Annotated in this window: 47 protein-coding genes and 12 pseudogenes (2 of these 59 cut by a window edge); 9 read left to right on the top strand and 50 right to left on the bottom strand. The window is 52.0% G+C overall.

Features of this window, described 5'->3' with window-relative positions; all coding sequences use genetic code 11:
* The 4 genes from yiaY to AFK62_RS00805 all read right to left on the bottom strand — a co-directional run.
* Nucleotides 1-437, bottom strand: partial view of an L-threonine dehydrogenase gene (yiaY, locus tag AFK62_RS00820; RefSeq protein WP_007667663.1) — the 5' portion only. It extends 715 nt beyond the left edge of the window; 437 of the gene's 1,152 nt are visible here — the first part of the coding sequence; the start codon lies at nucleotides 435-437; the stop codon falls past the left edge of the window.
* Between the two features lie 211 nt (nucleotides 438-648).
* Entirely contained in the window at nucleotides 649-2,496 is a 1,848-nt protein-coding gene (gene selB, locus AFK62_RS00815) for a selenocysteine-specific translation elongation factor (protein WP_007667661.1), read from the bottom strand.
* On the bottom strand, nucleotides 2,493-3,875 hold the full coding sequence (gene selA / locus AFK62_RS00810) for an L-seryl-tRNA(Sec) selenium transferase (protein ID WP_007667658.1): 1,383 nt from the start codon (nucleotides 3,873-3,875) through the stop codon (nucleotides 2,493-2,495). The genes selB and selA overlap by 4 nt, the downstream gene beginning before the upstream one ends.
* Before the next feature lie 120 nt (nucleotides 3,876-3,995).
* Nucleotides 3,996-4,604, bottom strand: a complete 609-nt coding sequence (locus tag AFK62_RS00805) for a glutathione S-transferase (protein WP_007667657.1) — start codon at nucleotides 4,602-4,604, stop codon at nucleotides 3,996-3,998.
* Between the two features lie 532 nt (nucleotides 4,605-5,136).
* Between AFK62_RS00805 and AFK62_RS00800 the strand changes: the two genes are divergently transcribed.
* From AFK62_RS00800 to fpr, 5 genes are all read left to right on the top strand, one after another.
* Nucleotides 5,137-7,062, top strand: a complete 1,926-nt coding sequence (locus AFK62_RS00800; protein WP_053531672.1) for a PTS mannitol transporter subunit IICBA — start codon at nucleotides 5,137-5,139, stop codon at nucleotides 7,060-7,062.
* A 206-nt stretch (nucleotides 7,063-7,268) separates the two neighbouring features.
* Nucleotides 7,269-8,417, top strand: a complete 1,149-nt coding sequence (gene mtlD, locus AFK62_RS00795) for a mannitol-1-phosphate 5-dehydrogenase (protein WP_007677677.1) — start codon at nucleotides 7,269-7,271, stop codon at nucleotides 8,415-8,417.
* Between the two features lie 48 nt (nucleotides 8,418-8,465).
* Nucleotides 8,466-9,005, top strand: coding sequence for a mannitol operon repressor MtlR (mtlR, locus tag AFK62_RS00790; protein WP_007677674.1), 540 nt, complete (start codon nucleotides 8,466-8,468; stop codon nucleotides 9,003-9,005).
* Between the two features lie 112 nt (nucleotides 9,006-9,117).
* A complete protein-coding gene (gene glpX / locus AFK62_RS00785) occupies nucleotides 9,118-10,128 on the top strand; it encodes a class II fructose-bisphosphatase (RefSeq protein WP_007677672.1) in 1,011 nt (336 codons plus the stop codon).
* Nucleotides 10,129-10,221: 93 nt separating this feature from the next.
* A complete protein-coding gene (gene fpr, locus AFK62_RS00780; RefSeq protein WP_007677670.1) occupies nucleotides 10,222-10,968 on the top strand; it encodes a ferredoxin--NADP(+) reductase in 747 nt (248 codons plus the stop codon).
* Here the strand turns inward: fpr and AFK62_RS00775 are convergent, their stop codons facing one another.
* Complete coding sequence (locus AFK62_RS00775) at nucleotides 10,969-11,388, bottom strand: DUF805 domain-containing protein (RefSeq protein ID WP_007677668.1); 420 nt, start codon at nucleotides 11,386-11,388, stop codon at nucleotides 10,969-10,971.
* Between the two features lie 114 nt (nucleotides 11,389-11,502).
* On the opposite strand from AFK62_RS00775, the gene AFK62_RS00770 reads away from it, so the two are divergent.
* Together AFK62_RS00770 and tpiA are read left to right on the top strand one after the other, a co-directional pair.
* Entirely contained in the window at nucleotides 11,503-12,102 is a 600-nt protein-coding gene (locus AFK62_RS00770) for a YiiQ family protein (RefSeq protein WP_053531671.1), read from the top strand.
* 106 nt (nucleotides 12,103-12,208) lie between these two features.
* Complete coding sequence (tpiA, locus tag AFK62_RS00765) at nucleotides 12,209-12,976, top strand: triose-phosphate isomerase (protein WP_032984714.1); 768 nt, start codon at nucleotides 12,209-12,211, stop codon at nucleotides 12,974-12,976.
* A 58-nt stretch (nucleotides 12,977-13,034) separates the two neighbouring features.
* On the opposite strand, the gene AFK62_RS00760 is transcribed toward tpiA, so the two are convergent.
* The 6 genes and pseudogenes from AFK62_RS00760 to AFK62_RS23035 form a co-directional block, all read right to left on the bottom strand.
* The gene (locus AFK62_RS00760) at nucleotides 13,035-13,424 is read right to left on the bottom strand and encodes a DcrB-related protein (RefSeq protein ID WP_032984713.1); all 390 of its coding nucleotides are present in this window, start codon (nucleotides 13,422-13,424) and stop codon (nucleotides 13,035-13,037) included.
* A gap of 585 nt (nucleotides 13,425-14,009) precedes the next feature.
* Nucleotides 14,010-14,450, bottom strand: coding sequence for an SMI1/KNR4 family protein (locus tag AFK62_RS00755; RefSeq protein ID WP_007677661.1), 441 nt, complete (start codon nucleotides 14,448-14,450; stop codon nucleotides 14,010-14,012).
* Between the two features lie 337 nt (nucleotides 14,451-14,787).
* Entirely contained in the window at nucleotides 14,788-15,324 is a 537-nt protein-coding gene (locus AFK62_RS00750) for an SMI1/KNR4 family protein (protein ID WP_007677658.1), read from the bottom strand.
* Nucleotides 15,325-15,486: 162 nt separating this feature from the next.
* Nucleotides 15,487-15,771, bottom strand: a complete 285-nt coding sequence (locus AFK62_RS20680; protein ID WP_226991931.1) for a hypothetical protein — start codon at nucleotides 15,769-15,771, stop codon at nucleotides 15,487-15,489.
* A gap of 488 nt (nucleotides 15,772-16,259) precedes the next feature.
* A complete protein-coding gene (locus AFK62_RS00745) occupies nucleotides 16,260-16,634 on the bottom strand; it encodes a hypothetical protein (RefSeq protein WP_032984711.1) in 375 nt (124 codons plus the stop codon).
* Nucleotides 16,635-16,659: 25 nt separating this feature from the next.
* Nucleotides 16,660-16,863 (bottom strand): annotated as a pseudogene (locus AFK62_RS23035) (RHS repeat-associated core domain-containing protein); the annotation flags it as partial.
* A gap of 195 nt (nucleotides 16,864-17,058) precedes the next feature.
* On the opposite strand from AFK62_RS23035, the gene AFK62_RS00740 reads away from it, so the two are divergent.
* The gene (locus AFK62_RS00740; RefSeq protein ID WP_032984710.1) at nucleotides 17,059-17,646 is read left to right on the top strand and encodes a DUF4291 domain-containing protein; all 588 of its coding nucleotides are present in this window, start codon (nucleotides 17,059-17,061) and stop codon (nucleotides 17,644-17,646) included.
* A gap of 61 nt (nucleotides 17,647-17,707) precedes the next feature.
* Here AFK62_RS00740 and AFK62_RS00735 read toward each other — a convergent pair whose 3' ends face one another.
* The 26 genes and pseudogenes from AFK62_RS00735 to AFK62_RS00615 form a co-directional block, all read right to left on the bottom strand.
* On the bottom strand, nucleotides 17,708-18,163 hold the full coding sequence (locus AFK62_RS00735) for a hypothetical protein (protein WP_226991930.1): 456 nt from the start codon (nucleotides 18,161-18,163) through the stop codon (nucleotides 17,708-17,710).
* Nucleotides 18,164-18,217: 54 nt separating this feature from the next.
* Nucleotides 18,218-18,562, bottom strand: a complete 345-nt coding sequence (locus tag AFK62_RS22000; RefSeq protein ID WP_193352478.1) for a hypothetical protein — start codon at nucleotides 18,560-18,562, stop codon at nucleotides 18,218-18,220.
* A 26-nt stretch (nucleotides 18,563-18,588) separates the two neighbouring features.
* Nucleotides 18,589-19,095 (bottom strand): annotated as a pseudogene (locus AFK62_RS00725) (RHS repeat-associated core domain-containing protein); the annotation flags it as partial.
* A gap of 123 nt (nucleotides 19,096-19,218) precedes the next feature.
* Complete coding sequence (locus AFK62_RS00720) at nucleotides 19,219-19,464, bottom strand: DUF7660 family protein (RefSeq protein ID WP_032984533.1); 246 nt, start codon at nucleotides 19,462-19,464, stop codon at nucleotides 19,219-19,221.
* 397 nt (nucleotides 19,465-19,861) lie between these two features.
* On the bottom strand, nucleotides 19,862-20,212 hold the full coding sequence (locus tag AFK62_RS00715) for a hypothetical protein (protein WP_032984532.1): 351 nt from the start codon (nucleotides 20,210-20,212) through the stop codon (nucleotides 19,862-19,864).
* Nucleotides 20,213-20,227: 15 nt separating this feature from the next.
* A pseudogene (locus AFK62_RS22660) lies at nucleotides 20,228-22,858 on the bottom strand (RHS repeat-associated core domain-containing protein); the annotation flags it as partial.
* 246 nt (nucleotides 22,859-23,104) lie between these two features.
* On the bottom strand, nucleotides 23,105-23,590 hold the full coding sequence (locus tag AFK62_RS00705; RefSeq protein ID WP_007664414.1) for an SMI1/KNR4 family protein: 486 nt from the start codon (nucleotides 23,588-23,590) through the stop codon (nucleotides 23,105-23,107).
* Nucleotides 23,591-23,600: 10 nt separating this feature from the next.
* A pseudogene (locus AFK62_RS22740) lies at nucleotides 23,601-23,834 on the bottom strand (HNH endonuclease); the annotation flags it as partial.
* 150 nt (nucleotides 23,835-23,984) lie between these two features.
* A pseudogene (locus AFK62_RS00700) lies at nucleotides 23,985-25,349 on the bottom strand (RHS repeat-associated core domain-containing protein); the annotation flags it as partial.
* Between the two features lie 97 nt (nucleotides 25,350-25,446).
* On the bottom strand, nucleotides 25,447-25,785 hold the full coding sequence (locus AFK62_RS00695) for a DUF7716 domain-containing protein (RefSeq protein ID WP_007672023.1): 339 nt from the start codon (nucleotides 25,783-25,785) through the stop codon (nucleotides 25,447-25,449).
* Nucleotides 25,786-25,810: 25 nt separating this feature from the next.
* Complete coding sequence (locus AFK62_RS00690) at nucleotides 25,811-27,289, bottom strand: RHS repeat-associated core domain-containing protein (protein WP_407641339.1); 1,479 nt, start codon at nucleotides 27,287-27,289, stop codon at nucleotides 25,811-25,813.
* A 232-nt stretch (nucleotides 27,290-27,521) separates the two neighbouring features.
* Nucleotides 27,522-28,154 (bottom strand): hypothetical protein, encoded by a 633-nt coding sequence (locus tag AFK62_RS00685; protein ID WP_053531669.1) that lies wholly within the window; start codon nucleotides 28,152-28,154, stop codon nucleotides 27,522-27,524.
* Between the two features lie 10 nt (nucleotides 28,155-28,164).
* On the bottom strand, nucleotides 28,165-32,712 hold the full coding sequence (locus AFK62_RS00680) for an RHS repeat-associated core domain-containing protein (protein WP_053531668.1): 4,548 nt from the start codon (nucleotides 32,710-32,712) through the stop codon (nucleotides 28,165-28,167).
* 2 nt (nucleotides 32,713-32,714) lie between these two features.
* The gene (locus tag AFK62_RS00675) at nucleotides 32,715-33,146 is read right to left on the bottom strand and encodes a DcrB-related protein (RefSeq protein ID WP_007668176.1); all 432 of its coding nucleotides are present in this window, start codon (nucleotides 33,144-33,146) and stop codon (nucleotides 32,715-32,717) included.
* The gene (locus tag AFK62_RS00670) at nucleotides 33,143-35,071 is read right to left on the bottom strand and encodes a type VI secretion system Vgr family protein (RefSeq protein WP_053531667.1); all 1,929 of its coding nucleotides are present in this window, start codon (nucleotides 35,069-35,071) and stop codon (nucleotides 33,143-33,145) included. The genes AFK62_RS00675 and AFK62_RS00670 overlap by 4 nt, the downstream gene beginning before the upstream one ends.
* A gap of 695 nt (nucleotides 35,072-35,766) precedes the next feature.
* On the bottom strand, nucleotides 35,767-36,306 hold the full coding sequence (locus AFK62_RS00665) for a hypothetical protein (protein ID WP_007675065.1): 540 nt from the start codon (nucleotides 36,304-36,306) through the stop codon (nucleotides 35,767-35,769).
* A gap of 197 nt (nucleotides 36,307-36,503) precedes the next feature.
* Entirely contained in the window at nucleotides 36,504-37,016 is a 513-nt protein-coding gene (locus AFK62_RS00660; RefSeq protein WP_235509465.1) for a DUF4265 domain-containing protein, read from the bottom strand.
* 89 nt (nucleotides 37,017-37,105) lie between these two features.
* Nucleotides 37,106-38,173, bottom strand: coding sequence for a hypothetical protein (locus AFK62_RS22735; protein WP_235509464.1), 1,068 nt, complete (start codon nucleotides 38,171-38,173; stop codon nucleotides 37,106-37,108).
* Between the two features lie 684 nt (nucleotides 38,174-38,857).
* A complete protein-coding gene (locus tag AFK62_RS00645) occupies nucleotides 38,858-39,307 on the bottom strand; it encodes a DUF2947 family protein (RefSeq protein ID WP_053532106.1) in 450 nt (149 codons plus the stop codon).
* Nucleotides 39,288-39,817 (bottom strand): annotated as a pseudogene (locus tag AFK62_RS21990) (RHS repeat-associated core domain-containing protein); the annotation flags it as partial. The pseudogene AFK62_RS21990 and the gene AFK62_RS00645, both read right to left, overlap by 20 nt.
* Before the next feature lie 105 nt (nucleotides 39,818-39,922).
* A complete protein-coding gene (locus AFK62_RS22730; protein WP_226991915.1) occupies nucleotides 39,923-40,378 on the bottom strand; it encodes a hypothetical protein in 456 nt (151 codons plus the stop codon).
* Nucleotides 40,379-40,698: 320 nt separating this feature from the next.
* Nucleotides 40,699-40,896 (bottom strand): annotated as a pseudogene (locus AFK62_RS22530) (RHS repeat-associated core domain-containing protein); the annotation flags it as partial.
* Nucleotides 40,897-40,985: 89 nt separating this feature from the next.
* Nucleotides 40,986-41,285: a hypothetical protein gene (locus AFK62_RS00630; protein ID WP_050555040.1), complete on the bottom strand. Its 300-nt coding sequence runs from the start codon at nucleotides 41,283-41,285 to the stop codon at nucleotides 40,986-40,988.
* A gap of 302 nt (nucleotides 41,286-41,587) precedes the next feature.
* A pseudogene (locus AFK62_RS21985) lies at nucleotides 41,588-42,247 on the bottom strand (RHS repeat-associated core domain-containing protein); the annotation flags it as partial.
* A gap of 42 nt (nucleotides 42,248-42,289) precedes the next feature.
* Nucleotides 42,290-42,832, bottom strand: a complete 543-nt coding sequence (locus AFK62_RS00620) for a DUF4303 domain-containing protein (RefSeq protein WP_032983949.1) — start codon at nucleotides 42,830-42,832, stop codon at nucleotides 42,290-42,292.
* Nucleotides 42,832-44,110, bottom strand: a pseudogene (locus AFK62_RS00615) (RHS repeat domain-containing protein); the annotation flags it as partial. The gene AFK62_RS00620 and the pseudogene AFK62_RS00615, both read right to left, overlap by 1 nt.
* Nucleotides 44,111-44,125: 15 nt before the next feature.
* Between AFK62_RS00615 and AFK62_RS22980 the strand changes: the two are divergent.
* Complete coding sequence (locus tag AFK62_RS22980) at nucleotides 44,126-44,251, top strand: hypothetical protein (RefSeq protein WP_007666903.1); 126 nt, start codon at nucleotides 44,126-44,128, stop codon at nucleotides 44,249-44,251.
* A 65-nt stretch (nucleotides 44,252-44,316) separates the two neighbouring features.
* Here AFK62_RS22980 and AFK62_RS00605 read toward each other — a convergent pair whose 3' ends face one another.
* The 13 genes and pseudogenes from AFK62_RS00605 to AFK62_RS00555 form a co-directional block, all read right to left on the bottom strand.
* Complete coding sequence (locus tag AFK62_RS00605) at nucleotides 44,317-44,634, bottom strand: hypothetical protein (RefSeq protein ID WP_226991868.1); 318 nt, start codon at nucleotides 44,632-44,634, stop codon at nucleotides 44,317-44,319.
* An 11-nt stretch (nucleotides 44,635-44,645) separates the two neighbouring features.
* Nucleotides 44,646-44,951, bottom strand: a complete 306-nt coding sequence (locus AFK62_RS21980) for a hypothetical protein (RefSeq protein WP_129232596.1) — start codon at nucleotides 44,949-44,951, stop codon at nucleotides 44,646-44,648.
* A gap of 81 nt (nucleotides 44,952-45,032) precedes the next feature.
* Nucleotides 45,033-45,787, bottom strand: a pseudogene (locus AFK62_RS00600) (RHS repeat-associated core domain-containing protein); the annotation flags it as partial.
* 409 nt (nucleotides 45,788-46,196) lie between these two features.
* Complete coding sequence (locus tag AFK62_RS00595; protein ID WP_032983855.1) at nucleotides 46,197-46,646, bottom strand: hypothetical protein; 450 nt, start codon at nucleotides 46,644-46,646, stop codon at nucleotides 46,197-46,199.
* 355 nt (nucleotides 46,647-47,001) lie between these two features.
* Nucleotides 47,002-47,265 (bottom strand): annotated as a pseudogene (locus AFK62_RS23030) (RHS repeat-associated core domain-containing protein); the annotation flags it as partial.
* 209 nt (nucleotides 47,266-47,474) lie between these two features.
* On the bottom strand, nucleotides 47,475-47,756 hold the full coding sequence (locus AFK62_RS00585; protein WP_032984881.1) for a hypothetical protein: 282 nt from the start codon (nucleotides 47,754-47,756) through the stop codon (nucleotides 47,475-47,477).
* Nucleotides 47,757-47,758: 2 nt separating this feature from the next.
* A pseudogene (locus tag AFK62_RS20645) lies at nucleotides 47,759-48,379 on the bottom strand (RHS repeat-associated core domain-containing protein); the annotation flags it as partial.
* Between the two features lie 291 nt (nucleotides 48,380-48,670).
* Nucleotides 48,671-49,132, bottom strand: coding sequence for a hypothetical protein (locus tag AFK62_RS00580; protein WP_053531662.1), 462 nt, complete (start codon nucleotides 49,130-49,132; stop codon nucleotides 48,671-48,673).
* Between the two features lies 1 nt (nucleotide 49,133).
* Nucleotides 49,134-53,120, bottom strand: a complete 3,987-nt coding sequence (locus AFK62_RS00575) for an RHS repeat-associated core domain-containing protein (protein ID WP_053531661.1) — start codon at nucleotides 53,118-53,120, stop codon at nucleotides 49,134-49,136.
* 174 nt (nucleotides 53,121-53,294) lie between these two features.
* Complete coding sequence (locus AFK62_RS00570; RefSeq protein ID WP_007668973.1) at nucleotides 53,295-53,957, bottom strand: ankyrin repeat domain-containing protein; 663 nt, start codon at nucleotides 53,955-53,957, stop codon at nucleotides 53,295-53,297.
* Nucleotides 53,958-54,054: 97 nt separating this feature from the next.
* Nucleotides 54,055-55,350 carry a PAAR-like domain-containing protein gene (locus tag AFK62_RS00565; RefSeq protein ID WP_007668971.1) on the bottom strand — a complete coding sequence of 432 codons (1,296 nt, stop codon included), beginning with the start codon at nucleotides 55,348-55,350 and terminating at the stop codon, nucleotides 54,055-54,057.
* The gene (locus AFK62_RS00560; RefSeq protein WP_053531660.1) at nucleotides 55,343-56,494 is read right to left on the bottom strand and encodes a DUF2169 family type VI secretion system accessory protein; all 1,152 of its coding nucleotides are present in this window, start codon (nucleotides 56,492-56,494) and stop codon (nucleotides 55,343-55,345) included. Before AFK62_RS00560 ends, AFK62_RS00565 begins: the two co-directional genes overlap by 8 nt.
* A gap of 1 nt (nucleotide 56,495) precedes the next feature.
* Nucleotides 56,496-57,671, bottom strand: the 3' portion of a protein-coding gene (locus AFK62_RS00555; RefSeq protein ID WP_053531659.1) for a type VI secretion system Vgr family protein. 963 nt of this gene lie beyond the right edge of the window; the window shows 1,176 of its 2,139 coding nt (coding positions 964-2,139); its start codon lies beyond the right edge, outside the window; its stop codon occupies nucleotides 56,496-56,498.

Raw genomic sequence — 57,671 nt, 5'->3', positions numbered from 1 at the left:
ATTTCAGACGCAGTGCCCGCTGTGGTGTTGATGGCAATCATCGGCAGTTGCGGTTTTCGTGAGCGGTCAACGCCTTCGTAATCGCGAATATCGCCCCCGTTCGCGGCCACCAGCGCAATACCTTTCGCGCAGTCGTGCGGCGAACCGCCACCCAGCGACACCACGCAGTCACAGCGGTGCGCGCGCAGCAGATTCAATCCCGCTTCAACGTTTTCCGTCGTCGGGTTCGGGTGAGTGCCGTCGAAAACCACGCTGCGGATGCCCTTTTGCGCCAGCATGTCCTTAAGCTGACCCGCCATGCCCAGGGCCGACAACATACCGTCCGTCACAATCAGCGCATGGCGATAACCATATTCGCTGGCCGTTTTCAGCGCCTCATCGAGACTATTCATACCAATCATATTAATTGAGGGAATATAAAAAACAGACGCAGTCATACTCATTATCCTTAATGAATGAAATGTGACCTTGAAAATACACTGCCTGTCAGGGTGAAAAAAGCGAACTGCCGGGAAATACAGCGAATGCGGCGTTAAAAAGCACCATAAAATAAAAAATTCAGGGTGCGTTAATTAATTATTCAGGACGTGATTGAGAGAAAGGGAATATATATTTCTCTCATATATATTCCCGTGAACGATCGGTATTTCAGACAGCAGCATTAAACAGCGCGCTGTCGCGAAGTAAATGCTCATTGCCGCGACGACGGGTAAAACCGATACGGTCGAAATATTCCAGAATCTGAATGGCAAGCTTACGGCCGACATTCAGGCTGTCGCGGAAATCAGCGGCGACGGTCGCGCCTTTTTCCTGATCGAGCGTGCGGATCAGATCGGCAAACGCCACAATGCGATCGTGACGGTAGTAGCGATCTTTCACGATCGCAGTGATAAAGCCCTGCTGTGCGGCCAGCCGTAAGAGCTGTCGCATCGCCTTCTCATCGGTGCCTGCTTCGCGCGCCAGATCGCGTACCCACCAGGGTTCATCGCCAAAAAGCCCCTGGATGTTTTCCCACAGCGCCTGCTGCGCCTCACTGAACCCGGCTTTGTGGCCCGGCAAATGCAGCCAGCCTTCACGGCTCGCAAGCTCTCCGTCACGCCGCATTCGCTCAATGAGCGCCAGCACCAGCGGCTCTGGCTCGGAGGGCAGCGCCATGCGCCGCAGGCGTTCGCGGCCCGGCCCGGGTTCTTCACTGTGGGTTTCGTGGTAGCGCGCAAGCGTCGCCAGCAGTTTTTCCTGCCAGCGCGCCGCGAGATCGCTACTCAGCAGATACCCGTTCGCCTGAAGATAATCCGCGCTGTCTGCGAGCACGTCGAGCGCCGAAGCGGAAAGCTGTCGCGCCCAGCCGAAAGACGAAAGAGACACTGCGCCGCGCGAGGCGTGAAGACGCAGCGCGTCGGCGTCACCTGCCGCGTCGGCAAGGTGCGCTAAAAACGCGAGAAATTCTGGCTGGCGTTTGCCGCGTCGCGGCGTGTCCAGCGTGACGACGCGCGCGCCGGCAAGCGTATGGCGCGCACTGATATCGCGCAGCACCAGCCGATCGTTATCGGCCAGAAACAGCGGCGTATCAAGCACCAGCTCGGCCAGTTTGTCATCCAGCAAGGAGACCCGCCCGGTGACGTGGCTTGCGGCATGGTGGATATGCAGCGGCTGCCACTGTTGCAGCGGCGCATGGCTTGCGAGCGTGACGATGACCCGCTCTGCGGCCTGCGGCGGCGCGTCGGTCAACAGCCAGTCGCCGCGCCGGATATCCGCTTTTTGCGCATCGCCGCTGATATTGAGCGCGATGCGCTGCCCGGCGAATGCATGGTCCGTCGGCTGGTTCTGCGCATGGAGGCCACGCACGCGCATCGGGGTTTTCGCGCCGGTGAGATACAGCGTATCCCCTACGTTGACCTCACCAGAAAGCGCGGTGCCGGTCACTACCAGCCCGGCACCTTTTACGGTAAACGCACGGTCGATAGCGAGGCGAAAGCGCTGTCCGGAAGCGTGCGGGCGCTCAGACAACTGGCGTAAATGGTCGCGTAGCGCCTCAACGCCCGCGCCTTCGGTGGCCGCCGTAACAAACAGGCTGGCGTCATGCCAGCCGTAGCCGCGCAGCGTCGCCAGTACGTCCTCTTTCACATGCGCCACGCGTGCGTCGTCGACCCGGTCGGCTTTGGTCAGCGCCACCGTAATCGACGGCTGGCCGGTCAGTTGTAAAATAGCCAGATGCTCGCGGGTCTGGGCCATGACGCCGTCGTCGCACGCCACCATCAGCAGCGCATGATCGATGCCGCCCACGCCTGCCAGCATATTGGCGAGAAACTTTTCGTGCCCCGGCACATCGATAAAGCCAATAACGCGCCCATCCGGCTGCGGCCAGTAGGCGTAACCGAGATCGATAGTCATGCCGCGTTTTTTCTCTTCCGGCAGACGGTCGGCGTTAATGCCGGTAAGCGCTTCAAGCAGCGTCGTTTTGCCGTGGTCTACATGCCCGGCGGTGGCGATAATCATTGCAACAGCATCTCCATCAGTCCTGCTTCATCTTCAAGACAGCGTAAATCGAGCCATAACCGCCCTTCGCCGACCCGGCCAATCACCGGCACCGGCAGTCGACGCCAGCGGGCGGCGAGCGCCTCCAGGCGGCTGCCGCGGCCATCGCGCGGGGTAAACGTCAGCGCAGCGCCAGGCAGTCTGTCTACCGGCAGCGAGCCACTGCCGATTTGCGACAGACAGGGCATCACTTCCACCAGAAATTCCTCGCCGTAGCGTGCCGCAAGCGCCGGGTGCAGGCGCTGGGCCTGCGCGCTGATATCTGCCGCCTGGCGCGTGAGGAGCCGAAGCGTAGGCAGCCGTTCAGTGAGTTTTTCCGGGTGCAGGTACAGGCGCAACGTAGCGTCAAGCGCGGCCAGCGTCATTTTATCGGCGCGCAGCGCACGTTTAAGCGGGTGTTTCTGAAGCGTCTCGATAAAGGCTTTTTTACCAACGATAATCCCCGCCTGCGGCCCGCCTGGCAGTTTATCGCCGGAAAAACTCACAAGACTTGCGCCGGCCGCCAGCGCCTCCTGAGGAAGGGGTTCTTTTGGCAGCCCATACTGGCTCAGATCGATAAGCGATCCGCTGCCGAGGTCAACCACCAGCGGCACGTCAGATGCCTGCGCCAGTTCAGCGGCGTCCACCGCTTTGGTAAAACCTTCAATCTGGTAATTGCTGGTGTGGACTTTCATCAGCAGCGCGGTCTGCTCGCTAATCGCGTCCAGATAATCTTTCAGGTGCGTGCGGTTGGTCGTGCCGACTTCCACCAGCAGGCAGCCTGCCTGGCGCATCACGTCCGGGATACGGAACGCGCCGCCAATTTCCACCAGCTCGCCACGCGACACGATCACCTCTTTGCCCATGCCGAGCGCCGCCAGCATCAGTAAAACCGCGGCGGCGTTGTTATTGACGATACAGGCATCTTCCGCGCCGGTGAGTTCGCAAAGCAGCGCCGCCAGCGCGCGATCGCGATGCCCGCGCTCGCCGCCCTCGGCGTCATACTCCAGCGTGACGGGCGAGCGCATGGCGCGGGTGACCGCCTCCACGGCCTCTTCCGCCTGCAACGCGCGGCCAAGATTCGTGTGAAGCACTGTACCGGTAAGGTTGAACACCGGTCGCAGCGCGCCTTGCGAGGCGCGCGCAAGCCGGGCTTCGGCCTCCTTATGCCACGCCTCGCACCATGCGGGCAGCGCTTGCTGCTCGCGGATAGCGGCGCGCGCGTCGTCCTGCATCGTGCGAAGCAGGTTAACCACACGAGTGTGGCCGTAGGTATCCAGCAAAGGCTGAAACGCGCTGTCGCGCAACAGGCGGTCGGTGGCGGGAAGCTGACTGTAAAGCAGACGGGAATCGGTCGTCATGGCACGCATAAACCTGGATAAAACGTGGCGTTAATCTAACAGGAAACGCGGGGCAGTTCAGTCCCCGCGCAGGGCGAGCGCAACAAAGGGCGGTTTGCCGCCCCTGTGCGACACGTCAGATCAGGCGGCTGGCGGCTCGGTACGCGCGAAGCTTTCGCGGGCGAACAGCGTCTCCACCAGTTTCACCAGATGCGGGCGCTGCGCGCACCAGCCCGGCGCCACGCGGCGAAAATTGAGATACCCGATGGCGCAGCCGACAGCGATGGTGGCAAGCGTTAGCGTCTGCGCATTCAGCGTGCCGTCCGCCACGTACCCTTCCAGCGCATCAAGCCCGCGGTTGATTTTATCACGCTGGCGCAGCAGTTCATTTTCCGACTGCTGAGCCGCCGGACGCGCCTGTTCACGCACAGAGACCAGCGCCGCATCCATGATGCCGTCTGCGAGCGCCTCCAGCTGGCGCACCTTCAGGGCCGCGAGCGGCTCCTGCGGCACCAGCGCCGGTTGAATATTCAGCAGTTCAATGTATTGCGCGATGATAGGCGAATCAAACCATATGTCGCCCTCTTCAGACACCAGCGCCGGCACTTTCCCGAGCGGGTTATAGTGCGCCATGCCGTTCTGCTCGGCATACGGCGATTCGTTGATAAATTCAAACGTGATGCCTTTTTCGAGCAACATGACGGAAATTTTGCGCACAAACGGGCTGGTGTAACTACCGATAAGTTTCATGACCGGGTCCTTTTACGTTAACGCCAACGGGAGTTTAAGTATGGGTCAGGATACGCGAAAAGGGCGCCCGGCGACGCGGTAAAACGCAGGGCCCGCCTCTCTTTACGACACACTTTTTTCATCATCTTCCTGCTGTAACTTTCTTACAGACTATTCTTTGTAGCGTGGGTAAAAAATGTACGGTGTTCGTTCGGATTATTCCTGGGAAATATTTTGTGATTTACATCACAAATGAATAACAAAGTTCCCGCAGAGAAATGTGATTTTATTCACATTTATGGGGCTATGACGACGCTATTTTGCGCATTGTCTTTTTTTTACACGCTAATTTTGTGATTGATATCACGCTATAACACCCCTGACACCCCAGCTTCGCGTGATCAGGATCACACTTAAAGCACCTGTCTGGACACCATAACGATTCAGTGCCAGATTTCGCGTCATCAGAGCATGGGTCCGGCTACCTCTGCCGCCACGTTAACAATAAACCTCGGGCCGCAAGCCTGCGCGTAAACATAAGAAGGGGTGTTCTATGTCATCCGATATCAAGATCAAGGTGCAAAGCTTTGGTCGCTTCCTCAGCAATATGGTAATGCCTAACATCGGCGCGTTTATCGCCTGGGGTATTATCACCGCATTATTTATTCCCACAGGATGGTGGCCAAACGAGACGCTGGCGAAGCTGGTCGGGCCGATGATCACCTATCTGCTGCCGCTGCTTATCGGTTATACCGGCGGTAAGCTTGTCGGCGGCGAGCGCGGCGGCGTGGTCGGCGCGATCACAACGATGGGCGTGATTGTCGGTGCGGACATCCCGATGTTCCTCGGCGCGATGATCGCAGGCCCGCTTGGCGGCCTCTGCATCAAGAAATTCGATGCCTCCGTTGACGGCAAAATTAAATCCGGCTTTGAAATGCTGGTGAACAACTTCTCCGCGGGTATCATTGGTATGATCCTCGCGCTTCTGGCGTTCCTCGGCATCGGCCCGGCGGTAGAAGTGCTCTCCAAAGTGCTGGCCGCTGGCGTGAACTTCATGGTTGTTCACGACATGCTGCCGCTGGCGTCTATCTTCGTTGAACCGGCAAAAATCCTGTTCCTGAACAACGCCATCAACCACGGTATCTTCTCACCGCTGGGTATTCAGCAATCGCACGAGCTTGGCAAATCTATCTTCTTCCTGATTGAAGCCAACCCGGGCCCAGGTATGGGTATTCTGCTGGCGTACATGTTCTTTGGTCGCGGTAGCGCCAAACAGTCTGCGGGCGGCGCGGCTATCATCCACTTCCTGGGCGGTATCCATGAGATTTACTTCCCGTATGTGCTGATGAACCCGCGTCTGATTATCGCCGTTATCCTGGGCGGTATGACTGGCGTATTCTGCCTGACCGTTCTCAACGGTGGTCTGGTGTCTCCGGCGTCTCCGGGTTCTATCCTGGCGGTGCTCGCGATGACCCCGAAAGGCGCGTACTTCGCAAACCTGGTGGCGATTTTCGCTGCGATGGCGGTCTCCTTCGTCGTCGCCGCTATTCTGCTGAAAACCAGCAAAGTGAAAGAAGAAGACGATATCGATGCGGCAAACCGTCGCATGCAGGATATGAAAGCGCAGTCTAAAGGCGCAGCCACGGCACCGACCGCTAATGCGGATCTGAGCAACGACCTGAGCCATGTGCGTAAAATCATCGTCGCCTGCGACGCCGGTATGGGTTCCAGCGCCATGGGCGCAGGCGTACTGCGTAAGAAAGTGCAGGACGCGGGTCTGAGCCATATCTCTGTCACCAACAGCGCCATTAACAGTCTGCCGGGCGATGTGGATCTGGTCATTACCCACCGCGACCTGACCGAGCGCGCTATGCGCCAGGCACCGCACGCGCAGCACATTTCGCTGACTAACTTCCTGGACAGCGGCCTGTATTCCGGTTTGACGGAACGTCTGGTTGCCGCACAGCGCCATACCCAGAACGAAGAGAAAGTCCGCACCAGCCTTCAGGACAGCTTCGATGCAAACGACAGTCACCTGTTTAAGCTCAGCGCGGACAACATCTTCCTTGGGCGTCAGGCCGCGACCAAAGAAGAGGCGATTCGCTTTGCGGGCGAACAACTGGTGAAAGGCGGCTACGTGCAGCCGGAGTATGTGGAAGCGATGCTGGAGCGCGAGAAACTCACCCCGACCTATCTTGGCGAGTCCATCGCTGTGCCGCACGGCACCGTGGAAGCGAAAGACCGCGTGCTGAAAACCGGCGTGGTGTTCTGTCAGTATCCGCAGGGCGTGCGTTTCGGTGAAGAAGAAGACGATATCGCCCGCCTGGTGATCGGTATCGCAGCGCGCAACAATGAGCACATTCAGGTGATTACCAGCCTGACCAACGCGCTGGATGATGAAAGCGTGATTGAGCGCCTGGCGCACACCGAGAGCGTTGATGAAGTGCTGGCGCTGCTGTCGGGTAAAAACGTGGCGTAACGCCACCCAGAGAGGGACGCTGTCCCTCTCTTTGCTTTGTGCTATTGAGAAGTTCTTGAGACGTTATTGAGATGTTTGTGCTCCACCAGGGCAACCTTACCTCTCCCACTTCGGGAGAGGGCAAGGGAAAGGGAGGTCGCACGCAGCACCCTTTCCCCCGCCCTCTCGGGTGACACAGTTTCCGCTTTAAGTAAGAAGGTATTCCCATGAAAGCATTACATTTTGGCGCAGGTAATATTGGTCGTGGCTTTATTGGCAAACTGCTTGCAGACGCGGGCATCGGCCTGACATTCGCCGACGTTAACCAGACGGTGCTGGACGCATTAAACGCACGCCACAGCTACCAGGTGCGCGTGGTCGGTGGACAGGAGCAGATTGATACCGTATCCGGCGTAGACGCCGTAAACAGCACCAGCGACGACGTGGTGACGCTTATCGCTCAGGTCGACCTTGTAACTACCGCCGTCGGCCCGGTCGTGCTGGAACGCATCGCGCCGGCTATCGCGAAAGGTCTGGCGTTGCGTAAAGCGCAAGGTAACGCGCGCCCGCTCAACATCATCGCCTGCGAAAACATGGTTCGCGGCACCAGCCAGCTGAAAACGCATGTGTTTAACGCACTCAGCGATGACGACAAAACCTGGGTGGAAGGCCATGTCGGCTTTGTCGATTCCGCCGTTGACCGTATTGTTCCGCCGTCCGCCTCTGCCGCCAGTGACCCGCTGGAAGTCACCGTTGAAACCTTCAGCGAGTGGATTGTCGACAAAACCCAGTTCAAGGGCGAGCTGCCGACCATTGCGGGTATGGAACTCACCGACAACCTGATGGCTTTTGTTGAGCGCAAGCTCTTCACCCTGAACACCGGGCATGCTATAACCGCCTACCTCGGAAAACAGGCCGGTCATCAGACCATTCGCGACGCCATTCTGGATGAGAAAATTCGTCTGGTGGTGCGCGGTGCGATGGAAGAGAGCGGCGCGGTGCTGATTAAACGTTACGGCTTTGACGACGCGAAGCATGCCGCTTACATCGAGAAGATTTTAGGCCGCTTTGAAAACCCGTATCTCAAAGATGACGTGGAGCGCGTGGGCCGTCAGCCGCTGCGCAAACTGAGCGCGGGCGACCGTCTGATCAAACCGCTGCTGGGCACGCTGGAATATGGCCTGCCGCACCACAATCTGGTGCTGGGTATCGCCGCGGCGATGCACTTCCGCAGTGAAGAAGATCCGCAGGCGCAGGAGCTGGCGCAGCTTATCGCCGATAAAGGGCCGCAGGCCGCACTGGCGCAGGTGTCGGGTCTTGAGGCTGACAGCGATGTCGTCGCTGAAGCCGTCAACGCGTATAACGCAACAGTGTAATGAATAACGGGCGCGGCTGAGTCTGCGCCCGCTGATGACTTGTCAGATATGCAGGCAATGATGGAAGAAACCCAGGCCTTTGAAAACCGTGTGCTTGAGCGTCTGAATGCTGGCAAAACCGTAAGAAGCCTGTTGATCGCCGCCGTTGAGCTCCTCACCGAGGCGGTCAACATTCTGGTGTTGCAGGTGTTTCGTAAAGACGACTACGCGGTTAAATATGCCGTTGAGCCGTTGCTCGACGGAAGCGGCCCGCTGGGCGATCTCTCTGTGCGCCTGAAGCTGATTTATGGGCTTGGCGTAATAAGCCGTGCCGAATACGAGGATTGCGAACTCCTCATGGCGCTGCGCGAAGAGCTGAACCACGACGGCAACGACTACGCCTTTACCGACGATGAAATTTTAGGCCCCTTCGGCGAACTGCATTGCGTTGCTGCGCTGCCGCCTGCGCCGCCTGCGCTCGAAAGCAGCGACCCGCAACTCATCCAGATGCAAAAACAGCGTTACCAGCAGGTGGTACGCTCCACGATGGTCCTCTCTCTGACCGAGCTGCTCTCAAGGATTAGCTTAAAAAAAGCGTTCCAGAAGTAGCGTCGGTGGCCGCATAGCTCTTCTGTCTCCCCCCTTCCGTCTGGCCGCTGCGTAACAGCCGTTATCCGCTCTGTGCTACACTCCGACGCAGTTAATTTTGCGGAAAAGAGTCATGAAACGAGAACTTGCCATCGAATTTTCACGCGTCACCGAAGCGGCGGCGCTGGCCGGATACAAATGGCTGGGGCGCGGCGATAAAAACCTTGCTGACGGCGCGGCCGTTAACGCCATGCGCATTATGCTCAATAAAGTCGATATCGACGGGCAGATTGTGATTGGCGAAGGGGAAATCGATGAAGCGCCGATGCTCTACATCGGCGAGAAGGTCGGCACCGGAACCGGCGACGCCGTGGATATCGCGGTCGATCCTATCGAAGGCACGCGTATGACCGCGATGGGTCAGGCCAACGCGCTGGCGGTGCTGGCGGTGGGTGATAAAGGCAGCTTCCTGAACGCGCCCGATATGTATATGGAAAAGCTGATTGTTGGCCCCGGCGCGAAAGGCGTGATTGATCTTAGCCTGCCCCTTGAGGACAACCTTAACCACATCGCCGCTGCGCTCGGCAAACCGCTTAGCGACCTTACCGTCACCATCCTCGCCAAACCGCGCCACGATGTGGTTATCGCACAGATGCAGCAGCTTGGCGTGCGCGTCTTCGCGATCCCTGACGGCGACGTGGCGGCGTCTATCCTTACCTGTATGCCCGACAGCGAAGTGGATGTGCTTTACGGCATCGGCGGCGCGCCAGAAGGCGTGGTCTCCGCCGCGGTTATCCGTGCGCTGGATGGCGATATGCAGGGCCGCCTGCTGGCGCGTCATATCGTGAAAGGTGATACGCCGGAAAACCGCCGCATCGGCGAGCAAGAGCTGGCGCGCTGTCAGGCGATGGGTATCGAGGCGGGCAACGTGCTGAAACTCGATGAAATGGCGCGCAACGACAATGTGATTTTCTCGGCAACCGGCATCACCAAAGGCGATCTCCTGGACGGCATTACCCGCAAGGGCAATATCGCCACGACCGAGACGCTGCTGATCCGCGGCAAATCGCGCACTATTCGTCGTATTCAGTCGATTCATTATCTCGATCGCAAAGACCCGGAGATACAGACGCACATTCTCTGAACGTTTGTCTGAATGAGCTTTCCGGCCCGTACGGGCTGGAAATGCCGCGCTTCTCTGGCGAAGATAAAGCAACAGTTAACACAGGAGCGAAACATGGCGGATTGGGTTACAGGTAAAGTGGTCCGGGTACAGCACTGGACCGATTCTCTCTTCAGTCTCGTGGTTAACGCCCCTGTCGCGCCCTTCACCGCTGGTCAATTTACTAAGCTTGGCCTTGAGATAGACGGCGAGCGCGTTCAGCGCGCCTATTCGTACGTCAACGCGCCCGGTAACCCGGATCTTGAGTTTTATCTGGTGACGGTGCCGGAGGGCAAACTCAGCCCGCGCCTGCACGCGATGCAGCCCGGCGATGAGGTGATGGTAGTCAGTGACGCGGCGGGCTTTTTCGTGCTGGAAGAAATCCCGGAGTGCGAAACGCTCTGGATGCTGGCGACCGGCACCGCCATCGGCCCGTATCTGTCGATTCTTCAGGAAGGCAAAGACCTTGAACGGTTTAAAAACCTCGTGCTGGTACATGCCGTGCGTTACGCCCAGGATTTGAGCTATCTGCCGCTGATGCTGGAACTACAACAGCGGTATGAAGGCAAATTACGGATACAAACGGTCGTGAGCCGGGAAACGGTCTCGGGCTCGCTCACCGGGCGCGTGCCAGCGCTGATAGAGAACGGCGCGCTGGAAGAGGCGGTCGGGCTGCCGATGGACACCGCGACCAGCCACGTGATGCTGTGCGGGAACCCGCAAATGGTGCGCGACACGCAGCAACTGCTGAAAGAAACGCGCGAGATGGCGAAACATTTGCGCCGCCGTCCAGGCCATATGACGGCGGAGCACTACTGGTAATCAGCGGTACTTCACGTCGCGGGTTTCTTTGCCGTATTTATTCTCGCCCTGGGTGCCGAGAAACGCGCCCAGGTCCAGCACCATCATGACCATAATAAGCGTCGGGATGAAGCGCCCTACGGCCCACTGCCAGATGCCGCCAAGCACCGCCCAGTTCCCGGCGAGAAGCATCCACGCAAGGATCATCAATAACGCCCACAGGCCCGATTTTCCACGGTCGTGGAGGCGTTTTACGACTACCGCCGCCGTCGGCCATAGCAGGCAGACGAGAATAAATGCCGCGGTTTGTGTGTTAAGTAAATCGTTGCCGGTCAGGGTGAAAAGGATAATCATCAACGCCACCCAAAGCGCCATCCAGGCCCAGAAATCACGACGGCCAATACGGCCTTTAAATGAGAACAACCACTGCTGAAGGGTCATAGCCTAAACCTTACTGTGTGCGTGGCGCACAGTTTACCCTGGTGCGGACGGGTTTTGACAAGCCAGCCCGATATCGTTTTAATCCCTGTGATACCTAACCGGGAAAGGTGAATCATGAAGCCGCTGTTTTATCTTCTTTTTCTGACGCTGCCGCTGGCCACGCGCTTCGCCGATGCCGAAACCGACCCGGAGACCCTGACGCCGACCGCGCCTTATCTCCTGCCCGGCTCGCCCACGTTTGACCTCTCTATTTCTCAGTTTCGCGAACAATTTAATACCGAAAATCCCACGCTGCCGCTCAATGAGTTTCGCGCCATCGACGTGAAGGGCGACAAGCTCAACCTGATGCGGGCCGCCAGCAAAATTAATGAAAATCTCTATGCCTCAACGGCGCTGGAGCGCGGTACGCTGAAAATCAAAAGCATTCAGATAACGTGGCTGCCCATTCAGGGGCCTGAGCAAAAGGCCGCAAAAGCCAAAGCGCTGGATTATATGGCCGCGCTGCTTCGAAGCTTTACCCCGAAAATGGGTAAAGTGCAGAGCCAGCAGCGGTTGACGCGTCTGCTTACTGACGGCAAAGGTAAACGCTACTTCAGCCAGGCCGAAGGCGCTATCCGCTATGTGGTAGCGGACAGCGGCGAAAAGGGGCTGACCTTCGCTGTTGAACCGATTAAGCTTGCGCTATCGCAAACGCTGGAAGGGAGCAATAAATGACAAAAAGCAAAGCCTTTCCGGGGACGAATCTCTATACTGTTTCACAGACCACGCTGCCTGACGGGCAGCAATATTCCTTAATTCGCTTAGCGCGTGGAGAATGAAAATGCGACATCCTTTAGTGATGGGTAACTGGAAACTGAACGGCAGCCGCCACATGGTGAACGAGCTGGTAGCTAACCTGCGTAAAGAACTGGCTGGCGTGACCGGCTGTGGCGTCGCTATCGCCCCGCCGGCGATGTATCTGGATCTGGCTAAGCAGGCCGCCGCAGGTAGCCACATCATTCTTGGTGCCCAGAACGTCGACGTTAATCTGTCTGGCGCGTTCACCGGTGAAACCTCCGCTGAGATGCTCAAAGATATCGGCGCGAAATACATCATTATCGGCCACTCCGAGCGTCGTACGTACCACGCAGAATCTGATGAACTCATCGCGAAGAAATTCGCTGTGCTGAAAGAGCAGGGTCTGATTCCGGTACTGTGCCTTGGTGAAACCGAAGCAGAAAACGAAGCGGGCAAAACGGAAGAAGTTTGCGCACGTCAGATTGACGCTGTGCTGAAAACCCAAGGCGCTGCCGCTTTCGAAGGCGCAGTCATTGCTTACGAACCGGTATGGGCTATCGGTACCGGCAAATCCGCGACCCCGGCGCAGGCGCAGGCGGTTCACAAATTCATCCGTGACCATATCGCCAAAGCAGACGCGAAAATCGCCGAGCAGGTTATCATTCAGTACGGCGGCTCCGTAAACGCAGCTAACGCCGCTGAGCTCTTCACCCAGCCGGACATCGACGGTGCGCTGGTTGGCGGTGCCTCTCTGAAGGCCGACGCTTTCGCCGTTATCGTGAAAGCCGCTGAAGAAGCGAAAAAAGCGTAATACGTCGCGCCGCTCTTTCGGGCGGCGCTTTTATTCCTTCCGCAACATCTCTCTCGCCTCAGGCGCTCTTCTGCTGACGGTGAAATTTAATACTCTGCATAATTTCCTGATACTGCCAGTGGTGCGACTCCAGAAACCCGCCGACGCAGGTGCCGATATAGCACACCATCTTTTTCCCTTCCGGCGAATCGTTTAACAGGATGACCGTCTGGCGCTGATACACCGGCGTATTGTCTTCCATATACTGGTAAAACATATCGACCGCAGGTTCACCGTCCACGTCGGTCATCTCCGTAGAGACCAGACGGAACTCCGGCAGGGAGGATTCCATTTCTCTGACGATGCGGGCGGCAACAGCATGTACTTTGTCATCCGCATTGGCAGAGGCTCGGGAAACCACAAAAGTTAATTCACTTACGTTACTGTCACTAACGGGGAATAAATTCATAACTCAGTCTTTATCTATTTTGGGCGTAACACGCTCTGCTACCTGTGAAAAAAAGAATAAACGACACCGCACGGGCGACCGCCATAATTAACGCTTACAGTTCTAAGGGTGAATTTGTGTTAGGAAAACCTGATTTCCGGCAGAGGATAACGCGTTTCGTCGGGCAATTAAAAGACCTGACGACAATTTCATGCGCTATATGAGAGTTATTCAATAAAGACAGTAAGTTATAGGCGATCTCATTATGCCAGAAAAGCCAACTTATCGTCTTTTATATGCTTTTACTGTGAATATGATCAGGCAAATTAGCCGTTCCGCTTGCAGATAAGCATTAATTGATAAATGATAGGTGTAGATATCGGCTCGTTCCCTTGCAAAATATGGGTAACAATAGCAAATCCCCGCTATCCTCGTTAAAAATCCAGGGCTCGTTCTTATTAAGGTAATAATTTAACGCTTTGCCACAATCATCGAAGGTTGCGCTCTGTTTTGACTATTAGCAGCTATCATCACTTGAGCAAAATGCTTACTACCCCGACAGAAGTCGCCCCGGCTCCTGTAGCGTAACCATAACAGCAGCAACATTTAGCGCTTATAGAGCGTGTTTAGAAAGTCATCAAAGGAATCGGCAACCTCAAAAAGATCATCCCCGCCCGGGGCATAAAGATAGATGCAGCCGTAATCATCTTTTTTTAAGGATATAAAAACCGTGTTGCCACCATTATCGTAAGCGAACGGAACGAACTCCTTTGCATGCCACGGACCATACTCGCTATCGGCAGGAGAAATAGTGTCGATATCAGTAATGAGTTCCTCAATGGTAAGCTGCCCATATTTTACAGGAATAAAACCGCCGAGTGGTATGCCCCACCGGTCTGCCTCAACGTCCTCCTCGCCTAAAAAACCACCGTTAATCCTTAAGTAATGGTCTTTGAAAGCGTCTGGTAATGGCTCAGTAAAGCCCTTTGCAAATTCGCTAAATTCATTTTCATTAATGTGCTTTCCAGCGTCGACTAATTCAACCATAGTTTATTGCTCCTGAGAATAGTCATACTTAGAATAATCCTACTGCTATAATACGATTTTATCCAAAAAAGATCGCTTAAGTATACTATTAACGACTGAAGAAACCCTCGATAAAACAGCACGATTTCTCGTTATGGATGTGGTTAAAGCGCCCGTTAAATTATGATGAGGGAATAACAAGCGCTCCGGCTCCCGGTCGCTCTGGTCATTCTGGTCATTCTGGTCATTTTGGTCATTCTGCTTAAAGAGCGGTATATTGTCCTAAAGGCCAGTGTATTCGATGAAGTTGCAGAAAAAACTCTTAAATAAAAAGCATTAATCATAATAGGGTATATTTTCAGAGACTCTGCCAAAAATCTTGATTTACAGCGCCAACCGCACCTGCAACTTCTGAAACAGTTCCTTCTTTCAAAAAAAGTGAGCCAACACCTCTTACAAATAATTCAAAAGTCTTTGAAATCTCTTCTTTCTGAAATTGGTAGGATTCTCCGCTAATACCATAAATTTTATTATTATTGTTATTCAGCAAAATGGTATAAGGATCAGAAATAGCAATTACAATAACCCCCTCAGGTCTTCTATGACCCACCCACCAGTGATTGAAATCATTTTCTTTATTTAGTTTAATCAACGTATTTACATAATCCTCACCGGTTCCAAAAGCAACATTCCCGAGAGAGAAATTATCGAGATTGTAAGTCTTCAAAAACACCAAGAAATCATTGCATATTTTAATATTAAGATTTGACTCCAGTTTTGATAAGTTAGCAAGAGCGCTGCCCCTCGTTTTAAGAATCAAATCATCCATTTCACCCTGATACGGATCGAACTTCTCATGTAACTTCTTTTCAATTTCAGGAATTGTTAATAACATTTGGATTAATAACCTTTTGATAGTTAAGAAATAAAGTTAATATGAAGCTTTATAAATAAAGCAACTTCTCCGGTCAATTCTTGGAATTACATGTATTCTTTCTCCCACTGAGAAAATATTTTTTTATAATTTTCATGGTCGTGTGTTGTAAAGGGCGTATTTTTAATAACTTTTATAAGACAACCAAAAAAATTTAGTTTTCAACAGCGCCTCATCACGTACAGGATTTATACCGATAAAATAGGTATAAACGCCATCCTTACTATCTTCCCTAAAATACCCATCCTTCTCCGTATCTGTTACTATAACGGTTATCATTTCACCTATAGGCTGTTGCGGCGTATATGAAGATAACTGTGTTATCAAAATTTTAAGTTCTGGATAAAGCTTATTATAAACTTTAGATAGTTTCCTATCGTCAACAGCAATGGTTAGTGAGACTTTCATAATTTCCTACTAGTTTTAATAGTAAACTGGATTATAAGGCGGCATTTCACCAAATATCCGCTCGAGAACCTCGTATCGACTAGCGTTCAGTTAAATGTAAAATCTGCCATCGAAACAGAACGGTTCGCCGAGATGTTAAAATGCACATGACTGCTCTGACTGTGGATATATTTATGTATATACTTTCTCCGCTTGTGCCGAAACGTCACCATTCATTGCAAGCTTAATTTCTCGCGAACAGTTTCGTAGCCTTCCCTGCCCCACATCCCGCTGCCCTATCAAGTTAATGTGGTTACAACGTTCAAATACTAATCATTTCATTGTCGCGCGAATTAATAAAACAAACCGCGCACCGGTATCCGTAAATATAAAAATGAGCAATGACACAGAGAGCAGTTCAATATTAACCTAAAAGAAGGAGTAAAAGCGATTGTAATAAAGAACTGAACATTAAGCCAACGAAGCAAACATTTCTTGGCTTAATTATTTTAAAGAAATGACACACTGACTCTGTCGGGTTTTATTAACACATATTGATGATTGATATAGCCATATTCTTGGTTATATATTTCCTCACTGAATACTATTCCGTTGGCGAATATTTTATCATCAATTTTAAATCCTCTAATTTCATATCCAACCGTATCGCCTTGTCTAGTTATTGACAACTCACCTTCAGACTGAGGTTCAATGGTTTCATCATCTAAAAATGAAAGCTCAACCTCAACGAGATAAATATTCCCTTTAATAATCTCATATGGACAATGGTTAATAAAACAGCAGATACTCACTTCACCAAAACACAACAAAACTTCCTCATTTACGTCATTATTAATTTCGATGACTTTAGAGTAATATTTCATTTTATAATCCGTCCTCATTACCAGGAACTACTTGGTCGGTGCGGTCCCAGCGGTAGCGGCGTTCGAACACCAGCTTCCGGCGGGCGTCCAGCACCGTGCGCTGCGTGACGCGCCCCACGGTGTCGTAACGGGTCTCCTGCGAGAGCACGCCCTGGCTGCGGGAAATTTCCCGGTGCAGGCGGTCGCGCCCGTAGGCCGCCAGCGTGTGCGTCGCCCCGCCGTGGCGTACAGCCGGAAGCTCCGGTTGCCGTGCTCGTCGTAGCCGTATTACCAGCTGCTACCGTCAGCAAAATATTTAAGGGTCTGGTTTACTGTTGATTTTTCCCGGAAATACAGCCCGCAGTATCAATGCGGAATATGGAATTATTGTTGAACGTTGCTTATAATAAATAATGACATGCACAATTTATAATTGAAGAAAAATATGGAAAAAAACACCGTCTCTTTAACACCAACAAAGGAAATCAGAGCATATTATACTGATGATTTCATTCGGGTTTATCAGGCATTTTCTGATGAAATAGCAGAAAGCGCTCTTGAGAATAAAACTTTCGTATCTCCTCCTTTCAGTATGAGCAGAATGACATGGATTAAACCTTCCTTTTTATGGATGATGTATCGTTCAGGATGGGCAAAAAAAGACTCAAAACAAAAAAGAATCTTAGCAATTGATATAAGCCACACAGGATTCCGGGAAATACTAAAAAGCGGAGTACTTAGCAGTCATGGCGAGTTTCATCATAACAGCTTAGACAACTGGCGCGTAGATATTAAAAAATCCGATGTAATAATACAATGGGATCCAGAAAGGGATATATATCTAAATAAGCTAAACTATCGCACCATACAAATAGGATTACGTAATCAAGCTGTTGAGGATTACTGTAGGAAATGGATCATTGATATCAAAGATGCAACCCCACTAGCTCACAGAATACATGAACTGGTTATCACCAATGATATTAATGATGCCAGAAAATTACTACCTGCAGAAAAGATATATACCCCATGAATATCTAATAATACTCATCACCATCTGCCTGGGTAAATATCAGCCCAGGCGATATGAATGTTTAGTCAAATAATCCAAGCTTAGTTAGCTGTTTCTTTGCGCTATTACTTATAGATTGATTTTTTATATTATAGAGTAACTTGAGTTTTTCCACTGCATCAGGATTGTTTATTTGAGCAAGCCCCCTTATACAATTGTCTGCCAGTATAAAATCCTCATCGTACTCAAGGTAGTCTAGATGTAATAATGCTGCTTTATATAAAGATTCAACACTTGTTTCGCTTTTATAAATCTGTAGTAGCCTCGCTAATTCTTCATGTTTTTGGTGCCAGTCAGAAACAATTAAATCATTTAACAAATCAATACATACAAATTCAAATTTTATAACCGCCGCCAAATATAACAACAAATCAACATACTGGCCATCTTTTAAATCATAAGCCAAGCGTAACTCTTTGCAGATATCAATATCACCATATTCCGCATTGAAAGATTTACTAAACTCGAAATAATCCATATCCTTTTTCATTAAGGAGATGATTAGTTTTTTTCTTTCATTTAACATACACATTTAATTTACCCTCTCAAAATTGTAAATTCCTTCATTAAATATATCTAATGCTTTTCCTTTACCCAAACCAATATTTATCTGGTCGCCCTCTGCCTTAAAGAATGCATTTAAGTCTTTCCATCCCTTACTAACGTCAGGCATGTCAGGATAAGTTAGCTTTGTCAAGATAGAACAATCTTTCACACCAATACCTTTTAATTGTTCTAGAGCAGCTGTTTTTAAATGGAATCGTACTAAGACACCTTCATAATTTTCAGAAAACGCTCTTCTTGGCGAAATAAATGTTTCTGAAGTAGTTCTTAATTTCCCTGTTGCGCGTAAATACTCATAGTCCTCATGACTCATCGAGCGATAAAATTTTGTAGTACCACAAAGCGCCAGCTTTCGCGGTTCGGGTTCACCAGCGTCGTCAGGCGGCCCAGGCGGTCATACTGCAGGCGCGTCAGATGGCCCGCCGGGTCGGCGGCGCTCACCACCTGCCCGCGCGCGTTGCGCGTGACTTTGCGCTCGCGCAGCCCGTCATCGTCCTGCCCGCACAGCAGCCCGGCATTGTCATATTCGTAGTGCGTCTCGCGGCCGTCCGCCCGTCGCCAGGTCTGCAGACGCCCCGCCGCGCTCAGCGTCCAGCGGTCGGTATTGCCTTCGGCGTCGCCCGCGCTCAGCGGCCGCCCCGCCGCGTCGTACAGCCGGTGGCTCTGGTTGCCCGAGCAGTCCTCGTCGCGCACCAGCTGCCCGCGCTCGTTCCACCAGAAACGGTGCGTGTTCTCCAGCGCGTCCGTCTGCTTCACCAGGTCGCCCTGCTCGTTCCACTCAAAGCGCGTCACGCCGCCTTTGGGGTCAGTGAGCGAGACCACGTCGCCGCGCGCGTTGTACTCATGCAACGACGTATAGCAATTAGATGGGTGGATCTATCAGGTGGGGCAGGTAATGAAGAAGGTTAACAACCCTTGGGTTTAGTGGGCTAAGGATAAACCGGGAGACATAAACCTCCCGATATAGAATTACTCATAAACTTTTGCAGCCCTTAAAATATCAGCAATAAATGCCCAATTAACATTATCATCAGGGACTGGTAAGTTTTTGTTTAAATAATATCCATCCATGTCTTCTATCCAAGATGCCATCGCTTCAAAATATGAAGGTAAATCCTTATTTTCCCATTCACTTAAATTGCCTTTCGCATCTGAAGACAAGAACTCAATAAGTTCAATAAGATCTTGCCTGGTCTTTATTTCCTTAGAGCTCATAAAATATCACCCCAGTATTTTCTTTATTTTTTTACCCAAATTGAGGATGATTTAATTATCATCTTTTTTAATATCTCACACATTTGTTTAGAAAAACTCACCAGGCGAAACGCATTCAAACGGAATTTTATCAAGCTGACCAATTTAAATACAGATAATCTATGATGTTCTAGCACCCATATCTTTAAGCATCCCTTACGGTATGAGAATTTGGGTCATAAAAGCTATTAGACAAACTTTCAGATTACCACGTTAACAACAACGGCCTTTTTGACCTCATACTTAATCTATCAAACACAATCACGGCACTCTTCAACTAAGACATTAAAGATAAAAAGACACATACTAATTAATTTGCTTTTAATTAATCAGGGGCGCCCATGTCGCCCCTACGTCCTTATTTATAAACGCCTTTATCTTCTGCTTTTTCTATAAAAATATCTTGCAAGCTACCTTGTATTTCTTCATTTTTATAAGTAACGATAAAGTCATCTTCTATCCCATCTGGAAAGTGGGATCCATCAAACGTGCCAAAGATAACTGAAGCACTGTCAGCAATAGCCAGATCTATAAAAGCAAAAACAAATTCTTTCTCCTTTTCACTGAGTTTTGCAAGAGCATTCTTGGCACGAGAATATGTGTCATTATCATTATTCGCTGGCTTATCTAGAAGTTGCCTATAGCGTTTTGAATTCTCTTCAAGCAGCTCCCGAAATATTGAATCCACGACTTTCTGGTCAAGCTTCATATCTTCCTCACTTTCTTAGTTCAGGATACATTTTTTATTTAAATCAATAAGCTCTTGCAATTTAGCATTTGGTATGTCCGGATATACTCTCCTAAGCTCTCTAATATCTCTAGCAATTACATCACGAGCATTTGTAAAAGGAAGACCAGTTTTCTTGTTAATACTGCTACGCGATACGATGCCCACACCTTCTTTGGAGACTGTATGACCTACACGTGGTACTAATATAGCTGGAGCTGTCGCAGGATCATATCCTTCTATAAAATCCTTCATTATATTCTTCTGACCAACATGGTGTGAATCTAGGCCTAAATTTAACCCTTTGACAGCATTTTTATTTGCCTGATGAGAATTAACATCCCATTTTTCAGGTTTACATGCTTTCAACCCCCACGGATCAACCCACACCAGCGGATCACCCACATAGCTGTAGGTATTCAGCCCGCCTGCTAAACCAATCGGATCCATCTGCGTATAACGCCCGGCCACCGGGTCGTAATAGCGGAACAGGTTATAGTGCAGGCCACTTTCGCGGTCGAGATACTGGCCCTGGAAACGTAAATTCTGCGGCACCTGCCACTGCGGCACGCTGAGCTCGCGCTCCGTTTCACCCCAGGTACTGAACTGCCCGCGCCAGACGGTCTGGCCGTCAGCGTCGGTCACCCGCTCCGGCAGGCCGTTGAGTTCGGTGTGATACCAGTAAATTTCGCAGTCGTCGAAGACGCTGTCGATGCGCGCCAGCGGCTCGTAGCTTCCCTCTGTATAGACATACTGAACGTAGTGGTCGGGTTCCCTGTCGCTCTGCTCGCCCGCCAGTTGCAGCCCCTGCCAGTCGAAGCGGATGGTTTCCGGGTCTTTCTCACCGTAGCGCCACAGAATCTTGTGCGTCCTGCGCCCCAGCGGGTCGTAGCGGTATTCCACCCTGCGGAACTCGCTGTTCCCCTCAAAGCGAATCTCTTTTACGCGCTGCTCATCGTCATACGCAAAATGCTGAATAACGCCAGACTTGTCCCGCCGCTGAACAAGCCGCCCGAACCCGTCGTAATCGAGCTTCAGCCCGTCGAGACGCAGCAGCAGGTTGTGCCACACCGGGTTGCGGTGCTCTTCGGTGCGGTTGCCTGCGGCGTCCCAGAAGAAGCGCTCTTCCTTCTGCGGCTCGACGGCCTTTGTCACCTGGCCTGCCGCATCGTAGCCCCACAGGTACTGGCTGTACTTTTCGCCCGGCGTCGCAGGCGTCGCGTCGGTGTGTATCTGCTGGACTATCTGGTCGGTGCGGTCCCAGCGGTAGCGGCGTTCGAACACCAGTTCGCGGCGGGCGTCCAGCACCGTACGCTGCGTGACGCGCCCCACGGTGTCGTAACAGGTCTCCTGCGAGAGCACGCCCTGGCTGCGGGAGGTTTCCCGGTGCAGGCGGTCGCGGCCATACGCCGCCAGCGTGTGCGTCGCCCCGCCGTGGCGCAGCTGCATCTCCAGCAGGTGCCCGGTGCCGTAGCGAAGGCTGGCCAGCTCGCGGCCGTCCGGGTACCGCGTGCTGCTGAGGTTGCCGAGCGCGTCGTACTCGTACTCAAATTTCCCGCCGTGGTTCTCCTCGCTTACCAGCTCGCCCGCGGCATTGCGGGTGAAGATGAGCACGGCGTCCCACTCGGGTTCGCGCTCTTCCAGCAGTGCGGTGCGCCATTCGGCGCGGGTGGCGCGGCGGATTTCCAGCGACAGCGTGTCGTGACGGTACTCGGTGCGGTGGTCGGCGGTTTCCCGCGCGGTCAGGCGCCCCAGCACGTCATACTCAAACGCGGTGACCAGCGGCGCCTCCTGGCTGCCCGGCAGCGGATGGCGAATCACCTCCGTCACCTGGCCCAGCGCGTCGTGGCGGTACTCCGTCAGGCGGCCCGCGTAGTCGCGCTGGCCCGTCAGCCGCCCCGTGGCGTCATACTCAAAGCGCCAGCTTTCGCGGTTCGGGTTCACCAGCGTCGTCAGGCGGCCCAGGCGGTCGTAGCGCAGGTGCGTGAGATGGCCCGCCGGGTCGGCGGCGCTCACCACCTGCCCGCGCGCGTTGCGCGTGACTTTACGCTCCCGCAGCCCGTCGTCGTCCTGCCCGCACAGCAGCCCGGCGCTGTCATATTCGTAGTGCGTCTCGCGGCCGTCCGCCCGCCGCCAGGTCTGCAGACGCCCCGCTGCGGTGAGCGTCCAGCGGTCGGTGTTGCCTTCAGCGTCGCCCGCGCTCAGCGGTCGCCCCGCCGCGTCGTACAGCCGGTGGCTCTGGTTGCCGGAGCAGTCCTCGTCGCGCACCAGCTGCCCGCGCTCGTTCCACCAGAAACGGTGCGTGTTCTCCAGCGCGTCCGTCTGCTTAACGAGGTCGCCCTGCTCGTTCCACTCAAAGCGCGTCACGCCGCCTTTGGGGTCAGTGAGCGAGACCACGTCGCCGCGCGCGTTGTACTCATACTGCCAGGTGCCGCCGTCCGGCAGCACCTCCTTCAGCGGGAACGCGAACACCGGGTGCCAGGTGGTAAACGTGCTGTTGCCGAGCGGGTCGCGCACTTGCGTCAGGTTGCCGTGCTCGTCGTAGCCGTATTCCCAGCGGCTGCCGTCCGGCGTGGTGGCCGCCTTCAGCAGTTCGGCGTAGTCCGCCCACTCGTAGCGCCACACGCCGACCCTATTGAATAGTTACGCAATATAATAACCAATGTTGTTAAAGCTAATCTTTATTAAAAGCATAATGTTATTTTCAGTGTCATTAAATGCCAAAAAAGATGGAGGCATTTATAATGCAGCCACACTGTACTTTATATTTAATCTTTCTTAAATCACATTAAAATTAATATATGCATCTAGCAAATAGGCGGGAGTCATAGCCCGCCAGGATAATTTACAAAGCCCTTTCTAATTAAATATTTTTTAATCCAATTCGTTTTCTGACATCAAAGAATTAATAAATCCATCAAATGTAGGTGAAAGCTTTCGCTGTAAATTCTTATGATTCTCTTCCAATGAAACCTCATCATCGAAAGCGTCAACAGCATAAAAAACCACACTATCGTCGTTTTTATTTATACAAAAAAAGTTACCGCCCCAGTCATTACCAAAAGGAATAAGATTGTTAGGTATAACCTGGCGAGAGATCATCATGTTATAACACCCATTTATAGTTGATGAGACATTTTCGCCTTCAGACACAGCAGTACTAATAGCTTTAAAGACCGCTATTTCTATAGGCTCAAACTCGTCCTCACTATCCCACCAGCTTTTTTCAGGGACTCCACCATTATATTTTAAATAATGATTAACAAAACCATCAGGAAATTTATAAGCAACCTGAGCCTCTAATTTTTCGATATCAGCATAATCAATGCTGGATTCGCAATTATGAAACTTATTACCCATCTATTGCCCCCTATAAACGACAACTAACACGAAGAGATTTTGGTATCCGGCCTCTCAGCCAACCTTTAGAATGCGATACTATAATCGCCTCTTGACTACCGTATTTAACTCCGAAGTGTTTCTCAAACTGGGAGACTGATCCTTTATGCGGGAAAGTGGCCTCATGAGCAGATGTTTTTACTAACTGCATAGTTGTTTTACCCGTACTCGGGTCAAAATCATCTACATGGTGCCATGTATACCCATGAGCTTCTGCTTTGGTTATACCTGCTTGTTTATAAGCCTCCGTAAAATCTCTATCTCTTGAGCCTTGCATAGTGATTTCTACGATATTTTTTTTACCAGGACTTTTTGGAAAAAGATCAGGACTTCCAGAAAAATCTACGCCTTGCAAGGCTAACCCAAGCGGATCAATCCATGTTAATGGGTCCGGCACATATCCATAAGTATTAATCCCTCCAAGAAGACCTATCGGGTCCATCTGGGTGTAACGTCCGGCCACCGGGTCGTAATAGCGGAACAGGTTGTAGTGCAGGCCGCTTTCGCGGTCGAGGTACTGGCCCTGGAAGCGTAAGTTCTGCGGCACCTGCCACTGCGGCACGCTGAGCTCGCGCTCTGTCTTGCCCCAGGTGCTGAACTGTCCGCGCCAGACGGTCTGGCCGTCGGCGTCCGTCACCCGCTCCGGCAGGCCGTTGAGTTCGGTGTGGTACCAGTAAATCTCGCAGTCGTCGAAGACGCTGTCGACGCGCGCCAGCGGCTCGTAGCTTCCCTCTGTATAGACATACTGAACGTAGTGGTCGGGTTCCCTGGCGCTCTGTTCACCGGCGAGCTGTAACCCCTGCCAGTCGAAACGGATGGTTTCCGGGTCTTTCTCACCGTAACGCCACAGAATCTTATGCGTCCTGCGCCCCAGCGGGTCGTACCGGTATTCCACCCTGCGGAACTCGCTGTTCCCCTCAAAGCGAATCTCTTTTACGCGCTGCTCATCGTCATACGCAAAATGCTGAATAACGCCAGACTTGTCCCGCCGCTGAACAAGCCGCCCGAACCCGTCGTAATCGAGCTTCAGCCCGTCGAGACGCAGCAGCAGGTTGTGCCACACCGGGTTGCGGTGCTCTTCGGTGCGGTTGCCTGCGGCGTCCCAGAAGAAGCGCTCTTCCTTCTGCGGCTCGACGGCCTTTGTCACCTGACCTGCGGCGTCGTAGCCCCACAGGTACTGGCTGTACTTCTCCCCCGGTGTCGCGGGCGTCGCGTCGGTGTGTATCTGCTGGACTATCTGGTCGGTGCGGTCCCAGCGGTAGCGGCGCCCGAACACCAGCTCCCGGCGGGCATCCAGCACCGTGCGCTGGGTGACGCGCCCCACGGTGTCGTAGTGCGTCTCCTGCGAGCGCGCGCCCTGGCTGCGGGAAATTTCCCGGTGCAGGCGGTCGCGGCCATACGCCGCCAGCGTGTGCGTCGCCCCGCCGTGGCGCAGCTGCATCTCCAGCAGGTGCCCGGTGCCGTAGCGAAGGCTTGCCAGCTCGCGCCCGTCCGGGAACCGCGTGCTGCTGAGGTTGCCGAGCGCGTCGTACTCATATTCAAATTTCCCGCCGTGGTTCTCCTCGCTCACCAGCTCGCCGGCCGCGTTGCGGGTGAAGATGAGTACGGCGTCCCACTCAGGCTCCCGCTCTTCCAGCAGCGCATTGCGCCACTCGGCGCGGGTGGCGCGGCGGATTTCCAGCGACAGCGTGTCGTGGCGGTATTCGGTGCGGTGGATGGCAAAGGGGATTAAGGAAGCTGTTAGAAATAAGTAGCGTAATATCCGAAAAATAAAAAAGCCGGCAAGATTTAATATTGTTTACCGGCTTTATTTAAAATCAAAAATCAAGGAAGTTATCGTTTTCAGAGTAAAAGTTCAACGCTTTGACAAAATCATCAAGTGTGGCTGATGGTTTTTGTTCAACAACTGAATCAATAACGTCTGCAAATTGTTCGCCTGAATATAAATAATGTAGTTTTTTGTTCCTTACTATTTCAGGATATATTTCTTTATCGTTATCATCGACATCAGGATAATCTGCAATATAATAATCCCCATTAGCGTTTAAGCGCTCGTCTGATTCACCATACAAACAAAAATCATCGTTACGTGAGTCCGTTATTTTCATGTGTGAAATAATATCGGGCAAACTATATTTACTATCTTTATTCAACATATTTCATCTCCTCAAAGCATATGTATTATTTACAAGGTCTTCCTGTAGCCCCATCAAGTTTTCCTTGACGTCCCGGTTCACCGCCCCCCCAAATATCCCTGCCACCATTTCCTGTCGGATGGTACAATGCGTGATTAGATTTATGATCTAATCTATCAACCAGAACAAGTCTATTTAAATCCTCATGATGATGCCATGTAAATCCTGCTGGGCTTCTACTTTTACTACCATTTTTCAGCCAATTAGCTAATTCAGGGTGGCGACCTAACAAATCACGTCTAAATGTAGGATCATTATTCATACGATTGATTAAAGCATCATTAGCTCTTTTAAATTGAACAGCATCACTTGAATATCTATTTGACGGATCAATTTGATGATCAAAGAATATCTTGTAGTTACCATTATTAGGTCTATTTGCTAACCCCAACGGATCCACCCACGTCAGCGGATCACCCACATAGCTGTAGGTATTAATCCCGCCCGCTAACCCAATCGGATCCATCTGCGTGTAGCGCCCGGCCACCGGGTCGTAATAGCGGAACAGGTTGTAGTGCAGGCCGCTTTCGCGGTCGAGGTACTGTCCCTGGAAGCGTAAGTTCTGCGGCACCTGCCACTGCGGCACGCTGAGCTCGCGCTCCGTTTCACCCCAGGTACTGAACTGCCCGCGCCAGACGGTCTGGCCGTCAGCGTCGGTCACCCGCTCCGGCAGGCCGTTGAGTTCGGTGTGATACCAGTAAATTTCGCAGTCGTCGAAGACGCTGTCGATGCGCGCCAGCGGCTCGTAGCTTCCCTCTGTATAGACATACTGAACGTAGTGGTCCGGCTCACGGTCGCTCTGCTCGCCCGCCAGTTGCAGTCCCTGCCAGTCGAAGCGGATGGTTTCCGGGTCTTTCTCACCGTAGCGCCACAGAATCTTGTGCGTTCTGCGCCCCAGCGGGTCGTACCGGTATTCCACTCTGCGGAACTCGCTGTTCCCCTCAAAGCGAATTTCTTTTACGCGCTGCTCATCGTCATACGTGAAATGCTGAATAACACCGGATTTATCCCGCCGCTGAACAAGCCGCCCGAACCCGTCGTAATCGAGCTTCAGCCCGTCGAGACGCAGCAGCAGGTTGTGCCACACCGGGTTGCGGTGCTCTTCGGTGCGGTTGCCTGCCGCGTCCCGGAAGAAGCGCTCTTCTTTCTGTGGCTCGACGGCTTTGGTGACCTGGCCCGCCGCGTCGTAGCCCCACAGGTACTGGCTGTATTTCTCGCCGGGTGTGGCAGGGGTTGAGTCAGTGTGTATCTGCTGGACTATCTGGTCGGTGCGGTCCCAGCGGTAGCGGCGTTCGAACACCAGCTTCCGGCGGGCGTCCAGCACCGTACGCTGCGTGACGCGCCCCACGGTGTCGTAGTGCGTCTCCTGCGAGAGCACGCCCTGGCTGCGGGAAATTTCACGGTGCAGGCGGTCGCGGCCATACGCCGCCAGCGTGTGCGTCGCCCCGCCGTGGCGCAGCTGCATCTCCAGCAGGTGCCCGGTGCCGTAGCGAAGGCTGGCCAGCTCGCGCCCGTCCGGGAACCGCGTGCGGCTGAGGTTGCCGAGCGCGTCGTACTCGTACTCAAATTTCCCGCCGTGGTTCTCCTCGCTTACCAGCTCGCCTGCGGCGTTGCGCGGTAAAAATGAATTATTTTAAAATATTCCGCTATCCGAAATTAAATGAACGGGGACACATATTTTATGTCTAATCAAGGAACTAGCTCTTTGATTTTGATTTTAATTTTTTATATATTGATTGCTTTTGACCATTTAAATAGTCATAAACAACCTCAACTAATTCATCATTATTATATAAAAAATGAACATCCTTATGCTTATTATAATTGCCATCAATGATATTTGTTACTTCAATTTTTCTAAGGTTTTCTTTGTCATATGTGAAGTTCAAGATACTTTGACCTTTAGATGCAATATTAAATAACTTTTCAGGCAGTCCTTTTTTTAGCGGCAATACGCTATAGTTAACAGCTTTAAATGTCCCAATCCTTGTAAAATAATAACTTTCAATTATATCACCCGAATAAAATACAAACTGCCTACTAGTGACAATCCCCTTACCGTTCACTTTCTCAGAAATTATAATCCGGCCGTCATCGTCAAAAAAGCATTTATAATACCCATTGGTTTTTTCATGTGATTCTTTTATTTCTTTACCGGGTTTCCCTCCATAATATTGAATTTCATAAGGAAATAATGATAACACTGGTTTATCATAGTTTTTTTGAGAAGTTGCTTTGCCTGCAAGCAAATTATAGAACTCATCATTTACCTGATTAGAGTTAGCTCTTGTATTTTCAAATTTCAATTTCATTTCATCTAAAGTCATCATTAATCCACCTTTAAAATTCAAATGTGTTTTTCATAATCATGCTGCTAATGTTTTCTAATTCCGAAATAAAATCTTCAGCATTATCAATATTGATAAGTCTTTCATAAACATTTTGCTTATAAGTGTTTGTGTGGATTTTACTGTGCGCAGGCAAATCCGTACCAGACGCAGCTTTAACTTTCGAAGACGTTGGTAAAAAGACGCCATTATAATGATCGTTTATATCGAGACCAAAATCCTCCATTTTCTGCCTTAACGCAACCATTCGTGCGTCTGATGAATTAGACATCACAATATGATGCGCGCTGTTTTTAAAAGATGGTTCTCTGATTTCTTCACGGAGCATATTTTGTCGTAAAAGAACGGCGTCAGATCCACAACTCATCAACCCCAACGGATCCACCCACACCAGCGGATCACCTACGTAAGAATACGTATTCAGCCCGCCCGCTAACCCAATCGGGTCCATCTGGGTGTAACGCCCGGCCACCGGGTCGTAGTAGCGGAACAGGTTGTAGTGCAGGCCGCTTTCGCGGTCGAGGTACTGTCCCTGGAAGCGTAAGTTCTGCGGCACCTGCCACTGCGGCACGCTGAGTTCGCGCTCCGTTTTGCCCCAGGTGCTGAACTGTCCGCGCCAGACGGTCTGGCCGTCAGCGTCGGTCACCCGCTCCGGCAGGCCGTTGAGTTCGGTGTGATACCAGTAAATTTCGCAGTCGTCGAAGACGCTGTCGATGCGCGCCAGCGGCTCGTAGCTTCCCTCTGTATAGACATACTGAACGTAGTGGTCGGGTTCCCTGTCGCTCTGTTCACCGGCGAGCTGTAACCCCTGCCAGTCGAAACAAATGGTTTCTGGCTGCGGGTCGTTATAACGCCAGAGCACCTTATGCGTCCTGCGCCCCAGCGGGTCGTAGCGGTATTCCACCTTTCTTAATTCGGCATGACCGGTGAAGGTGATTTCCTTCACCCGCTGCTCATCGTCATACGCAAAATGCTGCACCACGCCGTTTTTATCCTGACGACGCGTGAGTCGCCCGAACCCGTCGTAGTCCAGCTTCAGTCCGTCGAGACGCAGCAGCAGGTTGTGCCACACCGGGTTGCGGTGCTCTTCGGTGCGGTTGCCCGCCGAATCCCAGAAGAAGCGCTCTTCTTTCTGCGGCTCGACGGCCTTTGTCACCTGCCCCGCGGCGTCGTAGCCCCACAGGTACTGGCTGTATTTCTCGCCCGGTGTCGCAGGCGTCGCGTCGGTGTGTATCTGCTGGACTATCTGGTCGGTGCGGTCCCAGCGGTAGCGGCGTTCGAACACCAGTTCGCGGCGGGCGTCCAGCACCGTACGCTGCGTGACGCGCCCCACGGTGTCGTAACAGGTCTCCTGCGAGAGCACGCCCTGGCTGCGGGAAATTTCACGGTGCAGGCGGTCGCGGCCATACGCCGCCAGCGTGTGCGTCGCCCCGCCGTGGCGCAGCTGCATCTCCAGCAGGTGACCGGTGCCGTAGCGCAGCGCCGCCAGCTCGCGGCCGTCCGGGAACCGCGTGCTGCTGAGGTTGCCGAGCGCGTCGTACTCATATTCAAATTTCCCGCCGTGGTTCTCCTCGCTTACCAGCTCGCCCGCGGCATTGCGGGTGAAGATGAGCACGGCGTCCCACTCGGGTTCGCGCTCTTCCAGCAGTGCGGTGCGCCATTCGGCGCGGGTGGCGCGGCGGATTTCCAGCGACAGCGTGTCGTGACGGTACTCGGTGCGGTGGTCGGCGGTTTCCCGCGCGGTCAGGCGCCCCAGCACGTCATACTCAAACGCGGTGACCAGCGGCGCCTCCTGGCTGCCCGGCAGCGGATGGCGAATCACCTCCGTCACCTGGCCCAGCGCGTCGTGGCGGTACTCCGTCAGGCGGCCCGCGTAGTCGCGCTGGCCCGTCAGCCGCCCCGTGGCGTCATACTCAAAGCGCCAGCTTTCGCGGTTCGGGTTAATCAGCGTCGTCAGGCGGCCCAGGCGGTCATACTGCAGGTGCGTCAGATGGCCCGCCGGGTCGGCGGCGCTCACCACCTGCCCGCGCGCGTTGCGCGTGACCTTGCGCTCGCGCAGCCCGTCGTCGTCCTGCCCGCACAGCAGTCCGGCATTGTCATATTCGTAGTGCGTCTCGCGGCCGTCCGCCCGTCGCCAGGTCTGCAGACGCCCCGCCGCGCTCAGCGTCCAGCGGTCGGTGTTGCCTTCGGCGTCGCCCGCGCTCAGCGGCCGCCCCGCCGCGTCGTACAGCCGGTGGCTCTCGTTGCCGGAGCAGTCCTCGTCGCGCACCAGCTGCCCGCGCTCGTTCCACCAGAAACGGTGCGTGTTCTCCAGCGCGTCCGTCTGCTTAACGAGGTCGCCCTGCTCGTTCCACTCAAAGCGCGTCACGCCGCCTTTCGGGTCGGTGAGCGAGACCACGTCGCCGCGCGCGTTGTACTCATACTGCCAGGTGCCGCCGTCCGGCAGCACCTCCTTCAGCGGGAACGCGAACACCGGGTGCCAGGTGGTAAACGTGCTGTTGCCGAGCGGGTCGCGCACTTGCGTCAGGTTGCCGTGCTCGTCGTAGCCGTATTCCCAGCGGCTGCCGTCCGGCGTGGTGGCCGCCTTCAGCAGTTCGGCGTAGTCCGCCCACTCGTAGCGCCACACGCCGCCGTTGCGGTCGGTGAACTCGGTGATGCGGTAGAGGAAATCCCAGCAGTGGCGCGTTGAGAAGCCCGCGTCGCAGCTCACCGTCGCGCAGCGTTTCGCCTCGTCGGCGTCGATGCGCCAGCGCTCCAGCACGTTATCCTGGTCATCCAGCACCTGATAACTGCACACGCGCCAGTTGGGCGCATCGGCGGCGGGCTGCCACTGATAATGCACGCTGAGGTTAGTGGAGTAGCTGTGCCAGCCCATCATGTCGCTGGCGCGGTCCCAGCCGAAGCGGCGCGTGACGATACCGTCGGCGTCGGTCACGTCGGTTAGCTGGCCGTGTTCGTTATAGCCGTAAGTCACCAGCAGGCGGCGCTCGCCCGCGCAAACCTGATGCACACTGGCGAGACGGCCATTCGTGGTCTCATAGGCAAGCTCGACATCCAGCGCCTCGTTGTCGCTGGAAATCCGCACCAGCCTGCCGTGCTCGTCCCAGCTGTAGTACTGGCAGTTCTCATGACGATCGTAGATGCGAAACAGTCGCCATTCGCCGGGGTTCGTCGGGTCTGGCTCGTAGACATGGTATTCGCCGTTCGCCATCTGGAGCATCAGCGTACCGGTCACGGTGTAATAGAGCGTGATACCGTCTTCGAGATAATCCACCACGTCGCCGGGGTTCAGCTCGCCAAAGCCCAGATCGCGGCCCGACATATCGCGCCAGATAAACGTATTGTCCTCAAGGCGGAAGAAGCGGGTCTCAAACGGCAGCAGCCAGCCAGTGCCGAGCATACCGGTCGCGAGATTACGGCTGTTGTAGATGCGCTGCCAGATGAGCGGAATACGGTCTTCCAGCGTGAAATCACGGTCTTCGCCGCCCGCGAGGATTTTCGCGCCGCTGGCGATATCGACAGGGTGCTGCGTATGGCGCGCTTCACTGCCGACTTTCCCGGCCTGGATCAGCCCGAGCGTGGTTAATCCCATCGCGAGATCGGCGGCGAGCTGACAGCAAAACGCTTTGAGTATCTGGCGGCTGAAAATCGTCTTCAGTAAGCCTGCGCTGAGGTTGCGAATAATTCCCGGCCCGAGGCTGCCGATGGCGTTACCAATAAGCCGCGCCCAGAAATTTTTACCGCTGCGGATATCGCGCACCACAATGCTCTCGCCGCCGATGCGCACGCGCGTGTTCTCTTTAACTTTTATCTTTGCTTCGCAGGTGCTGCGATCGCCGTCACGGCACGCGGGCTGACCGTTGATCAGCACTTTTTTCGAGCCTTCCGCCAGGAAGTTACCGCCGGTGACCGTATGGCCTTTGGTACACTCAACGGTATCCAGCGGCGCTTCTTTAGCAAAAGGGCTGGCCCCCGCCACGACCGGCTGGGTTAAGTTATCCCAGACGCTGCCCGCGAAATTTTTCACGCCCTGCCAGCCGCTGCTGGCAATCTCGTTGGCGCCCGCCGCCAGATTATCAAGCGGGTGCAGCGTAAACTGCGCCACTTCGAGAATGGTCACCGCCGTGTTTATCGCGAACGCTTTCGCCTTATCGGAAAAGCTCTCTTCCGGGATAGGCGTATTGAGATAATCATGATCGACCGTGCCCGCCGCACGGGCGGCAGGGAGATCCATGATATGAACATTGTGCGAGCCACTCGTGATAATGGCATCCGGCGGTCCACGCCAGCCGAAGAAATCCAGCACGGCATCGACACCCTGGCCGACCAGATCGCCTGCGTCTTCCGCGACGCCACTGCTGAAGACAACGGCAATCAATGCAACGCCCGCGAACGTGCCAAGCCCGGTCGTCATCATCGCCATACCCGCCGTTAAGGCGGCAAGACAGATGGCCCCTTCGACCGCACCGCTGACAACATCGGCGAGCAGAGAGCTGTGGATGAGCGGGTCCTGGTAACGGGCAGCTAACGGTTCGGACACGCTTATGCTCCTTCCCCAGGCGTAAACTCCAGACCCGCTTTAATGGATTCCCATAACGCCAGCGCATCTTCATCAAACGGCGCGGTGCGGCTCATGGCCATCACTAGCAGATGGTCATCCAGCATCGTGGTCGCCAGCTGTTCATGAACCGTCACGCCGTGGTTTTCAAAACGCAACGCGACTTCCTGCGCGGGCCGGCCACCGACCTGGGTGTCCTGCGCCTCACCGCCGGTAAACTTCTTCATGTCGCGTTTGATTTTGGCGACCTGGCTTTTCAGGTACGCCTCTTCGTCGCCAGGCTTCACGTCCCATGCGCGGGTCAGCACCAGCGACGCGCCCGCTTTCGGCAGTGACAATATTGTCATGCTGCGATCCTGTACGGCTTCCGGCAGCGTCAGCGTCCCTTCTGATAGCGTATATTTCACGTCGCTCATGCCTGCCCTTCTCCGTCGGATGTAAATGTTTTTGCCACTTCGTTCTGAATGTCAGCGGGTGTCGGCGCCACGTTTGTCGCTTTGTCCGGATCCTTGAGGTTCAGATCGAGCGTGCCGCCGGTGTTGATTTGCCCCGTATCGCTGGCGTTGATCGCAAATTTTGTACAGTAAAGGTTGACCTGGCCGTTCGAGCCCATCTCCAGCACGGAATCGCCCGTCACCAGACGGATGCCTGTTGCGGAAGAGATAGTCACCATCCCCTGGCCTTTAATGTCGTACTGGCCCCCGACCAGCTCGTTGCGGGTCATCTGAATCGCGTGCTCGTGTTTGCCTTCCACTTTGCCGGTGTAGTCCTGCTTGATGGCAAGTATTTGCGAGCCACCGACACTGTGGGTTTCATCTTTTTTCACTTTCGTATCAAGATTGCGCTCGGCCTGCAGCCACACCTGCTCGGCCCCGGCTTTATCCTCGAAGCGCAGGGCGTTGGCGTTATCCGGCGAGCCGTCCTTCGAGCGACTTAAAAAGCCCATCTGCGTCGCCGCTGCCGGCAGCGACCACGGCGGCATGCTCGCCTCGTTATACACGCGCCCGGTTATCAGCGGACGGTCCGGGTCGCCGTTGATGAAGTCCACCACCACCTCATCGCCCACGCGCGGTATCTGCACCCCGCCGAAGCCCTGGCCCGCCCAGGCGCTGGAGACACGCACCCAGCCGGAGCTGGTGTCATCGCCCTTCGCCAGCCGGTCCCAGTGGAACTTCACCTTCACCCGCCCGTATTTGTCGGTCCAGATACTCTCGCCCTGCGGGCCCACCACCCGCGCCGTCTGCGGGCCGTAGGTTCTGGGCCACGGCGTCTTCTGTGACGGGCGGTACGGCACGTCCGCCGGTATCACCTCAAAGCGCGTCTCGTGAATGGTGTTGCTGTCTGCGCCACTGGCGTAGCGGTTCTCCTCAAAGTGGTAATGGGCGACGGTGGTCAGGTACTCCCCGTTGTCGCCGAAGAACGGGGCGTTGCGCAGCACAAAGGTGTGCCCCGGCGCGATACCCAGCGCCGTCCCGCTGCCCTGCGTCTGGCGGTGCTCCACCTGCCACCGCTCCTGGCGGATGCGGGCGTAGAACTCACCGTGGCCGTGCTCCACAAAGCGGCCCGGCCAGTCGTAGACGTCGATGCTCCCCGGCTGCGGCGATTTCGGGTTCTGCCGTGCCTGGAACAGCCACGCGTTCGGCTTGCGGAAATCGTAGTCGTCGAGGCTGTAGATACCCGGCGTCACGCTGTCCTCCAGCGCCCACTGGCTGATGCCCTCTTCATCCGTGGTGCCGCCCGACGGCGTCACGTGGTACGGAATGGTCTCGTAGCCGGGGAACGGCTCGTACTGGCCCGGCGCGTCGGTGAGCACCAGGGTGTGGCGGTCCTGCTCGTGGCGGAAGTGATAGGTGATGCCCTCCAGCTCCAGCAGGCGGCTCATGAAGTCCAGACTGCTCTCCTGGTACTGCACGCAGTATTCCCACACCCGGTAACTGCCCGACAGCCGCTCCTCGACGTTCACCTGGCTCTCGCCCAGCAGCGTTTTCACTATCTGCGGCACCGTCTGGCCCTGGAAGATACGCAGGTTGCGGTCGCGCTGCATCGGCCACACGTCCGGCTCCACCGTCAGCTCATACGCCGCGTAGCGGGTGCCGGACATCTCCACGGCCGTCACCGCCACGCGCGTCACCTTGCCGTTGAGGTAGCGCGGCGTCATCAGCGCCTGCGTCGGGATGGTCACTGTCACCGGCTGGCCCAGCAGCGCGCTGCGCTCGGCGCGCGCGTCGGTGCCCAGCAGCGTCAGGGTGAATAAAAACGGCTCCGACAGCGCCTCGCGCCCGGAAAGTTTCCAGAAAAGCAGCCCCTCGACCGGGAGCTGAACGGTGATTCGGTTGAGCATAACTTCCATCCCTATGTGTATATGCGGTGCAAACCAGAGCCGGAGACATCCATCTGGCTATGCCCCGTAAATCACAGCACAGCAGCAAATGACGCATACTTTCACGCTTCCGGCCGCACAGCAGACACTCTGCCAGAAACACTTTGCAGTTTTAGTTAATTTCATATTGCAGGACTGAAATTTCATAATATGGCTACCGCCGGCGAAGCCTCAGCAGAGGTTAAGCCCTATCAGGAAATGTCAGGTAGCGAAGCGGCAATAAAGGCCATATACAAACAACGTGCGCGCGCGGTGTAAATATACCAATAAGTGACGCTTCGAAAAACCGCCATTATTCTGAATATACAGACTATTCTGATTCCAGTACGGGTAAGGATTGATAGCTGGCATAAATTCCGGGGAACAGCAGGCTGTTTTTATGGAGGACGTCACTAATAACGCGCTGAAATATTCATGAAGGAAAGAGGATTTTCTTTTACTGGCCGCGCTGAGAGGGCGCTTTTATATGAAAGGATAATATTTAGCTTAAGGGAACTACTAATAATGGTGGGTGGGTAAATAACGGATTATTTACCCTGGCGCCCGGAAGGTTTTTGCGTGGTTTGAGGTGCCTGCGCGGCGGCGGGCCAGGGGGGTTCAACGGCGAGCGCCGGGCCTTATGTCGTACCGGCCTCACGCTCAGACCGCACCGCACATTACTTATCCCGGCTGATAATGACGTCGTTTAAGCAATCGGGTGCTTTCGCGCTAAAGCTGAACGTTACAGCCTCGCCAGACGCACCGGCAGGGGTGGTGTAGCTGGTCACTTCGTTCTCCGAATGGCCGCGTGGCGTGTCGGTTATCGTCAATTCAGGGTGATGTTGTTTAACGTCATTGAGTGTCAGGCACGCCCCCTGCCAGTGCGAAATAAACAGCAGCGTTTTCTCCTGCGCATCTCTGCTCAGCCGTAATTGAATATCAGTAACCCTTCCCGCCGCAGTAAACGCGACATCCTCCGCCCGGTAAAAATTGATGAATTCGTTCTGCGAATCCAGCTGAAATTTTAAAGGCGCGCGGTTAAGCGTCGCGACCCTGGCATCCGCTAAGGATGAACGCATGGTGGTAATAAAATCCCACAGCGAACTCGGGCGCATATCAGCCAGGGCACTGGCAGAGCTCAACGCCACAAGGAGGGCGACGGCAGCGGTGATTTTATTTATTCCCATTATTACTCTGTATGTCTCACGGTGGCGCATCGCTGAATAGCCTGAACAGCGCGTCGTCATCCGGCACTAAAACCATGCCGTAAATCTGCATATAGCGCTGAAAGCGCTTCCTGAAGCAATTTGCTTAAAATGTTTATCTGAGAAGCATACCACTGTTGCATCTTTACGCTCGCACGTGAGTGATACAAATTACTTTAAAATCTCTGGCATAAGCGTCGCCTTGCCCGTCAGGGCGTTGTACAGGCGATGTTAAACAAACGCTCGCATTCAGTCACTCTTATTGGATCTATATCGCCATGCTGAAGGCAGGCGTCCTCGTAATCAAGAATTCCGTCGTCATATTTACTTTTCAAAAATGCATCAACACGTAAAAAGGGAATGTCACTGGGTATATCGAGGCTAAATAATGCGGCGGATGCTGAAGTGCCTATATGTCCACCCAGGCTCTTTAGCGCAGAAATCACGTTCTCTTTCTGCTGCGCTTCATTAATATAAATACGCAGTGTAGAATTCCCTTTTCGCTTTGCTATTCCACCAACCACATATTCATCATTGCTTTTTTGAAAAGTAATCACATCGCCTTTACTGACGCCATAGATATAGAGGGGTATGTTATCAAGTTCATACTCGCCATTACTATTTCTTTTCAACCAAACCGATTCATAAGATACCGGCGGATAGCCGTCCTCATCCTGAATAAGACGAAACGTGACTTTTATGAATTCACTTTTGCTTGTCAAATACGCCTCCATAGACACGTTCCAGGTGTTCCAAACATTAACATAGTGGAGACAAATCGAACGTCGTTAATGATTTTATAACCTGAAAATTAGATTCTGTACATCTTCTTCGCTTCGTCATCAAAAAAGCAGGTTATATCTTTAATCCTATCGAAAGAAATACCTTTCTCATCCATTATCCATTTAATGAATGTAGCTCGCTTGAAGAGTTGATTTATAATTAGCTGTTTTTGCTCTGTCTGCGAGAATGAATTTAACAGGCCATATATTTCATTAAAATTCATACGTAGAATATAAACCACGAAATTTTGCAAAAGGAAGGCCAGGCAAGTTTCCTCGTGAATACCTTCTCCTTGTAGAAGGGTGGTAATATTACGCACTATGCGTTCTCTGTCGTCAGAGTAAACCTTTGTGAAAAAAACCGCGTCATTGATTAATTTCATGTCAACCGGCAGTGCTGGGGCGGGTATTTTCAAGTCAAAGCTCCCCTTTTCAATCATATCTACCAGAGAAAGATGGAGTATCTTAGCCGCTTCAATCTCACTGGCTTCAACTACTACCTGTGAAGATAGTTGGCCATAGTGCTCTATAAAATAATCGTAATACGCTGATGCATAATCTCTTAACGTTATGCCTGAGGGGATATGAACAATCTCACCTGAATTGTCTAATGTAAAGGCATTTAAAGTTTCTTCATTCACAGGGTGTGTGAACATGAATAACCGGAATAAGAAGTTATTATTACTTATCTTTTGGGCCGAATTACTTTCATCTCTTCTACTGTTTGATAATTGAAAAAAACAATATAACTTCATAAATGCATTTATAGAATTATATTTTGTTAATTTCGGCACCGTTGTAATCGAGTTAATCGTAAAAATCATATGATGAAAAACCTGTTCATCATAGACATCCAACAGAGGGAATTTATCTTTTAAAAGTATGCTCGAATCAGAGTTGAATTTATAATGGGGATCTTCAGGTTGAAGATTCAAATCCCACTCGCAAAAAGTTTCATCCTCACTTTTTTTGAAGAAGAGTTGGACTGTTCCATCATTGCAACAAAAATAGCCGAATTTAGTGGAAAGGTTATTTTTCCCCTGTAACAAACCATTAATCATCGGTAAATAAAAAGGGAAATCCATTTCATTCTTCATAAACCATCCTTCATGAGGGCTAAGGTTAAATATGGACTGGGTATAAAGTTATATGCTCCATTTTATAATAATATTTGCATTAACAGCCGTAATAATTTTACTAGTCGCTATATGCATATATGTTATGCCGGTATTTCTTCGCGCTATTTATAAAACCAATAAAGTTAATGATTTGTTCATGAGCCAAATCATTATCGGCATTAACATCTTTTAATTCTATCAACAATGTATCCAGCTGGTTAAAAAGAATAATACAATCATGATAATAATCTTTGAACCTAGAAATTATTTTATATGATTCGTTAGCCTTGAGTGAGGAAAATATTTCTTTATGAATTTTTTCATCCATGCAATAACAAGGCGTGTCTTTACTAATCAAACTCTGGTGCTCGCTTGCAAAAAAATCCAGAGACATATAGAACCTCTATTTTCATACTGATTATACGAAGAGAGTCATCCCGCTTATTCAAGTGAGGAAGAAGCACAAATGAATATCAACGCTCACTCTACAATCTAAACAACTGCCGGGGCTATATTGTCGGATTGTCTTGTTCCTGCCGTAAAATCGCCGTAAAAGAGTGCCTGATTTATGTTAAGATTTTAACCGCCAGTAAACCAGCCCACGCCAGCGGGTTTAGCGCATACTGGTAAAGATTTATTTTATCCGCAAGCCTTGGCGGATAATTATCTGGTCACAATAAAAAAACGGTCTTCATAATAAAAAAGGAAATGACTATTCTTTGGAGTAATAACTATAGTGGTTTCATCGGAAGGTAAAAATAATTCATTCCAGTAATTATGCATGATAGTATATGGTAATGCGCACAAATACTTATCACTAAAAAAAAGGAAAACATTTTGAGGGTAATCGCACGCTTCGTGGAATTTAGAAAAGAGTCCATTTGCAGATTCTTTTACTTCGAAGTCAACATGATAACTTTCTATCTTTGAAAAAGGATTCATATCCATTCGCATCAAATGCCTAACATTAGATGAAACGAACATTGACCAAAGCATTTTACTTTGCTCCTTGTCGAATAATATGATATCCCCCCTATCCAGGGCCTTTATAAGCTCAGGACACTCCTCAAAACGCCATATTTCATAAAAGTCTTTATTGATCAAAGAAGACATGTCCTCTTCCTCCGTTAGATTTACCTGACTCCCAATCCTTACATTTAATATGCGGCATATCATTCTCAGGAGCGTTTTTTGTATGAGATTCATTTGGAGGAACCTCATAGCCTTTTTTATAGGAACCGCATAGTTCGTTATAAGGATCATTATGTGATCCCTGTCTTTGCATCCGTCCCCGGCTCTGATTGACAAGATCTATTGCCTCTTTTTCGTTTGCTACTCGGAAGTTTGTGTTTTTCCCGTTTCTCATAGCCTCAACAGCTTGTTTCCATTCCTTTGTGCCTGGCCGTATAAGAGGTAAATTAGAAGCATCACCCACTTCCTCCCCTGTCAAACCGCATTTTAACAACCCTAGCGGATCCACCCATACCAGCGGATTCGGCGCATACTGATAGATACACATTTATCCCGCCCGCCAGCCCAATCGGGTCCTGGCTGATAAAGCGCCCTGCATCCGGATGCATAGTAGCGGAAACGGTTATAGTGCAAACCCGTCTCGGCATCGAAGTTAAGTAAATGCGTGCTTGGTCGTACAAATAAATATTTCCTGCATCTATCTTGGCCAAAGATAAAAAAGCCAAAAAGTGAATAAACACTATTTGGCTTTTTTATTTATAATTTACTATAAAAAACCTTTAATTCAGATGCATAATCTTTATAGTTAGGTATTCTTATTTTTCTCAAATATCCTTCAAGCTTCGCTGGGTTGTTTTTCAAAAAATAATACTCCAGCACATATCCAATCAAAAAACTTTTATAAAATGGTAAAGTTTCAACTACCAAATCCTCATCACCATCTTCATTATAATCATCAATATCGTCATCGGTTAAGCATGTTAGTTTAAGAACCGAAAAACGAGCAATATCTACAGAGTCGCTTAAGATGGTAGATTCAAGGTCAATTATTTCAATACCAGAATGGTTTATGCGACCGGCCTCTAAGTTAAGCACTTGGCTAGGAGGATCAGATTTATTTATAACAATATTTGATGATGAGACAGTTTGACTTAATAAGTCCATATAAGCATCCGAACTTATAATTTCCTTTACATCGTTTGTTGTCACCATGAATTTGGTCCTTTTATAATCCTAACTAAATCATAACCAGTATGCCTATAGGGATCCATAGCCTCATGTGCACAAGGAGCAGCTTTCTCCAAATTCCATGGTTCGTTTACTTTAGGCGTTTTTAACCTTTGAGGTAAAGTACGATGATGAATCTCCATAGAAACATCCTTTATCTTTGTCATTCCTGTTTTACGATCAATTACTTCAACCCTCATTTTTGGTGCCAGCCCTTCTTTCATCCTCTCAATATTTTTTTGAGAATATTTATGAGCATTCGTCTGAGCTTCTTTCTTCCAAAAATCTTTTCTGGCTGTAGACCAACACTTTAACCCCAGCAGATCCACCCATACCAGCGGGTTCGGCGCATACTGATAAAGGTTTATCCCGCCCGCGAGCCCAATCGGGTCCTGGCTGATAAAGCGCCCTGCATCCGGATCATAGTAGCGGAAACGGTTATAGTGCAAACCCGTCTCGGCATCGAAATACTGTCCCTGGTAGCGTAACGGCTGATACACCGGCTCGCCGTGGTTAATACCCGCCGTCAGGCGTTCGATAATGTCAGGAAGAAGGATTTTGCATAACCATCCGTAACATAAGTAACCTTGCCCTATTCCACTCTGGAGAAAGATGAAAAAAACTCTCCGTTCTTCACCAAATCATCAATCGCCTCTCTTATGGTTTCTTTATATAAATTATCTATAATTATTAAGTTCGAAGCCCAAAAATATAGTCCATTTAGGCACTCTCCACTATTTTTATAGCGTTCCAGTATAGAAACAATGTTTTTTAAAGTAAAAAATGTCGCTGTATACCGCTCCCCGCTATCTAATAAAACCTCGACATCAATATTATCATCCATCACATTGACAACGTCTTGGTAATGATAAAACTTTACATTTGTAATCATACTTAACTTCCCCTACCAAAAACACGAAGGACTTCATCAATAACTTTTTGCTGATTCGCCTTAGTAGATTTACCTAATATTTCAATTTCTTCGGAAGTTTGCCTGAAATAAACCCTAGCACCATCTCTAGCTCTTGCCTCTGATATTCCATGTCCAATAGGTTTTGTTCCTATACCGGGGTTCGTATTCCCTGCAGCTAATTGCTCTGTCAAACGATCAATACTGCTTTGGTGAGATCTACCTGTAATTTCAGCTTCTTTAACCAACCTATCGCTTTCTTTAATTCGAGAGTTTAGTTTATTACATTTCAATCCAAAAGGATCGATCCAACTTAACGGGTTCGGCGCATACTGGTAAAGATTTATCCCGCCCGCCAGCCCAATCGGGTCCTGGCTGATAAACCGCCCCGCATCCGGATCATAGTAGCGGAAACGGTTATAGTGCAAACCCGTCCCGGCATCGAAATACTGCCCCTGATAGCGTAACGGCTGATACACCGGCTCGCCGGTGCGCGCGGCGATATGCTCAACGCGTAGCGTATTGCCCCAGGCGCGGTATTCCGCCCGCCAGGCGATTTCTCCGCCCGCGCCCGTCAGCTCGCGCGGCATGCCGGACACATCGTTGTGATACCAGTACACCTCCGCGTCGTGTTCGGTGTCGCCCTTGCGCAGGCTGATTTGCGCCAGCGGCGCGAAGCTGTCGTCTTCGTAAATCCACAGGTGGCTGCGCCCGCCGCGCGTTTCACTCAGCAGGCGGTTGCCGTCCCACACAAACGTCGTCACGCCGAAGGCATCCTGCTTCCAGCTGCGTCTGCCGAAGGCGTCATAGCCATACGTGGTACGCTGCTCTGCGCCGTTCCGCACCGTGACGGCTTCCGCCAGCTGATGCTCTGCGTTCCAGCGGAACTGCTGCTGCGTGTGCCGCGCCGTCAGCTCCGTGGTGACGTTGCCAAAATTAGAGTGATATCAAGTAAAGAAAAAGGCCGTTAACGGCCTTTTGAAATTTTATAAAAAATATTTGTACGTTTCTAAAAACCAGTTCAGGTTCTCTGAAGGTACATTAATCTCTATGGCAGAGGCATGATCAATTTCCGGCTCACCAGGAATAGTAATATAAAAGACAATATTATTCACATCATTGCCGATAGTATCACATAGTTGTTCTTTTGCCTTTTTCATAGCACTTATATATAGATTAATGTTCCTTTCTCTTTCCTCATCAAAATTATAGCCTTCTGGCAGTAAAGGCAGGATGCTTTCATTATAATGTTCCATCATTATAGTGGTGAAAGAACGTACACCGACATCATCATTATCGTCAAAAAATCCGAGTACCCAAGAATATCCCTCCCACTCTATTCCCTTATGAATTTTTTCAAGGCTTTCCTTTGTGGATATGGCCATATAACTAGATAAACCGTCATCGTCCAGTACCAAAACGACCCCATAAATATTATTTTCTTTATTATATTTCTTATATAACCCTAAAAACTCCTCTTGGATTAATTTGTTTAATTTATCCAATTGCATTCTATGCCAATTTCCCATTACCTATATCCTCCAAATACATCATGACCGATTTCTTGTAACTTCTGTTTAAGAAGATTTGTTCTATCGCTGCCTGTCAATTTTTTGCATTTACTTATTCCCTTAATTTCTTTATCAGCTTTAACCAGTGCGTCTGCAACTTTTTTTGCATTTTTTTCGGTATGAACCCCTTCTCCGTTATTGGCGATCATAAGATTCGCAGGGTCGTTTACAGGATCAATACCGTATCTTTTAAGAATAGCTTTCGATCTTGATAAATGCGGAGCCAGAGATGTCCCTTGATATTGTCCTTTAAAAACAATATGATGGCCATGAGGGTTTGTCATCCCTGCGGGTATAACGTGACCATTTGCTAAAGCTTTCGCTAACCAAGATCTTGAAGCCAACCCCAGCGGATCCATCCACACCAGCGGGTTCGGCGCGTACTGGTACAGATTTATCCCGCCCGCCAGCCCAATCGGGTCCTGGCTGATAAACCGCCCCGCATCCGGATCATAGTAGCGGAAACGGTTATAGTGCAAACCCGTCTCGGCATCGAAATACTGTCCCTGGTAGCGTAGCGGCTGATACACCGGCTCGCCGGTACGCGCTGCGATATGCTCCACGCGTAGCGTATTGCCCCACGCGCGGTATTCCGCCCGCCAGGCGATTTCCCCACCTGCACCCGTCAGCTCGCGCGGCATGCCGGACACATCATTGTGATACCAGTACACCTCCGCGTCGTGTTCGGTGTCGCCCTTACGCAGGCTGATTTGCGCCAGCGGCGCGAAGCTGTCGTCTTCGTAAATCCACAGGTGGCTGCGCCCGCCGCGCGTTTCACTCAGCAGGCGGTTGCCGTCCCACACAAACGTCGTCACGCCGAAGGCGTCCTGCTTCCAGCTGCGTCTGCCGAAGGCGTCATAGCCGTAGGTGGTGCGCTGCTCTGTGCCGTTACGCACCGTGACGGCTTCCGCCAGCTGATGCTCTGCGTTCCAGCGGAACTGCTGCTGCGTGTGCCGCGCCGTCAGTTTGGTGGTGACGTTGCCGAAGTTGTCATACTCCCAGCGCTTGTCCTCGTACACCCGCAGGCGGTTGTCGTGCAACGGGGCCGCGGCGGTGTCGCTCAGCAGGTTATGGGCCGGGTCAAAGGCGAAATGCTCGTCGCGAGCGCGGGTCAGGCGGCCCAGCGCATCGTAGTCGTAGCGATGCTCGCCGGTGTATTTATCCACCATTTGCAGCAGCTTGCGCAAGCGACGGAACGGCGCTCTGTGCCACTGCTGCCTGGCCGGGGCGGGCTGCGGAAGCGGGCGCGGCGTGACCGTGAGGATCACGGAGGGGTGCCTGACCATTATCGCCGACAACAACGAGGTGCAGGAATTGCGGGAAGAGCTTTATAAGGTGAAACAGGTGGTGAAGGCGATTAAGGACGTGGTTCTTTAGTGGGCTGAACAGCGGCGGATCAATTAAAAATAAGCCGGGAAGATTTGAGCATCTTTCCGGCTTATTTATTTGTTTTTCAATATATTTAAACCATCATTCAATATTTTTGTATTATTTACATCGCCGCCACGATCTATATATGATGACCATTTTGGATAGTATTCTTTAAATAACAAGTTGCCGACATCAGTAAGATCAGAACTATATAAGACAAGATCTTCTTTCAAGCTACCGTCATCTTTAAATGGTTCAATCATAATCAACCCATTTTCCTTGAGAAACGTCATTAACACTATCGTTATTTTTGTTATTTGTTCACGATAAGATAAATTCTTGCTTCTTTTCAACAAAGTTGCGTAATTGAATCTCAACAAGCTCATCATATTTATTCCTGTTAATCAAGTCGTATTAGTCGAGAGATATCATCAGAAAGTTCTATCAATTTTTTTGTCACTGGATGACGAACGAAGCCACCTCCGGCAGCTCGAATTATCTCTTCTTTTGCAGATTGAGATACTTTCGAAGCTGTTTTACTCGTGACCTCAATTCCTTTCCAGCCATCCTTTGTCTTAACTACAAAATCAAGAATTCGGGAGCCTTTTGTTTTTCCTAACACAATAGCATCATCAACAAGACCAACGATTCTCCCTTGAGCATTGCGTAAATGCCGCTGACTCAGAACATTTTCTGCCCCAAACATATTCTGTAATCGTTTTAAAAGTCTTGCTTCTCGGGCATTACCATCTACCTAGTTTGTTATACATTTAATACCTAACTGATTAAGACCTAAAGGATCGATCCAACTTAGCGGGTTCGGCGCATACTGGTAAAGATTTATCCCGCCCGCCAGCCCAATCGGGTCCTGGCTGATAAAGCGCCCCGCATCCGGATCATAGTAGCGGAAACGGTTATAGTGCAAACCCGTCTCGGCATCAAAGTACTGCCCCTGATAACGTAACGGCTGATACACCGGCTCGCCGGTGCGCGCGGCGATATGTTCCACGCGTAGCGTATTGCCCCATGCGCGGTATTCCGGCCGCCAGCGATTTCGCCGCCCGCGCCCGCCAGCTCGCGCGGCATGCCCGACACATCGTTATGATACCAGTACACCTCTGCGTCGTGTTCGGTGTCGCCTTTGCGAAGACTGATTTGCGCCAGCGGCGCGAAGCTGTCGTCTTCGTAAATCCACAGGTGACTGCGCCCGCCGCGTGATTCACTCAGCAGGCGGTTGCCGTCCCACACAAACGTCGTCACGCCGAACGCGTCCTGCTTCCAGCTGCGTCTGCCGAAGGCGTCATAGCCATAGGTGGTGCGCTGCTCTGCGCCGTTCCGCACCGTGACGGCTTCCGCCAGCTGATGCTCTGCGTTCCAGCGGAACTGCTGCTGCGTATGCCGCGCCGTCAGTTTGGTGGTGACGTTGCCGAAGTTGTCATACTCCCAGCGTTTGTCCTCGTACACCCGCAGGCGGTTGTCGTGCAGCGGGGCCGCGGCGGTGTCGCTCAGCAGGTTATGGGCCGGGTCGAAGACTAAGCATTCCCCTTGATTGAGGTCTGGCCCTGAAAGTAAACCTATAGATATATTCAATCTGTAAAGTCATTGAGTAACTTTTTAAACTGTTTTAACACATAATACAAAAATATCTCTCTGGCATGTCCAGAGAGATATTTTCCCATATCACCTTTTCATTTTGTGTGTTGAATAGCACGAGATGGTTTTACCATTAAAAATAGAGTTAGATTGAAATTTATCAAGAAAGCCATTATTTTCTGAGATTCAACCCAACCATCTAATTTTTTCACTATCATTAATAACATATGAATAAAAAGCATTCTTGCCAAAGGATTAATTCTCTCAACATCAGACGGGACGTGCTTTTTTTCCACATTCATTTAAATGCAACAAAGAGAAAAGAAAACGCGGTGAGCCCCCCACTTAGAGTGGAGGGTCACGTTAACCTTTCTGAGTAAAAGAAATTTTCTTCATAAGAGTAAATTATGTTATTCTTATTGGGCATGACGATAATGCAAGTTTCATCGCTTGGATAGAAAAAATCATCCCAAGATTTTATAAATATATCTGATGGCACTATAGCGCAATCGCTTCGCCCCCAGAAGAAAAATAAAATAGAAACACCTTTTAATTTCTCAGAAAAAAACATTGCCGACTCTTCTACCTCGTCAAAATCCAACTCTTTCTTTTCTAAGACAGTCATAAATGAAGCATGAATATCCATTAGTTTTTTAAACGGCAAAAGCAAATCCCAAAGGTTTTCAGACTCATGCTCATTTAGTAGAACAATTTTCCTCTTGTCTTCAGGTGGTAGGCGACAATCTTCAGAATTCAGACGCCAAGCCATCGGGTAGATGGCCTCATCAAATATTATTTTATTCGTCATAAAATATATGTCCTTTTCCACTGCTTGGGGCTTTTTTACCGGAACTATAATCCGACCATTTTATATGGGGCAAGTTGTTTTCCGGCGCATTTACTGTGTGGGACTCATTAGGATGGTGCTCATACCCCTCCTTATTCCTGTAATTTTTAGAGCCTGTATATTGACCATACTCTGGTATCTTAGGCTTCGCGTCTTTCATTAATTTTTCTGCGCTAGCTCTATCAGCAACTCTGAAATTGGGTTTACTACTACCATTATTTTTGATCGTGTCAACCGCTTGCTTCCATTCTTTAGTTCCAGGTCTTATTACGGGCAAGTTTGAAGCATCACCAACTTCCTCCCCTGTCAAACCGCATTTTAACAACCCCAGCGGATCCACCCATACCAGCGGGTTCGGCGCATACTGATAAAGGTTTATCCCGCCCGCGAGCCCAATCGGGTCCTGGCTGATAAAGCGCCACGCATCCGGATCATAGTAGCGGAAACGGTTATAGTGCAAACCCGTCTCGGCATCAAAGTACTGTCCCTGATAGCGTAACGGCTGATACACCGGCTCGCCGGTGCGGGTTGCGATATGCTCAACGCGTAGCGTATTGCCCCTAGCGCGATATTCCGCCTTTATATTTTTATCTTATTGCATAAAAAATCTTACGGCGTTTGCGGCTTATACTTAGAACTCAAAAAGTCGTTATTCTTTTAAATAATTCAGTTTTAATTAAAACAACATCCCGGAATGCTTAACGCGTCTAACTTTAATTGCAATTAAAAAACAAGCCATCTCATTGAGAGATGGCTTATACAAAGCCATTACCTTAGTCGCTAATGATTTTAATCACCATCGGCAATGATTACCTCATCTTGAGAAATAGAACTCGATAGAAACGCTACAAAAGCAGAAATATCATCGTCCTTACTTTTACTTTCTAGGTATTTTATTAAAATTTTTTGATGCTCTGGATAGATACGAGTTTTACCATAAGGATCAACGTATACGCCCGTCTTTTCTTTTAAAAACAAAAATGAATCCTCTAACTTCCTGACAACTCTGTCATTTAAAATCAGAGAGGGGCCATTTCCAATATCATCGGATAAATATGATAAATCAAGCATTATTAATCCTCTAAGTGCGCTGGATAAGATGTGACAATTTTATCTTTGGATGGATCATATATAGTCACATGGCCTTTTTCACCTCGTGTACCAATAACACGATCATATTCTTTCTCATATCTTATCCTACCATCGCCTTGATGTATTATTCTACTAGGGTTTTTCATTGTACGATTTTCAATTTTCCTGTATTGACTCGGTTTTCTATATTTACTTTTCGCTTGTAACTTCGTTCTCTCTTTTAAACTAAACTTACTGTTTCCTATATTATTATGTCGCCTGATATGACGATTTGGCACATGTTTAGTACGTTTAGCGTTACATTTTTTTCTTAACCCCAGCGGATCCACCCACACCAGCGGGTTCGGCGCATACTGATAAAGGTTTATCCCGCCCGCCAGCCCTGGCGGGTCCTGGCTGATAAAGCGCCCCGCATCCGGATCATAGTAGCGGAAACGGTTATAGTGCAAACCCGTCTCGGCATCGAAATACTGCCCCTGATAGCGTAACGGCTGATACACCGGCTCGCCGGTCCGGGTTGCGATATGCTCCACGCGTAGCGTATTGCCCCACGCGCGGTATTCGGCCCGCCAGGCGATTTCGCTACCAGCGCCGTGAAGTTGCTATCCCTTATAATAAAAATCCTGCCGTTAATAATTTAACTATTAAAAATCTTCAGAAAGTATATATTCTATGACGGTAGTTTTTTTATCTGTTTGATACCCGAAAACTCTTAAATTAATTGATTACCCTTTCAGGGTGCCGCCTCAATATTATCGTAATCCTGATTAACAACATCATTGTTGTCAAAGAAATTTAAATCTCAAATAACATTTAAGCCCCTCTACAAAAGACACGAAGTGCCTTATCTGCTAGCAGGCCATCAGAAATATAAAAACAATTGTATTATATGTTTAAGTGGCGAGCCTGGTAGTAACATCAATATAGTAAGTGCCATTCATTTCATAATAATCCAAGCTTATTGATTTTTTTAAATCCGTTGAAATAAATAAAACATCATTTAACACTCCTTTTCCAAAGTTGAAATTTTCATCTAATCCCTGAAGCGAAGGGACTGTGAACGCGCCACAATAACTCCAGTCGTCATCAAGGAAGACATAATATGAATCCATACTTTCCTTTAGCTCCAATATATAAACACTCAAATCTTTTACATCTAGTTTTTTTTTGATTTGCCTGGTATCAAACCCATTGGTTCCAGAAAGTATATTATCTGTTTCCTCCAAACCAATAAAACTCAAACCATCCAGTTCTATTTTGAATAGAGACGCTATTTTAGCCTTATAAGATTCGTAAATTATTTTACCCTTAGCTTTTCTATACAAGAGTTCTTTTTTATATTGAGACATGCTCATATTATTCACCACACTTAGTTTTATAGTAAGCCTTGCCTTTAGGATTCGCTATTTTGGGTCTACCATAATCATTCATTCTAGTTTCTCCTGTCTGTGGATCAACTTTAACTTTACCAGCCTCCCAATGCGGTTGGTCTAAATGGCTAACATCCATTGTTTGCTCTTGTACCGTTGCTGGTACAGTACCCCCGCCATTTTTAGGTACTTCATATCTATATTCACGACCAGAACTATTCCTTGATTGGCTTACAGGCTGTTGACTTGTTGGTATACCGGCCTGTCTCATTGCTTCGCGGCGAGCGGCACGAGAAGAGCTAAAGGGATGATTTTCACTGCCGATTCGCTTTCCGCTTAAGCCGAAGGGATCATAAAAGACCAGCGGGTTCGGCGCATACTGATAAAGATTTATCCCGCCCGCCAGCCCAATCGGGTCCTGGCTGATAAACCGCCCCGCATCCGGATCATAGTAGCGGAAACGGTTATAGTGCAAACCCGTCTCGGCATCGAAATACTGCCCCTGATAGCGTAACGGCTGATACACCGGCTCGCCGGTGCGCGCGGCGATATGCTCCACGCGTAGCGTATTGCCCCAGGCGCGGTATTCCGCCCGCCAGGCGATTTCTCCGCCCGCGCCCGTCAGCTCGCGCGGCATGCCGGACACATCATTGTGATACCAGTACACCTCCGCGTCGTGTTCGGTGTCGCCCTTACGCAGGCTGATTTGCGCCAGCGGCGCGAAGCTGTCGTCTTCGTAAATCCACAGGTGGCTGCGCCCGCCGCGCGTTTCACTCAGCAGGCGGTTGCCGTCCCACACAAACGTCGTCACGCCGAAGGCGTCCTGCTTCCAGCTGCGTCTGCCGAAGGCGTCATAGCCGTAGGTGGTGCGCTGCTCTGTGCCGTTACGCACGGTGACGGCTTCCGTCAGCTGATGCTCCGCGTTCCAGCGGAACTGCTGCTGCGTGTGCCGCGCCGTCAGTTTGGTGGTGACGTTGCCGAAGTTGTCATACTCCCAGCGTTTGTCTTCATAAACCCGCAGGCGGTTGTCGTGCAGCGGGGCCGCGGCGGTGTCGCTCAGCAGGTTATGGGCCGGGTCGAAGGCGAAATGCTCGTCGCGGGCGCGGGTCAGGCGGCCCAGCGCATCGTAGTCGTAGCGATGCTGGCCCGTGTATTTATCCACCATCTGCAACAGCTGGCCGTCGCGCCGCCAGGCGTAATCACGCGCGACCGCAATCTTCCCGTTGCGCCCCGCGCGCTGGCTGACCAGCCGCCCCATCTCATCATGGACATACTCGCTGCTGAGGGCGCCCTGCGTGCGGCGAACTTCCCGGTGCAGCACGTCGCGCTCGCTTTCGCTGATAACCCGGCTGCCGAGGTTCACCTGAATACGGTGCCCGCTGCCATAGTAGAAGTTTTTCAGCTCGCGGCCGTCCGGCAGCGTGGTGACGGTGCGATTGCCGAGCTCATCGTACTGATGACGAAGCTCATGGCTGACGCCGCGAATGAGGTTGCGCTCAAGCGTGAGCTGCCCGGCGGCGTCCCACTCCAGCTCCACGCGCCCGCCGTGGTTGATGCCGGCAATCAGCCGCCCAAGTGAATCATACCGGTAACGCGTGCGCTGCCACTGCGCCTCGCCGCCGCGCGCCACCAGTTTTTCCACCAGCCGCCCGGCGTCGTCACGCTGATAATGCGTGCGGATGATGCTGCCGTCTCCGTTGCCTTCTTCCTCCCGCGCCGTCGGGAACCCGCCCGCATCGTAACGGTAGCGCGTGGTGCAGCCATCAAACCCGGTTTCGCGAATGAGATAATCGCGCGCGTCATATTCCATCTCGTAGCGCGCGCCGTTTTCGTTAACCAGCGTGATCAGGCGGCGCGCCAGATCGTATTCATATTTGACCTGATGGCCCAGCGCATCGGTACGCGCCAGCGGCAGGCCATCCGGTGCCAGTTGCCATTGCGTCATCTGCCCCTGCGCGTCGCCCCAGGCGGTAAGACGCTGCCAGCGGTCAAACTCAAACGTCTCCGTCGCGCCGTCGGGGTGAACAATGCTGCGCGGCAGGCCATCCTGCCGGTTGTTTATCAGCGTACGGTTGCCCGCCGCGTCCGTCTGCTCCTTCAGCCAGCCATATTTGTCATAGCCGAAGGTGGTGGTACGCCCGGAACAATCGGTGTGGCTGATAAGAAAGTCGGCGCTGTTCCAGGAGAGGCGCTGAATGCCCGCCGCCGCATCGCGCACGCGCACCAGGGTCCCGCGATCGTCATGGTTATATTCCGTAATGCGGCCAAGCTCATCCATCTCGCGGATCAGGTTGCCCGCCACGTCATAGGCGAACTCCCGCGTGCCGCCCTGCATATCGGTGACGCGCACCGGCAGGTTCCAGCGCTCGTGGTAATCAATGCGCGTCATCTGCCCGTCCGGCCCGGTGATGGCAGTACAGTTACCGCGCTCATCGTAACGGTAACGCGTGGTTCTGCCTGCCGGATCGGTGAAATGGGTCATCTGTCCGCGCACGTTGCGACGAAACCGGGTGTAGCCGCCCGCGGCGTCTTTGTAGCCCAGCAGCTCATGGTTATCGTCGAATTCGTAGCGCGTGATGCGCCCCAGCGCATCGGTCACCGTGGTGCTGTCGGCGCCGTACTCAAAGCGCCACTCCCGGCCCAGGCTATCGCGATGCGCCAGCACTTTGCCGGAAGGGTCGTGTTTATCGTAATGGTAGAAACACTCCATCTCGCCCGCGAGGCGGTGCGCCACCATCATATGGTTGCGGTAGCGAAACTCGCGCAGTACCTCGCCCTGACCATTCCTGACGGCGATGAGATCGCCCTGCGGCGAGTAGTCATAACGGCAGAGGCTTTCGGCATGGAGCGGATCGGAAGGGTGACAGACGCTGACGCCCGTGATGCGGTCAGCCGTGTCGTCACCGGCAAGCGCGAGCCGGGTGAAATGAATAATGAACCGCCGCCCGGCGCTGTCGGTTATCTGTTCAGGCTGATGATGCGCGTTGTAGTGCAGCGTTAAGCGGTTATCGTGCCGGTCACTTATCGCCGTGAGCAGCCAGCGGCCCGCCTGAGCCTGATGCGTAAAATGCCAGCAGCGCGCTTCATCGGCGGTGAAAATACGGAACTCGCCTGGTTGGGGTTGTGAGAGCGACAGTTGCTCGTAGCGGTGCAGTTTCGGCGGGTGGCCAGGCTCCGGCCACGGGAATTCGATTTCACGGCCCTGTTCGTCGATAAACAGCAGCACGTCATCCTGCGCGCGCACCTCCAGCGACAGCGGTAAAAACCACCCCTGCCCCAGCCAGCCGTTGCCGGTTTCATCAGAGAAGTAATAGCGCTGCCAGTTGAGCGGGACCGACGCCGGGAAGGCGAAGTCGTTATCCTCCTCCCCGAAAAGAATTTTAATGCCGAGAATGGCATTGACCGGGCTCCCGACGAGTGGCGTCACGCCTGCGGTATTCGGGATTTTGCACGGCTCGGTCTCTTTTTTGGCTTTGCCTTTATCGCTGCCGCCCTTCTCGCTACCCGCTTTTTTGCCTTTTACCGCGTCTTCCGCACCTTCTTTGGCCGCTTTGCCTTCAGCTTTAGCTGCCGCTTTCTCCGCTTTAAAGGCAGATTTTTCAGCAAGCTTTGCGGTCTCTTTGACCAGCCCTTTCGTCGCGCTGGCGGCTTCTAACGCTTTGCCTGCTTTGGCCGCCATTTTCCCGGCTTTAAACGCCGCGCCGCCGCCCGGCACGAAGTTCGCTGCCGCCGACGCTGCCGATAACGCCGCGTTGCCGTAATCGCCTTCGGCGGCATAAATCGCCGCGTTCGCGCCATCGGCGACAACGCCCAGTACCGGCACCGCGCCTATGATATCCAGTCCGGTATGTACAATATCGCCCCACTCACCCCACCAGCTTTTCTTTTTAGGGGGGTTGGCGCTGCCCGCTTTTACGCTGCTTTTCGGCGCCGGCGCGTATTGCAATTTACCAATTGTATTTCCTGTCGCCATGTAAATTCCCTGCGATGGATTGCGTGTTCTGAATAAAAGACTTCAGGTTTATTGCCTTGCGCAATAAACCGAAAATTTAACGTAAGGCTGATTTAGATAATACGCGCCACGCTCATTTCTGAACGCGACGCGGGGAGAGAGAATGTGCTACTGGAAAATATAAAAGGACAGGTGTTATTTCATTCCTTTACTGATTGCCAGTCTGCGAATTTCCTCAAGCTTATTAACGGTTCGGCTGCCGCTGTCGCTTTCGCGTTTCATCACACTCTGAAGCATTGAACTAAAGCTCATACCCGCCGGTGTAACGATATTCGGATTAGCACCATGATTTAACAGATACTCCACCTGATCCAGCTCCATATCCGCAAGCGCCACCATAAGCACCGTTTTCCCGGCACTGTCGGTTTTATTGATCTCCGCGCCAGCGGATAACAGGTATTTCAAAACCGAAAAGGAGTTTTCCGTTGCCGAGTTAAAAATTAAAGGCTGATAGTTGGTCATGGCGTTAGGGCTGAGGCCACCTTCAACCAGCGCTTTGATATAGGCTGGGTTGTTGGAGCTTGCCATCACGGCGGCAGGGCTGCCGAAATCCGGGATATCCTGTAGCGGATCCGCGCCCGCTTTCACAAGCGCCGTCACAATCTCCAGCGATTTCGCATCGCCATTGGTCGCCTCGAGCAGCGCGTACATCATCAAGGTCATTTCCTGACTGCCGGGTTTATTTAAGTTTGTGCTTTTGGCTAAGGCTATTACTTCGGAAAGATTATGCTCAGCAATGGCCTGAGCAAGCTGTAATTGCGTACCGCTAAAATAAACTTCCGGCGCTGCTTGTTTCATATTTGTACTTCCATGACCAGGTATTACGACAGAAAAGAGTGCCAGCCCTGCGAGGAGACTGCAAATTAGCCTTCGAAACGTCTTCATTCTGCTCTCCTTATAAAGCCATCAGTATAGCCTCATCCTCTGCCTTTTCTGCTTCGATACAGGGAATGACCTGGCTCATAAAATGGCGATTAACCGGGTTGCCCTGGCCGCCCGACATATCATGTTTTTTACCGACCGCCGCCGGGAGTGCGGCGATAACGGCACCCAGCCCCGCGCCAATAATGCCGCCAAAGACGCCACCGAACTTTGCGCCCAGCGCGCCAAGCCCGCCCACGAGTCCGAGCGTGCCCAGCACACCTGGCTCCTGCAGGCCGGTTAATACTTCGCCTTTAACGCGGTAGGCGTTGATGTTCTCTGACGTCACGTTTTTCTCAAACACTTTACCGCCGTATTTCTCAACCGTTCCGCTGTTAAGACCCGCCGCATTGAACGTCCATCCCGGCTTATTGCTGGCGCGCGAACAGGCAGAGGCGAGCCCGCCGCCCAGCGAGTGTCCGACACAGTCAACGGGCGCGTTACTTTGCTCAAGCGCCGTGCCTATCCTGACCGCACGTTTGTAGTAAGGGTTTTCGACACCAAATGCCTGCTTGGCATTGACGCCCCAGTCCGGCCCTGACTGCGTGCCGCGAAAGACCACCGAAGGCGTCATATCCTTGCCGAATACCGCCTCGTCTGGCGCGTACATCCGCGCACGAAACTGTGGCGCACCGTTCACCTGGAAGTCGTTAGGGGTCAGGTTATATTTCGCGAGCGCTTGTGGGTCGTTAGAAATGTCTTTCCACCCCGCCGGGATCTCAGGGGTCGGTTTCGACGGGTCGCGCGGTTCGTAAACGTAATCGGCGAGACGTGCCTTTTCCACCGCGACGTTATTCTGCTCAAGACGCTGCGCCGCCGCCTGCGCTTTAGGGTCGCTGCTTTGCTTGCCTTTCGCGATGAGCGCCTTGCGCCGCTCCCAGGTTTCTTTCTTGGTGAAGTCACCGCCGCGGCCGCCGTTGGCTTTGCCGTTCATGGCGAACGTATCCTGCACGCGGTTAAGCGGATGCCCGCCGACGTTGGTATCGGGGCTATGTTCAATCGACCAGCAGTCGCCCTCCACCGTACCGCTGACCACACCCTTATTGCGCCCCGCCGCATCGCCAATCGTGGTCGGCACAAAGCTTTGGTTATAAACAAACGCCGGGTTACGGCCAAAATTCACCGAATTGACGGTGCTTTTTGACGGTTCAAGCGTTGCCGTCACCGGATACGGCACCGGCGGCTGGATCCCTGGCGTAAAACACATATCAGGCGCCAGGCAGACCAGTTTATATTTCCCGTTTTTACGGGCGGCAAAGTTCTCAGCCATGCGCGCCTCTTTCTTTCAGGTTCAGTAACGAAGGGGGCAAGGGGACAAAATCCGCTGATGTCCGGTCGCTGTTTAATTGTTGCGCGCGCGCTATCTGCGAGGCTCTCTCTTCACGGGCAATAAAACGCAGCTCGGTCATGACAGGCTCCATCAGCTCTGACATCACCGTCCGATAGCTGCAATGCACTTTCCGCGCGGGCACGTCCACCACCAGTGTATCGAGCGCCATGTCCTGTGCCACACCAGCGCCTTTCTGCGTCATGATGAAGACGAACAAACTTTCAACCGGCACCTGAAAACGGATTTCCTGATCGGCTTTATCACGCGCGGAGATAAGATATTTCAGCGTTACCGGCACCGCGCTTAACGGCGCAGGCAGCGGGAACTGCAGCAGCGGATGCGCGCCGCACCAGTAGTCAAAGCGAAAATCCTTTGGCAAAAAGGGATGGCGGTTCTGCTTCCAGTTTTCATCATAGGTACCGGCGTGCTCAATACGCCCCTGCCAGCCGCGGCCATAGAAACCAAACCCGGCGGCCAGACCCGCTTCATCAATCTTCTTCACCGGCTGCGTGACCCACTCAACCTGCGGGGCGGGCAGCCGGTCTTTTTTCAGGTGCTTTCTGACCTCACGCGGGTACCAGCCCATCCCCACCGTGTTTTCCTGCGCGGCCACGGCATGATCGTCTGCCAGTGTATACATTCCGCCCGCCGCGTATTCGTATCGCAGCTCAAGCGTTTGTATGGGTTCAGGATCGGTCAGCCGCCAGCCTGCCATCACGTTCCACCACTCACGCGGCCCATGAACGCGCAGTAAGCGGGTCGTCTCGCCAATTTGCGCGCCGACGGTAAAACTGCGCACGGGTTTATCCTGCGGTGCCCAGGCATTCGCATTAATGACGACATCCATCCAGGGCTTATAGGGCGCCAGATCGCTTTCAAACCTAACGCTGCTGTAACCCGGTTCGCCGTAATGCACGTCCTGCTCAACCAGTTCGCCCTGATCGTCACAGAGCGTCAGCTCACCGGTCTCGATATCAAGATCGTAACTGACGCGGGCCACGACCGTACTGAATCCATGATCGTTCTGGTCGAACGAATCGAACAGCATGGCCGGAAAGGCGCTGAGATTAGTAAAGTTTTCCATATCAGTTGATATTGATTTCCGTACCGTCGATGTCGATAACCTTCTCGCCAACCATCTTGATCTTATTGGCGCTAAGCGTAATGGTGCCGTTTTGCTCAAGCACGATCATCGACTCCCCGCAAACCAGCGTGATTTTGTCTTCTGCGCTGAAATCGGCGGTGGTGCCTGCCGATAAACTGAGATCTTTGCCTGAATTCACCGAGTATTTGAGCGCAACGTTATGCATCTGCATCGCGCCGACGTTGGTCATCCAGCCTGCGCCGACGTTCAGCACATAGGCTGCGCCAATATTGGTGTTTTGCGCCAGGCCGACGTTCAGCATGGAGGCGAGCGCAATGGTCTCGGTTTTGGTCTTATCGACGCGCAGCGTCTGCGCGCCGTTCACCGTCACGCTCTGGTTTTGCCCGATACGCACCTCTTCATTCTGATCCACCGTTTCAGTACGGTTGGAATGAACAGTAATCGTTTCATTGCCATCCACCGTCTCGGTGCGGTTCTGGTGCACGGTGATCGTTTCGTTTTCGACGACCGTTTCCGTACGGTTTTTCTTAACCGTCGTGGTTTCGTTCGCGCCAATCGTTTTAGTGCGGTTGCTGCCGACCGAATGGGTTTCGTCATTCTCCACTTCGGTATCCATATTTCTTTCCGCGTGCAGCCACACCTGCTCGGCCCCGGCTTTATCCTCGAAGCGCAGGGCGTTGGCGTTGTCCGGCGAGCCGTCCTTCGAGCGGCTTAAAAAGCCCATCTGCGTCGCCGCTGCCGGCAGCGACCACGGCGGCATGCTCGCTTCGTTATACACGCGCCCGGTTATCAGCGGACGGTCCGGGTCGCCGTTGATGAAGTCCACCACCACCTCATCGCCCACGCGCGGTATCTGCACCCCGCCGAAGCCCTGGCCCGCCCACGCGCTGGAGACACGCACCCAGCCGGAGCTGGTGTCATCGCCCTTCGCCAGCCGGTCCCAGTGGAACTTCACCTTCACCCGCCCGTATTTGTCGGTCCAGATACTCTCGCCCTGCGGGCCCACCACCCGCGCCGTCTGCGGGCCGTAGGTTCTGGGCCACGGCGTCTTCTGTGACGGGCGGTACGGCACGTCCGCCGGTATCACCTCAAAGCGCGTCTCGTGAATGGTGTTGCTGTCTGCGCCACTGGCGTAGCGGTTCTCCTCAAAGTGGTA

Origin of the sequence: Cronobacter condimenti 1330 (assembly GCF_001277255.1) — a bacterium.
Lineage (GTDB): Bacteria > Pseudomonadota > Gammaproteobacteria > Enterobacterales > Enterobacteriaceae > Cronobacter > Cronobacter condimenti.
The sequence above is the reverse complement of the archived record's forward strand: the minus strand, read 5'-3'. Positions and strand labels throughout refer to the sequence as shown.

Coding starts and splice junctions, on each gene's coding strand:
- selB (WP_007667661.1), bottom strand. CDS start 2,496: ATGATTATCGCCACCGCCGGGCATGTAGACCACGGCAAAACGACGCTG.
- selA (WP_007667658.1), bottom strand. CDS start 3,875: ATGACGACCGATTCCCGTCTGCTTTACAGTCAGCTTCCCGCCACCGAC.
- AFK62_RS00805 (WP_007667657.1), bottom strand. CDS start 4,604: ATGAAACTTATCGGTAGTTACACCAGCCCGTTTGTGCGCAAAATTTCC.
- AFK62_RS00800 (WP_053531672.1), top strand. CDS start 5,137: ATGTCATCCGATATCAAGATCAAGGTGCAAAGCTTTGGTCGCTTCCTC.
- mtlD (WP_007677677.1), top strand. CDS start 7,269: ATGAAAGCATTACATTTTGGCGCAGGTAATATTGGTCGTGGCTTTATT.
- mtlR (WP_007677674.1), top strand. CDS start 8,466: ATGCAGGCAATGATGGAAGAAACCCAGGCCTTTGAAAACCGTGTGCTT.
- glpX (WP_007677672.1), top strand. CDS start 9,118: ATGAAACGAGAACTTGCCATCGAATTTTCACGCGTCACCGAAGCGGCG.
- fpr (WP_007677670.1), top strand. CDS start 10,222: ATGGCGGATTGGGTTACAGGTAAAGTGGTCCGGGTACAGCACTGGACC.
- AFK62_RS00775 (WP_007677668.1), bottom strand. CDS start 11,388: ATGACCCTTCAGCAGTGGTTGTTCTCATTTAAAGGCCGTATTGGCCGT.
- AFK62_RS00770 (WP_053531671.1), top strand. CDS start 11,503: ATGAAGCCGCTGTTTTATCTTCTTTTTCTGACGCTGCCGCTGGCCACG.
- tpiA (WP_032984714.1), top strand. CDS start 12,209: ATGCGACATCCTTTAGTGATGGGTAACTGGAAACTGAACGGCAGCCGC.
- AFK62_RS00760 (WP_032984713.1), bottom strand. CDS start 13,424: ATGAATTTATTCCCCGTTAGTGACAGTAACGTAAGTGAATTAACTTTT.
- AFK62_RS00755 (WP_007677661.1), bottom strand. CDS start 14,450: ATGGTTGAATTAGTCGACGCTGGAAAGCACATTAATGAAAATGAATTT.
- AFK62_RS00750 (WP_007677658.1), bottom strand. CDS start 15,324: ATGTTATTAACAATTCCTGAAATTGAAAAGAAGTTACATGAGAAGTTC.
- AFK62_RS20680 (WP_226991931.1), bottom strand. CDS start 15,771: ATGAAAGTCTCACTAACCATTGCTGTTGACGATAGGAAACTATCTAAA.
- AFK62_RS00745 (WP_032984711.1), bottom strand. CDS start 16,634: ATGAAATATTACTCTAAAGTCATCGAAATTAATAATGACGTAAATGAG.
- AFK62_RS00740 (WP_032984710.1), top strand. CDS start 17,059: ATGGAAAAAAACACCGTCTCTTTAACACCAACAAAGGAAATCAGAGCA.
- AFK62_RS00735 (WP_226991930.1), bottom strand. CDS start 18,163: ATGGATTATTTCGAGTTTAGTAAATCTTTCAATGCGGAATATGGTGAT.
- AFK62_RS22000 (WP_193352478.1), bottom strand. CDS start 18,562: ATGAGTCATGAGGACTATGAGTATTTACGCGCAACAGGGAAATTAAGA.
- AFK62_RS00720 (WP_032984533.1), bottom strand. CDS start 19,464: ATGAGCTCTAAGGAAATAAAGACCAGGCAAGATCTTATTGAACTTATT.
- AFK62_RS00715 (WP_032984532.1), bottom strand. CDS start 20,212: ATGAAGCTTGACCAGAAAGTCGTGGATTCAATATTTCGGGAGCTGCTT.
- AFK62_RS00705 (WP_007664414.1), bottom strand. CDS start 23,590: ATGGGTAATAAGTTTCATAATTGCGAATCCAGCATTGATTATGCTGAT.
- AFK62_RS00695 (WP_007672023.1), bottom strand. CDS start 25,785: ATGTTGAATAAAGATAGTAAATATAGTTTGCCCGATATTATTTCACAC.
- AFK62_RS00690 (WP_407641339.1), bottom strand. CDS start 27,289: ATGCAGCTGCGCCACGGCGGGGCGACGCACACGCTGGCGGCGTATGGC.
- AFK62_RS00685 (WP_053531669.1), bottom strand. CDS start 28,154: ATGATGACTTTAGATGAAATGAAATTGAAATTTGAAAATACAAGAGCT.
- AFK62_RS00675 (WP_007668176.1), bottom strand. CDS start 33,146: ATGAGCGACGTGAAATATACGCTATCAGAAGGGACGCTGACGCTGCCG.
- AFK62_RS00670 (WP_053531667.1), bottom strand. CDS start 35,071: ATGCTCAACCGAATCACCGTTCAGCTCCCGGTCGAGGGGCTGCTTTTC.
- AFK62_RS00665 (WP_007675065.1), bottom strand. CDS start 36,306: ATGCGCCACCGTGAGACATACAGAGTAATAATGGGAATAAATAAAATC.
- AFK62_RS22735 (WP_235509464.1), bottom strand. CDS start 38,173: ATGAAGAATGAAATGGATTTCCCTTTTTATTTACCGATGATTAATGGT.
- AFK62_RS00645 (WP_053532106.1), bottom strand. CDS start 39,307: ATGTCTTCTTTGATCAATAAAGACTTTTATGAAATATGGCGTTTTGAG.
- AFK62_RS22730 (WP_226991915.1), bottom strand. CDS start 40,378: ATGGTGACAACAAACGATGTAAAGGAAATTATAAGTTCGGATGCTTAT.
- AFK62_RS00630 (WP_050555040.1), bottom strand. CDS start 41,285: ATGATTACAAATGTAAAGTTTTATCATTACCAAGACGTTGTCAATGTG.
- AFK62_RS00620 (WP_032983949.1), bottom strand. CDS start 42,832: ATGGGAAATTGGCATAGAATGCAATTGGATAAATTAAACAAATTAATC.
- AFK62_RS00605 (WP_226991868.1), bottom strand. CDS start 44,634: ATGATGAGCTTGTTGAGATTCAATTACGCAACTTTGTTGAAAAGAAGC.
- AFK62_RS21980 (WP_129232596.1), bottom strand. CDS start 44,951: ATGTTTGGGGCAGAAAATGTTCTGAGTCAGCGGCATTTACGCAATGCT.
- AFK62_RS00595 (WP_032983855.1), bottom strand. CDS start 46,646: ATGACGAATAAAATAATATTTGATGAGGCCATCTACCCGATGGCTTGG.
- AFK62_RS00585 (WP_032984881.1), bottom strand. CDS start 47,756: ATGCTTGATTTATCATATTTATCCGATGATATTGGAAATGGCCCCTCT.
- AFK62_RS00580 (WP_053531662.1), bottom strand. CDS start 49,132: ATGAGCATGTCTCAATATAAAAAAGAACTCTTGTATAGAAAAGCTAAG.
- AFK62_RS00575 (WP_053531661.1), bottom strand. CDS start 53,120: ATGGCGACAGGAAATACAATTGGTAAATTGCAATACGCGCCGGCGCCG.
- AFK62_RS00570 (WP_007668973.1), bottom strand. CDS start 53,957: ATGAAACAAGCAGCGCCGGAAGTTTATTTTAGCGGTACGCAATTACAG.
- AFK62_RS00565 (WP_007668971.1), bottom strand. CDS start 55,350: ATGGCTGAGAACTTTGCCGCCCGTAAAAACGGGAAATATAAACTGGTC.
- AFK62_RS00560 (WP_053531660.1), bottom strand. CDS start 56,494: ATGGAAAACTTTACTAATCTCAGCGCCTTTCCGGCCATGCTGTTCGAT.